This is a genomic window from Thiocystis minor (genome assembly GCF_016653465.1).
Taxonomy (GTDB): domain Bacteria; phylum Pseudomonadota; class Gammaproteobacteria; order Chromatiales; family Chromatiaceae; genus Chromatium; species Chromatium minus.
Window position 1 is genome coordinate 1 of sequence record NZ_NHSQ01000046.1, and the last position, 54,771, is coordinate 54,771.

Genomic DNA, 54,771 nt, shown 5'->3' on the forward strand with positions numbered 1-54,771 from the left:
TGACCGGCGCGTAGTAGACCTGGCGCGCGGCGACCGAGACCAACTCCTTCTCCGGCCAGCGCAGGGCGGTGAGCCGACCGCCGAAGACACAGCCGGTGTCGATGCAGAGGGTGCGATTGACCCATTGAGGTTCCAGGATCGGAGTGTGCCCGTAGACGACATGAGCGCGCCCGCGATAGGCCGCCGCCCAGTCCCAGCGCACCGGCAGGCCGAAGGCGTCGGTCTCCCCGGTCGTCTCGCCATAGAGCGCGAAGGCGCGGACCTTTCCCGATCCGCGCCCTTGGTATTCCTCGGCCAGTCCAGCGTGGGCAACGACCAGATCGCCTCCGTCGAGGACATAGTGACTGACCAGCCCGTCGATCCAGGCGCGCACCGCTGCGCGCCAGGGCTCAGGCTCCCGTTCGAGCTGGGCGATGGACTCCGCCAGTCCATGCCCGATCCGCACCGGGCGGCCATCCAGCCACTTCATCAGCTTGGCCTCGTGATTGCCGGGCACGCACAACGCCTCGCCCGCCGCCGTCATCGCCATCACCAGACGCAGCACCGCCGGAATCTTAGGGCCACGGTCGACGAGGTCGCCTAAGAAGACCGCCTGGCGGCCCGCGGGATGCCGGGCGGTCGGCTGGTCTTCGCCGCCCTCGACCACATAGCCCAGTTGGGTCAGCAGCGCGCACAGCTCCTCGAAACAGCCATGCACGTCGCCGATGAGATCGAAGGGGCCGGTCTCGCCACGGCGGTCGTTCCACAGGGGTTGGCGCTCGATGACCGCCGACTCGACCGCCTCCAGCGAATCCAGCCGATAGATGTGGCGGAAACCCTCGCGCTTGAGCGAGCGCAGGGCGCGCTGAAGCTGATCCGCCTGGCTGCGGATGACGTGCGGACCGAAGGCGCGGTCGGCACGCTCGCGGTTGCGGGCCTGGCACAGCGGCGCGGGAAGATCGAGGACAATCGCCACCGGCAGGCAGTGCCAGCGGCGCGCCAACTCCACCAGGGGTTTGCGCGCCTCGGGCTGGACGTTGGTCGCATCGATTACCGTGAGTCGACCCGCTGCCAGCCGTTTGGCGGCGATGAAATGGAGCACCTCGAAGGCGTCCCTGGTCGCGCTCTGATCGTTCTCGTCATCGCTGACCAGGGCGCGGCAGGCGTCGGAGGAGAGCACCTCGGTCGGGAGAAAATGCCGCCGGACAAAGGTCGACTTGCCGCTGCCCGACACGCCGATCAGGACGACCAGGGAGAGTTGGGGAATGGTGAGCGTCATGCGGCGGCTCCCTGACCAGCGGGGGTGTCGTGGCGGCGAAACACCGCCATCTGGGTGGGCGGCCCCTGAACGGGATGCACCTCACCGATCGGGAGGATCCGGACCGCGTAACCGTGCTGCTCGGCGACCGCCTCACACCAGTGCGCGAACTCGGCGCGGGACCATTCGAAGCGATGGTCGCGATGGCGGAAGGCACCCGCCGGCAGGGACGCAAAGAGCCTGTTGTAGTCGCGGTTGGGCGTGGTCAGGATCAGCGTGGCCGGGCGCGCCTCGGCGAACAGCACCTGCTCGCAGGCGGCGAGCCGATTCGGTTCCAGGTGCTCGATGACCTCGACCAGGGTAATGGCGTCGAAGCCGCGAAACCGCGCATCGCGATAGAGCAGCGAGCCCTGGAAGAGGTCGAAGCGCTGGCGTTGGCGCTCGGGTAGCCGCTCCAGATTCAGGCGCCGCGCCGCGAGACTCAGGGCGCGCGGCGAGACATCGCAGCCGCCGAGGTGTTGGATCGAAGACTCGGCGGCCAGGCGCTGAAGCAGTCGGCCGTCCCCGCAGCCGAGATCCAGCACGCGGCCCGCGCCCACTTCCCGCAGGGCGGCGAGCACCGCCTCCAGACGACACTGATTCAGGGTCAGATCCCGCTCCAGGGCGTCCTCCTCGTCGCCGGCGCTCTGCTCGCGCGTATCGAGGGCGGGATCTTCTTCCTCGGTGAGTCGGCGCAGTGCCTCCGAGACCAAGCGGCGGTCGCGGCGCAGCGCGCGCCGGGTGATCTCCTCGCGCTGTGGGTGGCGCGCGAGCCAGTCACCGCCCATCCGCAGCAGTTTGTCGATCTCGTCCTCGCCCACCCAATAGTGCTTGGCGTCGTCCAGGACCGGGATCAGCACCGCGAGATGGGTCAGGAGGTCGGCGAGTCGCAGGGTCTGGCGCAGCCGCAGCGTGAAGTAACGGCTGTCGCCCCAGGACGGGAACTGCGGATCGAGCGGCAGCCGAGCGCAGTCGACCGCGTAGCCGAGCGGCTCGAAGAGCGCGCGCAGGAAGGGCTCGCCGCCGCGCGCCGGGACCACCGGCAGTTCCGCCTTCAGCGGGATCGGGGTGTCCGCCAGGTCCGGGCGTTCCCTGCTGCGCCCCTTGAGCGCGGAGCCGAGCAGGCGGGTCATCGCCACACTCAGGAACGACGAGGCCACATAGGGACGGTCGTTGACATAGGGTTCCAGCGGCGCCTGGCTCCCGTTCCGGGCGCCGCGCCCCCGCGACAGCGCGACCGGGTCGATCTCCAGGAGCAGCGCGGCGGTACAGCGTTCCTCGCTCGCCTCCGGGTAGAAAAGGATGGCGCGGCCCTGACTCAAGTCCTTCTCATGCCAGCGCCCGGGATGTTTGGCCAGCAGGTAGCCGAGATCGGTGGCGGGACGGTGGGTGGTGGTGATCGTCAGCAGCATGGAGCCTCCTGGGCGGGTGGCGCGGGCATCGCGCCGTCATCCGGCCACGCCTGGGCGAGCAGTTCGGGCAGGATCCGCGCCGCAGTTCCGCGCAGATTGATCTGGGCAACGGCATTCAGGGCAGTGACGGCCGGATTGATCTGGACCACCAGGGCACCTTGGTCCGCCGCCATCACGGGCAGCTCAGCCGCCGGAGAGACCAGGGAGGAGGTACCGACCGAGAGCAGCAGGTCGCAATCGCCTGCCGCCGACTGGGCCGCCTGCCAGACCTCCACCGGCAGGGACTCGCCAAACCAGACCACGCCCGGACGCACGAGACCCCCGCAGGCCCCGCAGCGCGGCGGCGGCAGACGCGCGCCGCCGTCGGGAAGTGCCGACGGGGCGTCCGGGAGCGGATGGGCTTGACCGCAGTCGAAACAAAAGGGCCGATGCAGACTGCCATGCAGCGCGAGCACGGCGGGACTACCCGCCCGCTCGTGGAGTCCATCGACGTTCTGGGTGATCAGGGTCAGACGCGGCACGCGCCGGGCCAGCTCGGCGATGGTGCGATGCCCGGCATTGGGCTGACAGCGCTGCACCTGCCCCCGGCGCCATTCGTACCAGCCCCACACCAGCGCGGGATCGGCCAGGAATGCCTCGGGCGTGGCCAGTTGCTCGGCGTCGAACCTGGCCCACAGGCCAGTGAGGGCATCGCGGAAGGTCGGGATGCCGCTCTCCTGCGACACCCCGGCGCCGGTGAAGACCACCAGATGATGGCTCGCGCGCAAGCGATCAAGGAGGCAGTCAGGGATGAGGACCACAGCGGATCGATCAGTCATGCGACGAACCGTCCGAAGCGCTTTGTGGCATCTTCATGAACGAGTCGATTCAGAGATCGATCCGGGAGACGTGCCCGCCAAGACCAATGAGATAGGCTTCCACCGTCACGCCAGATTGCTTGATCGCTTCGATGTTGTCGCGCCACTTTTCGTAGTGATCATGCCACCAGGCATCCGTCATCAAGACGGCATGTTGCGTGACGCCGATGCAACGTCCCTGCATGTGCTGGATGAATTCTTCCATGACTTGCGCAAAGTTGTAATGCCCTTTGCCTTTACGCAATTTACCATGCAAGGAAACGAAATAGGCGAGACGGTGACACTGATTGCCGGGGACTCCAGGATAGCAATTGACTTCGCCATGACTTGACGAAGCGATCTCAGCGAGATCCGCCACGGAGATTCCTCCCTCTGAGGCGCGTTCAGCGATCTGTGCGGCGATGCGAAAAAATTCACCTTGCATCTAAAAAACTCCTGAATGAAAGAGATTTGGTGGCCCAATAAACTGAGCAGCGTCCGTCCAATTCAGGTGCGCCCACTGATTTCATGCTCGGCCACCACCCTTGACCCACCCTCATTGTCGCAACCGATCAGCACGCGGTGCTCGGCGGATCGGGCATCAGTAGATCCATGTGATCCTTGAATGCGGTATGTGTTTTTTCCGCTACATCCATGATTATTTCGGCTAATCTCCCGTTCCTCATGTCCTGCCAGGGTGTTGGATTACTGGCCCAATTCAAATAATCCTTTTCAAAAACGATTCCATCTGGAGCGCAGCCCCAAACCCAATCGGAAGGTCTCGTACCCGCATCGGGTTGTCCGCCAAAACAATTAGCCATGATGTCGCCAATTGCGTTCCATTTTTGCTGATTGTGCGTCGCATCTTTATCCCTCTCAGCGTTCTTACTAATTCCCCAGCCAAACCCGTTGAGTCCATTTCCATCGAAACCAAAAACAAGCTGAAACTCTTGGCCTCTCTGAAAAGAAATAAAAAATTCCCTTTGTTTACAGCTAAATAATCCATCGTCCCAAAAGAAAAAATAGCCTTTATCTGCAATCTTTTTAGTGAGATTGTTATGCAGCACTTGAATTAAATGTTTTTTTGTTGACTCGAAAGAATGCGCGATAAAAAAAGCAGCCTCTAAGTTTTCATCAGAAGCTAAAATCGTGTTTCTGATTTCCTGTTCTTCGCTCATATCGATTTCCTCATTGATGTTCGCTCGGATGAATTTGGCCAATTCGTCGACGAAAATGCGCACGGTCAACGCCTTTGTTTTCTCCGCGCCATTCCCCAGCCATTCAATGACTTCGTTGTAGCTCACTTGAACAAAATGATCCTTAATTTCCTTTTTCTTATCTTCGTCGATGCTCGACAGAGCAGGATCACGGTTACACAGGAAGACCAGGAGCCAGTGTCTACCGTTTGCGTCTTTTATTAACCAGTCTGCATAGTCGGACAACTGCTGGTTTTGATCGCCCGCCCATGGCTTGTTCTCGATGCCGATAACACCACTATCGAATTTTAGATAGATGTCGATTCTCCGTCCCTTATCAATGATTTTTTCCGGAAAAACCCCGTGACATCGATCCATTCCAGCCCAGTTGGCGGCTCCGATCCGTGCCAAGAACAGATCCAGAAACAATCTCCCCTGACCATGCGTGCCTTGCGGATTGAGTAGCTCGACCAAGCAACGCGACAGGCCATACTCGTCCGTGCGTAGATAGTCGAAAAGGCAAAAATCTGGCGCCAATTGATCAGCAAAGCGATGTCTCGCCTGTCGCAAGGTGGCAACATTAAAGAACACTTGCTTCAGTAGTGCGTCAGCATTACGCCGCTTCGCGTCCCGCACACTTGCAAGGCATACGACCACATCCCCAAGTAGCCCTGTGACGCTCATCTTTTCGTCCTCCGAAAGACCGTGTGTATCATAAGATACCTTAACCATTACCAATATCACCAGACGCTATTTCTGTACGAACACTCCTATCGACTGAATCTCCACGCGATCACGAGTCATCGCGACTCCCGCAACAAAATCAGCGAGAAATTATCCGGCGCACCGGCAGCCAGAACCGCCTCCCGGTAACGGCTCGCCTGCTCCGTCACCGGCAGCTCCGCCCGATAGAGCGCGGCCAGTCGCTCATCACCCAGGGTGTCATGCACCCCGTCGGTGCAGAGCAGGAAACTTTCCCCCGGCAGCCACTCCCCTTGTCGCCAATGCACGGCAAAGTCGTCTTCCCCTTCATCGGCGATCAACATGTATTCCAGATCGTGGTAAAGCTGCCCGACCGATTGCTCCGGGGCGATCTCGCCGCGCTCGATCATGGACTGACGATAGGTGTGATCCTTAGAGACTTGCTGCCAGACGCCATCGGCGCCGATGCGATACACCCGCGAATCGCCCACATTGACCACACTGAATCGGGCATCGCGCCATTGCAGCAAGGCCAGGGTGGTGGCCGCGCCATGGGTGCGTGGGTCATGGGCCAACCGGCGGCACAAGTGCGTCTGGACATGCTGACGAACCAGCCGGGGACCGATCCAGCCGTTCTGGAACAGCTCGGCCCGCGCCTGCTCCACCGTGCCGAGGGCTTCCAGCACCTTGCGACTGGCCATCTGCGGGACGGGACTCACCGCCACCCCGTCGGCGACGGCACATAACCCAGCGAACCGACACAGGGTCACGGCGGTCACCGGCAGATCCGCGGCTTGAACGAGATCGGATGCCACCAGCACGGCATCCTGCTGGATACGCGCGCGTTTTCCCCGGTGCTGGGTGAAGGCGACCTGAATCGCGTCGGTCATGGGCGATTCCGCAGGCAGAAATCGCCACTGGTCGACCAACCGGCGGGACAGGTCGTACCCCGCTTCGGCACCGCGGGCCGCGCCGCTGGACCGGCCAGGCAGTAGGCGCCGCTGGTGGCATAGCCACGCGGACAAGTCCCGCGTTTCTCCAGGGCCAAGCGGGCCTTCTGGCCCGGCGCGCAATAGTGACCGCTAGTGGTATAGCCACTCGGACAGGGGCCGATCTTCGCCAGGGGTTGCGGGGTCAGGGTCGTGTCAGCGGCACCGACCAGCGGGAGCAGCATCAATACAACCAGCCAACGCGGGTGAACAGCGCGTAAGGTCATCGTCGATCTCCTTCAGAGGATGGTGTGCAGTGTGCCCGAGATACGCGACAGAATCTGTCGCAAGGAACGGGAGAATGGGGCGGAGTCAAGACCTTATTGGAGATAACAATGCCCCAGACGCTGGTTCGGAAGACCGGTGTGGTTCGGGTGTTCTATCGTGCGGAGTACGTGGTCGCCGGCCACGCCTTCGACACCACGCGCAAGGCCCAATGGATCGCGGATGCGCTGGTCGCGGCGCCGATTCCCGGCATCGAACTGGAGGAGCCGGCTTTACTCACGCGCGATCAGCTCCTTGCGGTTCACGCCCCGGACTATGTCCAGGCCGTCGAGACGGGCGAGCCACGGGGCCTGGCCGAGTCGCAAGGGTTTGCCTGGGACGCCGGGTTGTGGCCGATGCTGCTGGCGACCAACGGTGGGGCGGTCGCCGCCGCACGGGCGGCGCTGGAAGACGGGGTTGCCGGATCCCTGTCGAGCGGTTTCCATCACGCAGCCTATGGGTATGGCGACGGCTTTTGCACCTTCAACGGCCTGGTGGTTGCCGCGCACGCCGCACTGGCGGCCGGCGCCAGGTCGGTGCTGATTCTGGATCTCGACGCGCATTGCGGCGGCGGGACCGCGTCGCTGATCGTGAGCGAACCGCGAATCCGCCAACTCGATGTCGCCGTTGACCGCCATGACCGTTATCCGGCGACCGATCAAGCACGCTTGGTCATGGTCAAGCACAGTGCCGACTACCTACCGACCATCCGGCGCCTGCTCGATGCCCTGAACGGTGACGCCTTCGACCTGTGCCTGTACAACGCGGGCATGGACACCTGCCAGCGCTGTGCCATCGGCGGACTGGCCGGCATCACCGACGCGATGCTGGCCGAACGCGAGCGGCTGGTGTTCGACTGGTGTCAGGGTCGCGGGTTGCCGATCGCCTTCGTCCTCGCCGGCGGCTACATTGGCCAGCGTCTCGACCGGCGCGGACTGATCGAGCTTCACCGTCTCACCTTGTCCGCCGCCGCACGGATCAAGCGTGTTACCGGTTAGGGGATCCATTGCTGGAGGAACCGCAGGGTGTCAACGATGAAACGACTGTGCCTCTTTCTCGACGACGAGCGCACGACGCCCGAGGGCTGGGTCCGCGCGTCTTGGCCGGCGGAAGTCATTGCCTGGCTGGAAACGGGAACGGTGCAAGCCGTGAGCCTCGATCATGATCTCGGCGACGATGCACGCGGGACCGGCTATGACGTGATCTGCTGGATCGAGGAAGCCGTGGCACTGCGCGGCTTCGATCCGCCGACGATCACCGTGCATTCGGCCAATCCCTCCGCGCGGCTCAAGATGCTAGCGGGGATTCAAGCGATTGAGCGGTTGGCCGCGCGGGGATCTATGCCGCCATGCGCCCCCGACCGACCGACGCCAGAACGATGATCGGCCCCATTCCGCCACACCCAGGAAGACTGACATGCCGAAGAATTTTGTCCGCCGGACCTATGATGCCTGGATCCGCCAGCATCACCATCGCTTCCGCTTTGCCCCCTGGATCGCGGTGTCACGGAAGCTCTGTTTCACGCTGCGGTTTGCGGGTCTGACATCGCAATTGACGTTCCAGGTCTGTCAACGGGGAAGCGCCGTAGTCTACATCCACGATGAACAAGGGCTTTATTGGGATATTATCCGTGATTTCGATGTGATGGAGGAACGCCGGGCGGATGGGCAGTATGTCTGTCGATGGTGCGAAGGCGGTCGTGCCTATCCATCGCGCGCGGCCTTGTGGGAAGCCCATGTGTTCGAGCCGATGCTGGACTGGATCAATGCCTTAAACGCCCATCAATGGGTCTGTCTGTTTGGCATCCCTGATGTCACCTTCTGGGGTGCCAGATTGGTCAACGTGCATGACCTGGAACAGCAGGACTGCGTCCATTCGTTTCCGCTGCTCGCCGAGGCAAGAGAAAAGACGGCCTGAGATCATCCAGCGGATCGCCCCGGCGGTTGGATGCAGATCACCGGCTCGCGTTGTTGGCGGCGGCTGGAGACGATAATCCACCCAGTGTCAGTGATCTGCTCAGACACTGGGAAAAGTGTCAACTCGAACTCTTGATCTCGACCGTTTGGGCAGGCATTAGCAAATGCTGCCGATTATCGAAAAGGGTATAGACTTTATCGACAATTGCGATGAATCGATCAGCAAGAGTTTTACCAAGAATTTCCTGCCATGGCCTTACGCTGATTGTCCAATCACCGAAGTCCTCGCCAATCTCAGCATCCTTGGAGTACCAAGCCCACCAGTCGTCTGTAGTAGACCACCCACTGAAGGCTGTCGTCATCATCAGATTGATTTCATTCCAAACAGTCTCATTTCGAGATATGTTTTCAGATTCTCGACAAATTCCCCACTTTAAGCCTCTAAAGCCGCCATCGAATTCGAACCACAAATATTTGTTTTGTTGTTTCAAAAAAGAAAAATAAAATCCTGAATGTTTGCCGCCCCAGTGAAAATTTTGATCCCAGATGACCTCGTAAGGCTTATGTATAATTTTGTTTTCGAGATCAGATTGAAATTGCTTGATAAGATCATTTTTTATCGCCGGCATTGATTTGGAAATCAATAGCGCCGATTCAAGATTCTCCGTCGATGAAAGGATGCTGTTTCTGATTTCTTCTTCTTCGCTCATATCGATCTCCTCGTTGATGTTTGTTCGGATAAATTTTACCAACTCATCGACAAAAATGCGCACGGTCAACGCCTTTGTTTTCTCGGAACAATTCTCCAGCCATTCAATCACTTCTTTGTATCTTACTTGAACGAAATGACCCTTAATCTTATTTTTTTTCTTCGTCGATGCTCGTCTGAGCAGGATCGCGGTTACACAGATAAACCAGAAGCCAGTTTTTACCGTTTGCGTCTTTTTCTAACCAGTCAGCATAGGCTTTCAACTGCTGATTCTGATCGCTAGCCCACGGCTTATTTTCGATGCCGATAACACCGCTATCGAATTTCAGATAGATGTCGATTCGGCGTCTATTTTCAATGACTTTTTCTGCAACAACACTGTGACATCGATCCGATCCGGCCCAGGCGACGGCTCCGATCCGCGCCAAGAACAGATCCAGATACAATCTCCCCTGGCCATGCTTGCCTTGCGGATCGAGGAGATCGACCAAGCAACGCGACAGGCCACACTCATCCGTGCGCAAATAGTCGAAAAGGCGAAAATCTGGCGCCAATTGATCGGCAAAGCGATTTCGCGCCTGTCGTAAGGTAGAAACATTGAAAAACACTTTCTTTAGTAGCGTGTCGGCATTCCGTCGCTTCGCTTCTTTTGCGCTTTCGGCGTTCGTGGTCAAATCTCCACTCATCATTTTATCCTCTGAAGAACTATATTTGATAGGGTTTTAACTCAAAAACTGACCGGCATTAGCCAGTCAGCGATTGAGCTATGTCGCTCAAATATTCACCTGGCTAACTCGCCCTCCAATCCCAATCAAATAGACTTCAACATGCACCCCGGTATGCTGAATCGCCTCGATGTTGGCATGCCATTTTTCATAATGGTCATGCCACCAAGCATCAGTAATAATGACGGCATGTCTCGTTTTTCCAACGCAACGGCCCTGCATATGCTTGATGAACTCTTCAAGAATTTGCGCGAAATTGTAATGCCCCTTGCCTTTGCGTAGATTTCCCTGTAAAGAAAAGAAAAAAGCGAGGCTGTGACACTGGCCGCCTGGTTCTCCCGGATAGCAATTGATTTCCTCATGATTTAATCGGGCGATGTCGTTAATTTCAGCCACAGAGATTCCGCCATCCGAAGCGCGTTCAGTGATCTGTGTGGCTATGCGGAAAAATTCACCTTGCATCATAAAAAAACTCCTGAATTAAAAATTTCGCCAATTGATCGGCAAAGCGGTTTCGCGTCTGTCGTCAGGTGGAAAATCGCAGAACACTTTCTTTAGCCTGAATGTTTCATAAAGCTACTGGCAGGTCAAAAAACCGATAATTACGGCCGGGTTCAGCGGCGATTCTGCCGGCAGGTCGGGTAGCTGCCGCCATTCCGGCTGTAAGTCATGCTCTGCACCTGTTCAGGATAACGCTTCGGGTGGTTGCCATTCCCCGCTGTCGATGTCGAGCGTCGCCTGATGGCGCACGCCGATGTCCACCCAGATCCGCCCGATGCGGAGACAGTCGCTGAGGCTCAAGGCCGGTTGGCTCAAACCATAGCTGTGATCGTAGAGATCATGGAACAGCCAGCAATGCGGGATCGTATTCAGCCGTCCCGGAAAGCGGCGAATGGTTTCGCGAAAATCCTCGTCCAGCCTCGGCGCGTCCGCGTCAACGCCTTTCATGGACGTGTGGCGCACGGTCAGAAAATTGTCGCTGTCGTCGTCGATCTCAGGATCGTCCTCGCGCAGCATGAACGAGAGCGTGACATCGATCTCGAAGTCGTCCAAAGGGTCATTTGGATCGGCGACTCGGGCGCGCATCTGGGCGCAGACCTCTTGATCGACCCGGTGCAGATACGCCTGCAAAAATCCCAGACGCGCATTCAGTTGCACCAGGCGGTCGATGTCCGCCGGGCTGAAGTCGTCGTCCGCCCTCTGGGGTGGGAAGAGCGCCTTCAGACGGTTTGCTTTCCGACGCAGCCGTTCCAGCGCGTCAGCCGCCTCAGCGATCTGTTCTTGCAGGTCCACCAGGGCCTCACGCTGTTTGGGTTTCATCGTTGATCTCCACGCTTGGATGAGGATGCATTCGGGCGAGTGTAGCGACGCCGTGCGACAGCAGATGTCGCCAAGGACTGGGGTCGATCGTTCACCGCTCGCGCGTCCAGTCGGCGCCGTGATAAACGCGGACCGCATTGCCGCGTTCGAGTTGGGTGTGCTGTCGCCAGCGCTGGTCCTCGGCGGCACGGGCCTGCTGGTCCGTCCGCTCGGCGAACAAGGCGGCGAGCCGGGCGAGGGCCAGCCGGCGGTTGAGATGTTGCGAGCGTTCTTCCTGGGCGATCGTGCTCAGTCCAGTCGGCAGATGGGTGACGCGCACGGCGCTTTCGGTGCGATTGACATGCTGCCCGCCAGGGCCGCTCGCCCGCAGGGTTTCGATGCGCACGGCGGTGTCATCCCAACGGTCGGCGGCCGGTTCCGCAAAGGCGGCGACGCTGACGAACCAGTTTTTGCGTTTGTGACGCGGGCGATAGGGACTGGCGCCTGTCCACTGGATCGTGCCGAGCCAGGAGCCCACCTGCATCGCGGCATCTGGGCCACTGACCCGCAACAGGATGGAACGTGCATCGCCGCCGTGCTCGCCCGGCGTGCGCGCGATCTCGTCCACGGCCAGCCCATGCGCGCTCAGTTCCCGGATCAAGAGCGGCGCCAGCCGCCCCACCACCCACTCGCACTCGGCCGGACAGCGTCCAGCCGAGAGTTGCAGCCACAGGGTCGCGTCGCTCATGGCCGGCCTCGTTGAGGTTTGCGATATCCGGGTTGCCGCTGAGCCGAACGGCGGACCTTGTAGGTCAGCAGCGGGCGCAGCGTCGCGATGACCACCATCAGACCCGCCGCGACCAGATCCGCAATGACCTGCTCGATGCCCTTGTAGTTCTCCGGCGCCTCGTCGTAGAGGAGTTCCCTGTCCTCGCAGATCACCCGCCCGCCGAGCGCCGTTGTGACCAGATCCTCCGGGCGTTGCCGACTGCTCAACCGCCCGCGCGCCTCGCCGCGTTTCCATTTGCGACCAGCGCCGTGGGCAAGCGAGCGCAAACTCTGGTCGCAGTCGGCGCCCGGTTGCACCAGATAGGAGAGGCTGCCCCGCGAGCCGGGGATGACGAGCGGCCCCCGATCCGACGGAGCCGCGCCCTTGCGATGCAGCCACAACCGCTCGCCGTGCCAGTCCAGCGGTTGCACCAGGTTGTGCCAGATATCGAGTCGGCGTTCGCCGTCCGCGTTCAGAGCCTCGAACAGCCGATGCGCGATCAGCCCGCGATTGGCCTCGGCCCAGCGCAGCGCCTGATCGTGCTGGCGCAGATAGTCCGTCGCCTCGGGGCCGGCGGGATCGAGTCCCTGATGGCCCTGCTGATCGACGATCCCGCGCAGAATGGCCTCGCCCAGTCCGCGCGAACCGCTGTGGACCAGCAGCAGCACTTGATCCGGATCGATCCCTAGCGTCGAGAGCGCCGCCGGATCCATCACCGCCTCGATGCCTTGCAGTTCCGCGAAGTGATTGCCGCCGCCGATGGTGCCAAGCCCGGCATCGAAGGCGGTCGGTTCCAGGTCAAAGTCAGCGCGCCAGTCGGCCAGCTCGCCCTCCCAGGGCGCTTCGAGTCCCTGCAAACGCTCCGCCGCTCGCTCGGGCTTGAACTTGCGCCGCGCCAGGTCCGTTTGCCACAGCGCCATGCCGCAGCCGATGTCGTTACCGACCAGCGCCGGATAGATCAGCTCGCTCAGAAAGGCCGCGCCAATGGGATAGCCCTTGCCCGGATGCAGATCCGGCAGCCCGACCGCGTGGCGCATGCCGGGCAGCGCGGCGGTCTGCGCCAGTTGGCGCAGGGCCTCGCCCTCGATCCAGGTGTCTTCAGAGGCGATGAGATGATAGGACGCGGTCATCCGGTCAAGTCCTCGGCGGTTGGGTGGGACGGCGCGGGCTCGCATCGGCCCCGATTCCATTCGGGGGCCGCCTGCCCGTGAGGTTGGCGAATGCCGATGTCCCGCTCATCAATAAGACACCGCCAAGTGGTATCGCTTGGGTCGATGTCGTGGTCGTTCGGTCTCCGGTTCATGGCGCACCCTCCGCGAGACACTGCTGATACAGCACCAGATCCTCCGCTGAGTAGCAGCAGAACAGCACCTGCGTGAGCGAGGTCGGCTGCGCCAGGAACTCGGTGCATGCGCGAACGGCGAGGTGCGCGGCCTCGGCTTTCGGATAGCCATAGATCTCCGTGCTAATGGCGGGGAAGGCGATCGACGTGAACCCGTGCGCTGCCGCTAATGCCAACGACTGTTGATAGCACGCCGCCAGGAGTTGCGGTTCGCCGCCGTGACCGCCTTTCCAGACCGGACCGACGGTATGAATGATGAATCTGGCGGGCAGGTTGTAACCCTGGGTGAGTTTCGCTTCGCCAGGGCGGCAACCGCCGAGCAGGCGGCATTCCTGCAGCAAACCCAACCCGGCGGCGCGATGGATCGCCCCATCCACGCCACCCCCGCCGAGCAGGGACGCATTGGCCGCGTTGACAATGACATCGACCGCCAGGGTCGTGATGTCGCCATGGATCGCAGTTAACATGGTTATGTGCTCCTTCGTGAGAAACCCGGCCGCGTAAGCAGTTCAAGCCGGGAGAGCGAGCTGCGGTGCTGTTGCTGCTGTGTTCAGAGGCCGATCGAAGGAAACCGACGGAGGAATCGAAAACGCCGCCGCTCGACTAGGACCACATGATTGCGAGCTACTTGGCTCGATTTACCCACTCATAGGCCGCTACTTTGGATGCGGCGTTGGGTTCTTCATTGCGTGCGAGTTTGAATTGCGTGATGACGGGGACGGACCCTTGCATGCGAACTTCAATCGTTGCGCGCTGCGGAGACAACATGCGGTAGAGATAGCATCGTCTGCTGCTCACTAGGCGTGCATAACCGGCGACGCACTGCTTCATGAGACGCCCTTCCGCCCTGAGATCCTCCGCGCTCAGAATCGGGTGAATCGCGTCGTTGCCTGGTATCGGCGGCGGTGGAAAGAAGTCCCTCCCATCCGTGATGACATGCGCCCGTCGATTAAGGCGATCCATCCAGCGGTCATGGAGTCGCGCCATGGCCTCGACGGTTGCGCACTGGGCCAGCGCCTGCGGCGCATCGGCGATGCCAAGCATGGGCGCCATATAGCAAGCATCCCGCCACAGAGCGGCAACCGGTTCGACATGCTTCACCGCGTCTGACAGATTGCGATACTCGCCAGCGGCAATCTGCCGCAACAGGCGGCTGCCACAAAGCTCCGGATTTCGTAAGAGAACCGCCAGGCTATGTACCGGGATGCTCGCCCATGCGCTGAGGCTGCGCCACACAGCCGGTTGGTCAAGGATCTGTTTGATGGCGCTCAGCTCGTTGACATCCCCCTCAAGGAGGGTGATTCGGTTGAGGAACTTGACCGCCGCCTCCGACCGAATCCCGGTCAAGGCTTCCAGGATCGCGATGCGGCGCCGCGTAAGCAGTTGATTCCTCTCCTGCACGGTCCATTCCTGCTCCGTCGCGGTGCTGATGAGCAGCCACAACAGGTTGGGGGCGTGACCGAGCAGTTCGGCCGCCGCGTCATCGGATGCCGTCCATTGCAGCAAGCTGGTTTGTAAGTGTCGATAGGGACTCGCCAGCCGCCTGATCTTCGCGGGGATACCGGCGATAAATCGCCGCACCGGCGTAGCGGCTTCCGGTTCGTCGTTGGCTGCGTGAAGCAACGGGATCCCCGGATCGAGAGACTCCGGGATCCAGTGTCCGTCCATCCAGCGCTGAACTGACAGCCCGGTCTCCCAGGCGCCGTAGCGCAAACGTCCATTAAGGGGGCTCGGGAGATGGAGGAGAAACCTCCCGGCGGGGTCGAGTTGCGTGAGGCTCGCATCAAGGCGCATGTCGGGTACCTGTCGAAAGTATCTGAATCTCAGTGAAGGGAAAGGCGCCGTCTGCTGCATGCCGTCATCGAGCGCTATTCAGCGTGAAGGTTCTAGCCTACACAGCAGGATGGCGCCCCATTCTTGGCGTGGATCACTACGGTATTTTCGATGCTCTCGCCATCCACTATGATTTTCTGACGTTTCATGGTCTTTCCTCCGTTGTCGTCACGGCCAGCTGCGGGCTGGCCAACCGTTTCAATCGTGATCGGCCGTCAGGCCGCATGCGCCTCCGCTCCCTTCAACCGACACTCCGCCGCCAGCCGCCGCAGGAACTGCTCCGGCGCCAAGTCTTCTCCCAGCAAGGTCCGCTGCCGACAGACGTTGGCGAAATCCCCCGGCGTCAGCCCGTGCAACCCGTCGAGATACCGTGCCAGCCCCGGCGGCACCGGGGCGGTCTCCTCGCCCAACGCCTCCCGCGCAAACAGCGCCACCCGCTGTGGCCCGGTCAGCGCCCGAAAGTGCAGCTTGAAGTCGAACCGCCTTAACGCCGCCGCATCGACCCCTTCCATGAGATTGGTCGCGGCGATGAAGATGCCGGGGTAGCGCTCCATCTGCTGCAACAGCTCATTGACCTGGGTCCGCTCCCAGGTCCGTTGCGCCTGCCGCCGGTCGCTCAGAAAGCTGTCGACCTCATCGAGCAGCAGCACCGTTTGCGTCGGATCGCACTCGCGAAACAGCCGCGCCAGGTTCTGCTCGGTCTCCCCGACATAGGGCGAGACCAGGTCCGACGCCTGCCGCGCCACCAGCTCCCGATCCAGCGCCTCGGCCAAGACCTCGGCAAAGGCGGTCTTGCCGGTGCCGGGCGGACCGTAGAAGCAGAGACTGCCGCGCCCCTCGCGGTGCAGCGCCTGGGCGATGGCGCTCGGGGCGATGCCCCCGGACAGATTCAGAAAGGCGACATCGAAGGCCGTGACCGGAGGCCGTCGCCTCGGGGCCGGCGCCCCATGTAGCAGGGTGCGCAGCGCCGCCACCCCCTCGCGCACCGTCGGCTCGGGCGCGGCCTCGGGACACAGATCCAGCAATCGCCGAGCCGCGCCCAACTGCGCCGGGGCCAGCGCCGGATCGGCGGCCAGCTCATCGAGCAGGGCCGGCGACAGCCCGCACGCGCCCAAATGCCGCTCGGCCATTTGCCGCCGGACCGAACGCGGCGGGGTGACCAAGGCCACCGGCAACAGGAAGCGCCGTAGAAAGGCCGGATCCATGCCGTGCGTGCGGTTCGCGATCCAGATCGCCGGTACCGGGTTCTCTTCCAGGATGCGATTCATCCAACCCTTCTGTTTGCCCGTGGCGCTGTCGCCCCGCAGCAGCGCGAACAGGTTGTCGCCCGCGTCAAAGACATCCTCGACCTCATCGAAGATCAGCACCGCATCGCGCCGCTGGGCGAGTAACCGTTGCGCCACCAGATAGGCGGACAACCGCCCTTCGCGCGAGAGACCATCGCCGTCCTCATCGTCGCTGCGCACCTGGTAGGCGGTTAGCCCGCAGGCGCCAGCCAAAGCCCGTGCCAGCTCGGTCTTGCCGGTCCCGGGCGCCCCGTGGAAGAGTGCATTGACACCGACCGCGCCCGTCGTGGCCGCCTGGCGCAAGCCCTCGCGCAGGCGTGCCGCGTCGCCGGCCAGATGGGGGAAGGCTTCCAGCCCCCAGGCGCCGGCTGGCGCCGGTTCGATCAGCAGCGCGAGCAGGGCGTCGACATCCGCCGGCGCCGTGTCCATCACCTCGCGCAGCAAGGCGGTGGGCGAGATGAAATCCTCCAGGTCGGCATGCCCTGCTTCATAGTCCACCAACCCAAGTGCGCGCAGCGGGGCCGGTTTGGCGAGTGCCGCGCGCACGACCGCATGGTCCAGATCCAGCAGCGTAGCCAGTCGCTGCAAATTGATCCGCGCCATGGCGTTCCTCGTGAAGCGTCCACCCACCCGCAGCAGCAGGCGCAACGGTTCGGACTGCTCACGGTGTTCGAGGTAATCCAGGATCCTCACCGCCGTGGCGTCGAGCCCCAGCGCCTCGCCGAGGAGGGCTGGCGTGGTCGAGGTGGGCGCGTGCCCATCGGCCTCGGCCAACCGTTTCACGACCCAGCGGGGGAGCGTTTGAAAAAAAGCGCGCACCTGCAGGCGCAACGCCGCCGGCTGTGCGGTGGCGGACGGCGCGTCCTCCGCGTCGCCGTCTTCCCCATTCAAGACTCGCCGGAGCTTGCGTTCGTGCTGGACGATTTCCGCGTCATGATCGGTGTCCTGCAGCCACGCGGGCTCCTCATCGGCCGACAACGGCAGAAAAGCCGCCAGCGCGCCTGGATCGAGGAGCGGAAACGTCAACTGCCACAACGCGCCCAGAAATTCCTGCTCCCCCAGATGCGGACGCAAGCGCGCATCGCCCTGGAACAGTTGCAGCGCATAGCGGGCGGTACGCCGCTCGACGGCGGGCACGGCACTGAAATCCTGCTTCCAAAGGGTGCGATGATTGAGCATGTTCAATTCTCCTGGGTCCAAGGTTGAAAGCGGCGGCAGTCGAAATGAAAGGTCAGGAGTTCACCGCGAGCCGGGCCGTCGTCGATCAACAGACCCAGCACCACATCACAGGGCTCGCGAAAATAGGGACTGCCGGCATCCCGGTCGCTGTCGAACACCGGTGTCTCCAAGAGTTCAACCACCACTGCTGGATGGCCATAACGTGGTATGCGATGGTTTTTCAGGCCCGGTTTCCAGGTCACCAGGTCGCCAGGGGCGAAGCGATGCGGCTGAATCAGCAATTGGTAGCGTTCGCGCAAGGCCGCGCCGAGATCGCCCCGCAGGTCGTCCAATGGCTCGTCGTCGAGCAGGATGCTTGGTGTTTCTTCGCTGAGGCCGATGCGCGCTAACAGTTCGCGCGAGGAGAGGTCTTGGTTTTTCCGGGACATGGTCGACTCCTCTTGGTGATGGTTGAGAAAGGTCCGGTGGCGCTACCGGGATCAATGAGCCACCTCCCTCCGTTCCCGCCCCGGCCAGCGGCCCGGCGAGGCGGAATCGGGCCAGAGGGCCAACCCGTTGTCTGTCTGAATTGCTAAAGAACGCTGTCTATCAAAGCACGCCGTCGATCCGGGTGCCGGCATTCGCCAACCCCAGAACTCCGTTCGGCGCGTTTTTGGGTGAGATGGTGTAAAAAAGAATTTCTACCGTCGGCGGCGGCTCACGGTGAATTAAAGCACCCTCTTGCGTCAGGATCTGTCGTACACTTCGACAATGACTGCCACCCATCTCCATCGTGTCGAACGGCTGAACCGTCTGGAACGGTCCTTGTCACCCAACACCTCACCGGATCGATGCCCGGACGGCCTGCGACTGCTCGCGCGCCTAGGCGAGGTCTATGGCGACGGCAATGCACCCGCCCGTCGGCGCGCCCTGCAACGGGATTTGGACGAGTTGGTGAAGACGGGACGCATCGAAGCGGTCAATCCCGGCGGCAAGCCGTTGCGCTATCGACGGGTGCTGGACGATCCGGACGAGGATCCGGCAACCGTGGACTGGAACTTCAAAAAGCTCCAAGCCCTGGCAAAAGAGGAGATGCCGAGCCGTCAACTGGATCGGCTGTGGCAGCGGTTATTGACCAATTCCGAAGAACCCCGGCTGGATGAGTCGCGGCTGCGCGTGGTCCCCGACACCTTTCGGCTCCAGCCGGCGGAGCTGGCGAAAGGGGTCTTGACGGCCGTGATCCAGTCCCTGATCCAGCGGCGCGCGCTCCAGGTGGTCTATGTCAAACCCAGCGGCGAGCGCACTGCGGTGTGTCTGCATCCGCAGGCGCTGGTGCAGCGCGGACCCATTGCCTATCTGTTCGCGCTCAAGAATGCGGAGGACGCGCCGCTGCGCCTCTATGCCCTGCATCGGATGGTACGGGCGGAGTCACTGACCGAGACCCCGGCGCGTGCGGTGCCGGATTTCGATCTGGATCAGGCCATCGCCGATGGCCGGGTGGACTTCGGTCAGGGCGCACTCATCGAGCTGGAGTTGCGAGTCCGGGGCTACCTGACCGAGATTGTGCGCGACTGCCCGCTCGCGTCCGATCAACGTCACGAAGACGAACCGCCGGAGTCCGATTTCGAGTTACGGCTGTGGGCAAGGGTGCCTTCGACCGGCCAGTTACTGCGCTGGCTGCTGGGGGCGGGAAACAATATCGAGGTCATCGCCCCGCTGGATCTGCGCCGGATTGTTGCCGCGCAGACGCGCAAGGCGGCGGCGCTCTATCGGTAGGCATGAAGACCGCTGTGATTCGCTCAGCGGTCACTCGTCGTCGAATCGCAAGTGCGTGGTTTTCGATCGATCCATGCGATCGTCTTGTCCCAGCCGAGTGACCGCTTCGGGGGCGCAGCCGTCACCTGTTCAGGCGGCTCGGCTGACAGGAATCCGCGTTCACCTGCCGCCCACGATGCGAGACTGTGTGGCCAAAAACAACCGCTCACCGACAATCCCAGCCCCCTTGGAACCCAACCTATCGCCCCTCGCACCGCTCAACACGTTGCAGGGTCGTTGACCACCACCATTTCCGCTCCTGCAACCCAAGCCTACACGGACGCTTTCTTCTGCGCCAAGCGTCGTTGACCACCACCATTTCCGCTCCTGCATCAACCACCGTGTCGGAAGGCAAGATGACCTCGCGCTCCTTGATCCGCTACATCACCATCTCCCTGACAGTCATGCTCCTCAGCGCCTGTCAAACCCTCGTCCGCGAGTCCGTGCCGGGCGAGTGGGTGGAAATCCCGCCAGGGAGCGCGCTGCGGCTGAACCGGCCGATCCAGATCCCGTCCGGACGCGCCCTCGCCTCCTTCACCTCGGGCCGCTCGTCGGCCACCGACGCTAGTTGCGTGATTGAGGTCAGACGCCTCGACCCCGACGAGCGCCAGACCGTCCAGGCCGGACGCTACGGGATCACGCGCGTTCAGGATTATGTGGCCCTGGTATCCAGTGTGGAGCGGCCTCCCGGCGCGGACGGCCAGGTCCGGTTCCAGTTGGCAGGCCATGGCGATAGCGGGGGCTCGCCGATGGTCCGGTTCGGTTATCACTTCTGGCTCGATGCGCGCCAGGATCCCAACCTGATGCGCCTGACCTGTCTTGGGCGACACGACGAGCCGGCTTCCACGCGCCCGCCGACCCTGATCGAAATCCAGGCGGTGTTAGGCGATCAGGCGACCCTGGAACTGGCCGGGGCAGCGGCGCTGCCGGGATCCACGCACCTATCATCGCGCCACCTTACGCCGATTCCCCCGGCCCGCTCGAACGCGACCAGCCCCGGATCGCGCTGATCTCCCCGGCGTCGATCCCCAGTGAGGTCAGAAACGCCTGATGGGCCTCGGGCGCGCGGCACTCGAGCGCCCGGTGCCAGCGCCGCAGGCCCGCCTCATCCAGACCCGCAGCGCGCAACAGTTCCACCCAGAGCGCCTTGGTCACGACCGGTGCCTCCAGGGTGAGCGGATCGCTCTGGAGGAGCTTGAGGATCAGCGCCTGTTGCTCGCGCAGTTGCTCGATCTCCTGGTTGATGACAAACAGTCGCTGCTCCAGGACGCCGCGCAGCCCTTCCCCTTCCGGGCGCAGGAGCTGTTGGATCGCCTCCAGGGACAGGCCCGCCGCGCGGTAATGGCGGATCTTCGCGAGCCGCTCCATATCCGCCGTGCGGTAGAGCCGGTAGTTGCCGCTGGTGCGACCACTCGGGGTCAGCAGACCGATGCGGTCGTAGTAAAGCAGCGTGCCGCGGGCGAGCGCGAAATGTCGGGCGAGCTGTCCGATGGTCCAGGTGGTGGCGGTCATTGGATGCAGTGGCTATCGTGATGACAGGCGACCGGCGGACGTGCGCGTCCGCCGGGTGGGTCAGGTGGGATCAGCCGGCCCGAATCCGGCGGATCTCCGGCGCCGGGATGCCGAGCCACTCCAGGAATGCCTGATGCTGATCCGGATGGCGTTCCTCGAAGCACTGATGCCAGCGCCGCCTCGTGTCGGCATCCAGTCCGATGGTCTCGAACAAGGCGATCCACTGGTCTTTGGTCAGGGTGGTCTGAGGCATGTGTCACTCCGTCGGTGGGTTGATCGGACGCTTGCCGGTTGGCGAGCGCCGACGTGAAGCCTCAAGGATGCAGTGGTGATCAGGTCAAACTTATCAGCGCGGGCGCAGACCGTGCGGGGGCGATCTGGCTCCACCGGCGGCGCCGCGACAGTCTGGATTCTGCGGGAAGGCCATCGGCGAGCGTTCGACGGGGAAATCAGCGTGGGCGATTGCGCGGAAAAGCCGCAGGCGTTGATCGAGATCGGGCCGAAAAGCGCCAATGTCGCGCAGGATCAGGGCATCTTGGCGCGCGGTTTCGAGATCGCGGCAGAAACACCGGGCGCGGGTCGGTCAGGCGTGGCGCCCATTCACTTCGCGTGCTAACACGGTTGCGGAATCCTGGTGCTCAAGACTCGGGGTAATATAACCCAAGGCGGGCGAATATCCTGTGCAATGCCCACAAGGGACGGTCATTCGTATCCATTGTGCGCCCACCCTGAGACCGTGACGATGGCAGGCCATGCGTCGCCTCGGTTGCCACGCGTTGAAGAGGAAAGATCCGTGTCGGAAGTACAAGAAACCGCGGCTGAACCCGCAATCGTCCAAGCGTTGCTGCGCCTTCCCCCGGCTGAGCAACAGCGGCTTCTGGAGTGGTCGCGGGGGCTGGGCGCCATTCGCGACGGAACCTTGCGCGGTGGCAGGAAGGCGGTGGCCATGCTGGCGTTAACCCGTGATCGCAAGGCCGCGTGGCCGCTGGTTAAGCTGCTCTCTTTGGCCTTGAAGCACGGCGTCTGGGACGCGCGTTCGTGGGCCTTGCGACTGGGCATTGGATCCATCGTGGCGACCTTTATCGTGGTCGGGAATGTGGGGGCGGGCCTCGTGGCACTGGGAGGCGGGGTCAGACTCCCGCTGTGGCTGTTGGTTGGCGCCGGCGGTGTCCTGATCGGCCTGCTGGCGGATACGCTCAAGGCGCAGCGGAGGAGGCATCGCCAGAGCTAGTCCGATCGGCAATCCTGGTCGATTCCGGACGGGTGATCCGCGCGCGTCTGTCCCCGCTCATGGCGTTCGCCCTGGTCGCGGCAGCGGGTCAAGCTTCGCCAGCCAGTTTGCCTTGGCCTCTGTCACGCAGGACGACACTCAAGAAACCACGCGACAGACACGGTGCTCTTGATCTTTGCAATGTCTGGATCCTGACCGACGGTCCAGTGGCGCTTTTACCTGCTGGACTGATTTGGACCGCCTGCGACGGGTCATTCCTTGATGTGGGATCTCTCCGGTTACCTGGCCCTGTTCCTGGCCGCGCTCGGCGCTGGCTCGCTGCTGCCGTTGCAGTCGGAAGCCCTGTTGATCGGGCTCCTGCTCGCGGACGCTCATCCGGTCTGGATGCTACTGACGGTGGCGAGTGTCGGCAATGTCCTGGGCTCGCTGGCGAACTGGCGGCTCGGGCGGTCCCTTGAACAGGTTCGTCACCACTCCTGGTTTCCGGTTAGCGATCACGCGCTGGCAAAGGCGCAGACGTTCTATCGGCGCGCCGGATACTGGTCATTGCTGCTGAGTTGGGTGCCGGTCATCGGCGATCCGCTCACCCTGATCGCCGGCTTGCTACGCGAGCCTTTTTGGCGCTTCCTGGTGCTGGTGACGCTGGCCAAGAGTGCGCGTTATCTGGTGCTGGGCGCGCTGACGCTAGGATGGATGTGAATCTGCCCGATTCGCGTTGGATCGGCTTCCGTCCGATGGTGTGGTCGAGTGGGCGATCAAGGAGCATCCGATGAGAGTGAATCGCTGTCCTCTGTCGCGAACACGTCGCGAAAGGGCGCGAGAAAGCGTCGCTCGGGCGACCAGTCGGCGATGGCGAACACCACTTCGGCAAAGGCCCCGGCAAACGTTTCCGCCAGCGTCTCCCGGAAATCGCGCGCCGTGCGCTCGGGATCGTTCGCGAAGGCGCCGCATCCCCAGGCGCCCAGCACGAGCGCGGGATAGTCGTAAGCACGGGCAATCGCCAGGACGCGCCGGATGCGCGCTTGCAGCAGATCGCCCGCGCGGGGCTGGCCGACTGTCGGGGCATAGGGGGCCGCGCAGGTCAGCACGCTCAACCGCCAGGGCTGATCGAGCGGTGCGCCATCGTCGCGACGGAAGACCGGCACCTCGGGCGCGAGAATCGCCCAGGCGCTGGAATCCGGCAACGGACGCCGCCGGTGCGCCTCATACATCGGATCCCCGCGCAGCGTCAGGTAGAGCGCGCTGGAGCGGCATAACACCTCCTCCTGAGCGCGGGCGCCGTTGAGAAAGCCGCCACCCGGCTGAATTCCATTGGCGAAATTCAACGCCAGTACGCGAGCGCCGCGCTCCGTGAGCCGGCGTGCGGCCTCCAGTGTCGTTTCATTGGCGACCTGAAGGCGGGTCTCCGGAAAAGCAGGGAGCGTCGGGGCGGGCAACGCGGCATCGGGCGGCAGACTGAGCGTGCGGTGACAGGCGTTCTCCACGGCGTCTTTCCAGCTCACCGGCTGCCCATCGGTGGTGAAGTAGATCCCGGATTCGGCCATGTCCACGGCCGATCGGCCGAGCTGCGCCGCCTGCTCGCGGGGAATCTGTAAGGCCCGGTGGCAGTGTGCCGCCCGTTCAGCGCCATCGAAACAAGGAAGGATCTTCAGTGTGCTCATCGTGGTTCTCCCTGACGGTTCGTCGTGAATTGGTCATTGACCGCGCGCCTGTTCCGTCGGGACGTTCCCAACCCTGGATCTGGCGCCTGGGTCATTGCAGCGTGTTTCCGATCAACTGTGCGATCTCCTGTGAGATGCGTTCGTTCATCGTTTCGGGCAGGTCGAGCCGTTCGTACAATCCGTTCATGTGCCGGAAGAGCCGCATGATTTCGTGGGTGACTTCAGCCAGATCCTCGAATCGCCAGCCCACCATTCCGCCCTGGGTTGGCACCGAGTGTCCGTGGCACAGCAGGCGGAGGACATGGAGAATCGTATCCCCGACTTTCTCGCAGAAATGCAGCCAGTAGGGCCATTCTTTCGTCAGCGTCTGAAAATAGGCTCGGATCTCCGGGATCTCGGCGGTTTCGCGCGGGTCGTCGTCCCAGCCATCGAAATAGAAGGTCAACTTGCCTTCCCATTGCAACGCGGCCTCGTGGCTGGCCGATAGCGGTAAGAGCTTGTCGAGCATCGGCCCCGTGTCGTTTGTCACCACTGATTCACGGGTGATGGCGATGATCAGGAGTTCATCCTTCGCCGGCGATAGACGGGCAAGCGGGTATTGAGGACGCATGCGGGTATTCGTTCCGTGACGAAATCAGCCAGTAGAATCGAACGCGCGAACTCGACTGTCAATGAAGGTTCCACCGACGGATCGCCACGAAATCGGAGGGTGTGTGGGTCGCTGAGGGTCGTTTGATCTGCGGTCCGTTTCCCTCTCCGTTGGTCGGACACGCGAAGCGCGTATGATCAGCCAAATGTCATCCACGACCTCCCCAACGCCCACCGAACGCCTCTCCGGCGCGATCGAGCGCGTGACATTCCACAGCCCCGAGAGCGGTTTCTGTGTGCTGCGGGTCAAGGTGCGCGGCGAGCGTGACCTGATCACGGTCATTGGCTCGGCGGCCAGCATCACCCCCGGCGAATTTCTGGAAGCCGAAGGCGTCTGGGTCAACGACCGACAGCATGGCCTCCAGTTCAAGTCCGCCGACCTGCGCATCATTGCGCCCCGTACTCTTGACGGGATCGAAAAATATCTGGGCTCGGGGATGGTCAAGGGCATCGGCCCGCACTTCGCCAAGAAGCTGGTGAACGCCTTCGGCGAAGCGGTGTTCGACATCATCGAGCAGGAACCCAAACGGTTGCTGGAGTTGGAGGGCATCGGCCCCAAGCGTCAGCAGCGCGTCACCGCCGCCTGGTCCGAGCAGAAGGTCATCCGGGCGATCATGGTCTTTCTGCAATCCCACGGGGTCGGCACCGCGCGCGCCGTGCGCATCTACAAAGTCTATGGCGATGAGGCGGTCGAGAAGGTGCGCGAGAATCCTTACCGGCTGGCACTGGATATCCACGGGATCGGCTTCAAAACGGCTGATACCATCGCGGAACGCCTCGGCATCCCCCGTGATTCGCTGATCCGCGCGCAAGCGGGCGTGCGGCATGTGCTCCAGGAGATTGCGGGCGACGGGCATTGCGCCGCTTGGCAGGACGCCCTGGCGGAAAAAGCCGTGGCCCTGCTGGAGATCCCGCCCCCGATTATCGCCGAGGCCATCGCCGCCGAACTGGTCGAGGAGAACCTGATCGCCGAGCCGATCGAGGACCGCCCCGCACTGTTTCTGGCACCCCTGCAACGCGCCGAGGTGGGCATTGCTCGCGGCCTTCAACGTCTTCGGCAAGGACCGCCGCCCTGGGGCGCGATCGACACCGACAAGGCGCTACCTTGGGTGGAGAACCAGACCGGGCTGGCCCTCTCCGACTCGCAACGCGCGGCCATCGCCGCCGCCGTGGCCAGCAAAGTCGCCGTCATCACCGGCGGCCCCGGCGTGGGTAAGACCACGGTGGTCAACAGCCTGCTGCGCATCCTGCGCGCCAAGGGCGTTCAGGTGTTGCTGTGCGCCCCGACCGGGCGCGCCGCCAAGCGCCTGTCCGAGTCGACTGGCCAGGAGGCGAAGACCATTCATCGGCTGCTGGAGTTCGATCCCCAGACGATGGGCTTCAAGCGCAATGCCGAGCAGCCGCTGGATCTGGATCTGCTGGTGGTCGACGAGGTGTCGATGGTCGACGTGACGTTGATGCACAAGCTGCTGCGCGCCGTCCCGACCCCGGCCGCCGTGTTGCTGGTGGGCGATGTCGATCAGCTCCCCTCGGTCGGCCCCGGCGCGGTGCTGGCCGATGTCATCGGCTCGGGGGCGGTGCCGACGGTGCGCCTGACCGAGATTTTCCGTCAGGCCGCCGCCTCGCGCATCGTCGTCAACGCACATCGCATCAATGCCGGCAAGATGCCCGAAGCCCCCAACGCGGAGTGTCCCGACAGCGATTTTTATCTGATCCGCGCTGACACCCCGGAAGCGATCCATGATCGCTTGATCCGGGTGGTCACCGAGCGCATCCCGCAACGCTTCGGCCTGGATCCGGTGCGAGACGTGCAGATCCTCACTCCGATGAACCGGGGCGGACTCGGTGCGCGGGCGCTCAATGTCGCCCTGCAAGCGGTACTCAATCCCGACGCGTTGCCGCGCATCGAGCGGTTCGGCTGGACCTATGCGCCGGGCGACAAGGTGATCCAGTTGGTTAACGACTATGACAAGGAGGTGTTCAATGGCGATATCGGGCGGATTCAGACCATCGATGTCGAAGAGGGGCTGCTGACCATCGATTTCGAGGGTCGATCCGTCGCCTACGAGACCGGCGAACTCGACGAGGTGGCCCTGGCCTATGCGACCAGCATCCATAAGGCACAGGGCTCGGAATATCCCGCCGTCGTCATTCCCTTGGCGATCCAGCATTACACCCTGCTGCAACGTAATTTGCTCTACACGGCCGTGACACGGGGTAAGCGCCTGGTGGTGCTGATCGCCCAGCCGCGGGCCTTGGCGATGGCGGTCAAGCAGACCGGGGGCGGGCGGTTGACCAAGCTCAGGGAGCGGCTTCACGAGGACTTCCGATGACGATTCTGTTCCCGCTTTGGGCACTGTTGGCGGGTTGCGTCGGCCTCATCGCCACAGACACGCTCTCGGACTGGCGTGCGGCCGTGATGCCGCTGCTGGGCGTGGTGATGTTCGGCATGGGTGCCACGCTGCGCCCCGCCGATTTCCTGGCCATTGCCCGCCGGCCGGCGCTCGTCGGTTTGGGACTGTGTTTGCAATTCGGCCTGATGCCGCTGGTTGGCTGGGCACTCGCGCGCGGGTTGTCACTTCCGCCCGAACTCTTGGTCGGGATGGTACTGGTCGGCGCTGCTCCCGGCGGCACGGCCTCGAACGTCATCTGCTATCTGGCGCGCGGCGATGTGGCGCTCTCGATCAGTCTGACCGCCGCCTCCACCCTGCTCGCCGTCGTGCTTACCCCTTGGCTGACCTGGATCTATGCCGGCGCCTGGGTGACGGTCCCGGTGCTGGAGATGCTGCGCTCCATCGCGCTGGTGGTGCTGTTGCCGGTCATCGCCGGGGTCGCGGTCAATCGCTTCGCCAGGCGCTGGCTTGGTCAGATCCAGTCCTGGATGCCGCGTGTGTCGGTGCTGGCGATCCTGGTCATCATCGCCATCGTCGTCGCGCTCAATGCCGGGCGTCTGGCCACGGTCGGTCTGGGGCTGGTGGTGGCGGTGATGCTGCACAATGGGCTGGGACTGACGCTGGGCTATTGGGGCGCGCGGGCGTTCGGGCAGGATCGGGTGCGCGCCCGCACCCTGGCGATCGAGGTCGGGATGCAGAACTCGGGACTGGCGGTGGCCCTGGCGCTCAAGTCCTTTCCCGTGGCCGCCGCGCTGCCCGGAGCCTTGTTCTCGGTGTGGCACAACCTGTCCGGGGCCATGCTGGCCGCCTGGTGGTCGCGTCGGGCGGTGCTGTCGGCCATGTCCCGCGAACACGCGGATTGACCACTGGACAAGGCGAGCGCTTACCAATGCCCCGTGCCCGGTTCGCCCTTGAACGGCCCCACGATCTCCGAGGTGATCCAGCCACCGTAAAACCCACCGGCTTGCGGGCGGACCACTTCTCCAGCGACGACACAGCGCAGCCGGGCGGGATAGGCGGCATACCAGCCGGCGATCACGGCGGCTTCGCCTCCGGCCTTGGGATAGCTCCAGAGGGCGTCGTGGACGAGACCATCCGGACCCTGGACGTGCCAATAGCGAGCTTCGCCCTTCCATTCGCACAGCGTGCGGCGCGGCGAGGGCCGCAACAGCGCGACATCGAAGGCATCGGGCGGCAGATAGACGGTCGGGGGACTGCCGGTTTCCAGCACCCGGACGCTGACATCCGATCGGGCCAGACACTGGGGGCCGGCATGAATTTCGATGCGGCGCGCATCGCGGACATACCGTGGCGGTCGCGGATAGTCCCAGACCGATTCCTGTCCCTCGCCGGGGCTGTGGGCAAAGGCGGGACGTCGCTGGCCGCGGAAGGTCCAGGCGGCGCGGGCGCGTTCGAGCGCCTCCTGATCGATGGGCATGACGGATCTCCTGCCAGACAGCAAAGCGAAGTTGGGTCGGCTTCGGGCTATCATCGGCGATCTCCGAACTCGATCACCCTGGAACGCCCATGGAATTTTTCTCGATAGGCGACAGTTCATCATTTTGATCTTTGGCCTGCTGCTGGTGTCGCGTCCGGCTGTCGCTGAGAATCCAGACATCGCGCGACGCTTTGTCGAACGGGGCCTTACCGGCACATTGCAAGCCAAGGGAATTCTTTAATGATCGAGACACCGATGTCACACGGGCGCCGTGCGCTCCTCACGCTGGTATTCACCGTGGCCGCTTTGCCCGCCCATGCCCAACTGGCCCAGCAAGCTTTCCAGGTCGTCATCACCCGAGCCGGGCACGACTGTCAGGGCATCGAGCGCACACGCGCCCTCGGAACCAGCTCGCACAAGGTTGCCCTGGTGGCCGTGGCCTGCGCCAAGGGCGGGCGTCATGTGGTCGCCATCCATCGCGACAACCGCCTTTCCTACATGAGTTCATGCGAAGCGTTCGAGACCGGCACAGAGCTGGCCTGCTTCGAGGATCAATCGTCGAGGTGATCGATCTGTCTGCGAGGATAAACGTTGATGACGTGAATGACGTGACACAGACCTACCCGCTTCACCCGCAACTGCTCGCGGACTGCCATCGACTGGGATGCCTGTCCGCGACGCATCTGCTGCTCCATCGCAATGCGGCCGTGCCCTGGTTCATCCTGGTCCCGGAAACCGACCTGGCCAATCTTCTGGACCTGCCGGCAGCGCAACGCGAGGCGGTACTCGCGGATTGCAGACGGATTTCGGACTATCTTGGAGAAACCCTGAGTTATCCCAAGGTGAACGTGGCCTGGATCGGCAACCTGGTGCCGGCGTTGCACATCCATGTCATCGGGCGCCGACCAGGCGATCCCTGCTGGCCCAAGCCGGTGTGGGGCCATCTGGAGACGGTTCGCGCGTACAGCGCGCACGAGATCAGGACGATCCGGGATGCCTTGGAGATGTTTGGCCTGTCCTTTTAAACGCGTTCACCCATGCGCCGACCCCGGTTCACCCTTAAAAGATCCGCTTCTCAGTCACGAGACGTCACTCACCAGGAGCCGCCCATGAGAATCCTCCACACCATGTTGCGCACCGGCAACCTGCCACGCGCCATCAACTTCTACACCCAGGTGCTCGGGATGCGCCTGCTGCGCCAAAAAGATTACCCGGACGGCAAGTTCACGCTCGCCTTTCTGGGCTATGGGGAGGAATCTGACCACAGCGTCATCGAGTTGACCTACAACTGGGATGTGGACCGCTACGAGCTGGGCAACGCCTATGGCCACATCGCCATTGAGGTCGAGGATGTCGACGCGGCCGTGGAGCGGATCCAGACGCTTGGCGGCAAGATCCTGCGTGAGGCGGGGCCGATGAATGCGGGTACGACCCTCATCGCCTTCGTCGAGGATCCCGACGGCTACCCGATCGAACTCATCGGTGCTCGGCAGGTGGCGGGCGGGTGCTAGGCGAGGTGCTGTGCCATGAGACCGCCGCCCGATCCCAATGATCTGACCCGCTTCATTGAGGCTCAGCGCGATATCGACGCCCAGGCGCTGGCCGAACTGCGCGCCGGGCGCAAGCGCTCGCACTGGATGTGGTTCACAGCTCGCCGGACTCGGATCGAGCGCCATGGCGCGCGCCGATGCCCTCCGTGACCTGGACGAAGCGCGGGCGTCTCTGGCCCATCCGGTCCTCGGGGCGCGGTTGCGCGCCTGTGCCGAGGCGCTGTTGGCCATCACGGGGCGCACGGCGCGTGACATCCTGGGCTCGCCGGACGATCTGAAACTGTGCTCCAGCGCGACACTCTTTGCCCACTGCTCGCCGCCGGGTTCAGCGTTCCATCGGCTGCTGGAGCGGTACTTTGGCGGGCAACCCGATGCACTGACGCTGGAGCGCCTGTCAGACGCCGAATCCGGGCGATCATGAGCGATCCGAGGATGAAGACGTCTTCAGGGGCGGATCCCCAAGGACAGCGCCAAGGACCACCAACTCACCGCCTGACAGGAACGGATAAACCCATGCACATCGCTTTATTTGGCGCGACCGGCGGCACCGGTCAGCAGGTGCTCGCGCAAGCCCTCGATCAGGGCCATACCCTCACGGCACTGGTACGCGATCCCGCCCGGCTCCCAGCTCGCACCGGGCTGACGCCCCTGGTTGGGGACGTCCTGGATCCCGACGCCGTGGTCTCCTGTGTCACAGGCGCGGACGCCGTCGTCTGCGTGCTCGGGAGCCATGGGAGCAAAACGCCCATCGAGGCGCGCGGAACACAACAGATTCTGACGGCCATGCAGGAAACCGGCGTGCGCCGGCTCGTGGTGGTGACTTCCCTGGGCGTGGGTGACAGTCGGGAACAGATTGCCTGGCCGTTTCGGTTCATCATGGACCTCACCCTGAAACCGATCCTGGCCGCGAAGGCGGAGCAGGAACAACTGGTCAAGGCCAGCGGGCTGGATTGGATCATCGTGCGACCGGGCGGACTCACCGACGGCCCCAAGACCAGACGCTATCGTTTCGGTCTGGACCGCTCGCTCAAGGGTGGTCGGATCAGCCGCGCCGACGTCGCGGAGTTCGTGCTCAGGCAGGTGACTGACGAGACCTTTCTCCGCCAGACCCCAGCGGTCACTTGAGTCCACGGGATCGCGTGCGCCATGCGCCACGTCGACCGCTTTTCTTCCTTCCTGGAGGTCGTGTCGCAGATGCGCCCGTTGTCTGCCTCCCCGCCCCCAAAGAGACGGATTTTTCGCGACGCATTCGATGACGAAATCTGAACTGATCGAAAACCTTAAAAGCAAGCTGGATTTTCTGAGTGCGGACGATGTCGAGGCGGCGATCAACGCCGCGCTCGACCTGATGCGCGAAAAGCTCGCCCAGGGCGAACGCATCGAGATCCGCGGATTCGGCAGTTTTACTCTGCACGACCATCCGCCGTGCCTGGGCCGCAATCCAAAGACCGGCGAACCGGTCGAGGTGGGCGCGCGGCGCATTCCCCGTTTCAAACCGGGCAAGGCGCTGCGGGATCGCGTCAATTCGGCGCGACAGGACGAACGCCAATTCCTGAACGGAACCGCCGATGAAAAATGCCAAACTTGAACGCTTGGGTCGATTGCAGCGCCAATACCATCGGCGCCATCCTTGGCGCTTGTCGCAAGGCGGCCTTTTCATCCCGCATTCCTACGCGGAAACGCCGCCGGACAGCCTCTCCTGGTGGGACGATGTTGGCTTTATCCTGAACGGGCGACGGGTCATCGTCTGGTGGCAGCATCCACGTCAGGTTTATGCGGATGCGCTTGACGAGCAGTCCTGGCAAGACGCTGGCGCGGGGCCGCAAGACGATTGGCTGACGGAAGGCGGCACGAAAAACTATCAGCGGGTAGGTGCGTCGCGCAAGAAGATGGTGAGTTACACCAGTCGCCAACCTTCGGAAGAGCAACGGCGACATGACGAGCGACAGCGAACGATTCGAGAGCGCCTGTCGACGGAGGGAATCGCTCTTGAGGTTGCGCCTGCCTGGAAGCGGGAACGCTTACCCTGGGCGATGGGCGTCACTCTGATCGCCCCGTTGGACGTGCGACATGAAGACGAATTAGCGTCGCTGGCCCGGCTGGCTCGCCATCTGATGCTGGGGCGAACCACGCTGGATGCTGAATTTCCAGGGTATCGCTACGGCCGCGACGACTGGTTGCGTGAACAAGGCGCGAAAAATTGAGGTCATCATCGGGTTTTTCAGCAGAGGCAATCGTCTCGAAAGACGAGATTAATCACAATATGAGTAAGTCATGATCGAGATCGAATACATCGTGAAAGACAGCAACGGAAACGAACGCTTGCGCACCGCTGATAAGAAGGCCGCCGATGCCTATGACCGCGTGCTGGAGAACGCGGAGCGCCTGGCGCAGATGCTGCGCGCCGATCAGGTGTTGCCAAGTCTGCCGGACGCGGATCTAGAGGAACTGACCCTCTATCTGGCCCGCAACGCGCAGAATGTGGAGCGCGTACTGAAAGGCAAGGCGCCGGAACGCGAAGCAGTCGATGCGGACCCATCGCCTGCCAACAGGGCGAATAATGTCGCGCCCATTAAGGCGGCCGGCTGACATGGAACTGACTCGTGGCCAGCGCGTCCCGCTTCCGGATCTGATCCGCTCCACCACGTTTCAGGTGGCCGTCGACCTTCAGGGGGTCGCGTGCGATGTCTCCTGCTTTGGCCTGGATGCTCAGGGGACGCTCTCGGACGAGCGCTATCTGGTGTTCTTCAACCAGCCGCAGACTCCCTGCCGTGGTATCGAGCAAATCGCGCTCGCCGGCTTTGTCTCTGGCTTCACCCTGATCCTCGCCCGTCTGCCCACCACCATCGACCGTCTAGTCTTCGTCGCGGCCATCGATGGGCCGGGTGTCATGCGGCAGTTGTCGACCGGGCGCGTGGTGGTGTTCGACGGTGACCGGGAAGCGGCCACCTTCGCATTCCAAGGAACGGATTTCGACCAGGAACGGGCCTTGATGCTGATCGAACTCTATCGCAAGGGCGATGGCTGGCGGCTCGCGACGACCGGGCAGGGGTTCAACGGCGGTCTGGATGCGCTGGTCCGCCACTTCGGCGGTGAAGTTGTGGAGGAGGCTCTCCCGCCGATCGCGTCACCGCCGCCCGCGCGCTTGTCACTGGAAAAGCGCATCGAGCAGGAAGCCCCGCATCTCCTCAGCCTGGCCAAGAAGGCGACCGTCAGCCTGGCCAAACAGGGTCTGCAAAGCACCGTGGCGCGGGTCGGGTTGGTGCTCGATGCCAGTGGCTCGATGCGGGAGCAATACAAGCGCGGTCGGGTTCAGGAACTGCTGGACCGCGTGTTACCGCTGGCGCTGCACTTCGACGACGACGGGAGCCTCGATGTCTGGGCCTTCGACCGGGAGCCGAAGCCATTGCCGCCCGCGACCACGCGCAACATCCAGGGCTATCTTGATACCGCCAATGGCGGCTGGAAAAAGTGGTACGGCGGCGCCAACGACGAACCCAAGGTGATGCGGGCCGTGATCGACCACTATGGCCAACACCCCGCCGCGCCACCGGCCTATGTGTTCTTCGTCAGCGATGGCGGCGTCCATCAGAACCGGGAGATCAAGGCGCTGATGGTGGAGTCCGCTCGGTATCCGATCTTCTGGCAGTTCATGGGGCTGGGTGGGCGCAACTACGGCATCCTGGAAAAGCTCGATACCCTGGAGGGGCGCGTGGTCGATAACTGCGGGTTCTTTGCCGTTGACGATTTGCATCAACTGACCGAGGAACAGTTGTACGATCGGATGCTCCAGGAGTTTCCGCAGTGGCTGCGGGCGGCGCGGACCAAGGGGATTGTTCGCTGACCCGGATGCGGTGCGCAATAAGAGAAGAAAGGTGCTGAACGCTGAATAAACCCGATACGTATGTGACTCCTACGATTTTTAAGTATAATACCTAGTGTGACATAAAGTGCGGAGTAGCGGGGCGCGTGAGGATCTTCAAGAACGCTTGGTTCGAGCGCTTCGCGCGCAAGCAGAAGATCCAAGAGGCGGCGCTTCGCGAGGCCATCCAGCGAGCCGAGCAAGGCTTGATCGATGCCGATCTTGGTGGCGGAGTCATCAAGCAGCGTGTGGCGCGCCCCGGACAAGGGCGATCAGGGGGCTATCGGACCCTAATCTTGTACCGCCAGACGCATCGCGCCTTCTTCGTCTACGGATTCGCCAAGAGCGAGCAGGCCAGCATCAGTGACGAGGAAGCGGCCACCTTCAAGGCGGCGGCGCGGCATGTCCTGGATCTGACAGACGAACAACTCGCGGCACTGATCCAGAACGGGCAATTTTCGGAGGTTGATGACGATGGCTAACTCGTACCGCAGCGACGCGCTCGCCGCGATCCATGAAACCATGGAAGCCCTCCACGCGGTGGGCGCCATCGACAAGCAGACCCTGCGCGCGTTCGACGACACTTGTCTGACGCCGGTCGATCCCCTCTCGCCGGCGGCCATCCGCGCTCTACGCGAGCGTGAGCATCTTTCACAGCCAGTCTTTGCCCGTTACCTCAACGTGAGCAAGAATCTCGTCTCAGACTGGGAGCGCGGGGTGAAGCGCCCCGGTGGGCCAGCGCTTCGACTCCTGACCGTCATCGAGAAGAAAGGGATTCAGGCGATCGCTTGAACGCCCATGGACGAGACATTCGCACACCCGGTCGCCCGATGACCTGCTAACGTTGATATCCGATGGTTGGGTTTATGCGCATCGCTGGTAACCTGTTTGCCGACCTTCCTCAAGTCGTAGAGGGCGAGGTCTTCGAGGATCTTCTGAGGTGTCGCAATCTCCAGATTGAACGGATCGTCAGCAGCGATAGCCCTGATTCCGGACAATACGATCAAACGCAGGATGAATGGGTCTGCTTACTTCAAGGAGAAGCCACGCTGTGGATTGCAGGCGAGGAAGTCACGCTCCGGGCAGGCGACTACCGATTCATCCCCGCGCGGACGTCACACCGCGTCTTGAAAACATCACGCGAGCCGTGCTGTCTGTGGCTAGCGGTCCATCTCTATCCCGAGCGTCCTCCGTTTTCTTGATCCGTCCCCTGAGCATCCTGTTCCTCACTGTCGTGGCCGTCGCGGACACCGACGCGACATTCTTGATGACCATCGGCGGCGCGTGGATGCCAGAAGCGGTCGCACCCACGACGTCCACCCGTATCTTACCGGCACTGGCTGCGGCGCTGACCGTCCGACTGCCCGCATTGCGCGCGGCGAAAGCGGCACAACGGCTGGTTCAAGCGTCTGAGACTGGCCCCAGGCTGATCGGCTTTGGTCGATCCATACCCGCGCATCCGGCCCTCGCTCCGGCCAACGTCAGCGCCAAACCAGCCTGGCGGATGCTCGCGGACGGACGGCAGGTCACCGCATGGCGTGTGGAGTCACCGGGCGCGCTCGGCGTGCGCTTGGGGATGCGGTTCTTGAGTCTGCCCGACGCGGCGATTCTGCGGTTTATTGCCCCCGCGACGGGGCCTGTGGCGGTCATCTCTGGGGCCATGGTCAATGCCAGTGTGCGGCGAAACCGTAGCGCTGGCGTCCCGAACGAATCAGCGGCGCTGTACTGGTCGCCCTTGATCGAAGGGGAATCGATCATCACGGAAGTCGAATTGCCAGCCGCCATCCAGCCGGGCGGCGTCAGGTTCGACCTGAGTCGGCTGTCGCATTTCCTCCGCCTTCCCGTCTCGGGTGGTGCCCCGGACCCAACCGCCGAGAACGACTGCCACGAGGACGTCATGTGCCATCCCGGCTGGGATCCGCCCAGCCGGGCGACCGCGATTCTGCTCTACACCCGCCCCGACGGGGGGAGCGGCATTTGCTCGGGCACGCTGCTCGATGATGCGGACCCCGCGACCCAGATCCCTTATTTCCTGACCGCGCATCACTGCGTGCCCGATCAGGCGCGGGCCTCCAGCCTGGAGACCTATTGGCTGTATCGATCTCTCGCGTGTGGCGGGTCGGTCGCTGACGCTCAGGCGGTCGCGGGAGGCACGGACCTGCTGTACACCGCCAGGCCAACCGACACCAGTTTTCTGCGGTTGCGTCGCGCGCCGCCGGCGGGGGTGGTCTTCGCGGACTGGCAGACGGCACCGCCAGCCGTGGGTACGGTCGTGGCGGGGGCGCATCATCCGCAGGGGCAGCCGCAGCGCATCGCCGTGGGCGTGCTGAGTGAGTCGCTGAGTTGTCTTGCCGTCGAGGACTGTGGCGCGGACCCGGACGCTATGGAGGAGCATTTTCTACGGGTGACTTGGTCGCAAGGCGTGACGGCGGGAGGTGGCAGCGGCTCGGGGCTTTTCCTGGGGTCCGGTGAACTGGTGGGCACCCTCTTTGGGGGATATAGCGGGTGCGACCATCCGAATGGACAGGAGGACTACTACGGGCGCTTCGATCTGGCCTATCGGGCCGCGCTCTACCGTTGGCTGAGAGCGCACTGACCAACCTGTGGACTTTCGCGGGGAACCAAACGATGCCATCTATCAAGAACTGGGTCCTTCCAACCTTGACCGCTGTCGTCCTGCTGCTGGGTTCGACGGTGCTAGCCGCCGCAGAGTGCGTTGCGACGCCACCGCCCGGTTCGGTCGAGCGTCAGGCGATTCTGGACGCACTCCGCGAGCACAGCGCGAACGCGGTCAACCGCGAGATCGTGTTTGTTGTCGGCGCGCTCAAGGTCTGTTCTGGCTGGGCCTGGCTGCACGCATTCCCCCAATCGCCCGAAGGACGTGACCGTTTTGAAGATATCTCCGCACTGCTGCGGAAGACGCACGGTCGATGGCACGTCGTCGAAATCCCCTGTAGCGAACCGGATAATCCCGAATGTCTCGGTGAGCCGGGCTATTTCGCACGGTTGAAACAGCGCTTTCCCGCCTTGCCGGAAGCGATCCTGTCTGAGTGAAACGGTGTGGGGACTGGAGAGCGAATGCCCGTCGTTCTACACTCGGTTTGGGTTGAGGTTTTATTCGATCCGAACCACTGCAACGAGCGGACTTGCCCAGGGTCAGCGAGATAGGAGTAAAAAGCGTGCAAACGATCAGAATCGACTTGCGCGATGTCGATCACATCGACATCCAGGGCCGAGGGCATTTTCTGCCTCCAGCGCCACCCAAGCGTCGTTTGGACGCTACGGAAAAAAAGGCGCTGGACGGCGCCCTCGAATTATGGAAGCTGTTCAATCCACAGGCGGAGATCTTTCGCACCCCGATCGAGCTGTCCGAGCATCCGCCCAGGGTGGACATCATCCCGCCCAGTCATGTGCCGGTGGGACTAACGCCAGCGTCCAAAGCCGCCGCGACACTGGCTCTCGGACTCAACGCATCCGCTTTCGCGGTGGTTGGCATCAGCGTCGGTGGTGGGCTCTACGGCTCAACGAACGGAGAACTCGGGGTCTACAACAGCGGCGGGCTTGGGCTCTGGAGCAACATCGGCGTCTCCGCCGGCCCTCAGTACACGTTCATCTTTGGTCCCCCGTCTGACTTCGGCGGCATCTCCTGGGGCGTCGGCTGCGACGTTGGCCCCGGCTTGGTGAGCGGCGGCGCGATGTTGCTGTTCAGCCTGCCGCCATTTCGCTGCCTCGGCTATTCTGTCAGCGTTTCCGTGGGAACCACGAGATTGCCATTCGATGTCACCGTTCAGGCAAGTTTAACCACCACCAAGCCGCTGCTCTATTTCAAATAAACACCTGCGCGGAAGCTCGGGATGCTGCCGCAGCAACATGAAGGAGATCCATCCATGCGTCTTCTGCTCAGAACCGGTTCGTCCGGCCAACCCGTGAGACACCTGCAGAGTTCGATCAATTTTCTCCAGATCGTCAGTCCGCCGTTAGCGGTCGATGGGATTTTCGGACCCAAGACCCAGGCGGCGGTCATCGCCTTTCAGCGCGCACTCCACCTGACCACGGACGGAATCGTCGGTCCCCTGACTGGCCAGGCTCTGGCGGGTACCCTGTTTCTCGCCATGATTCGGCCCGCGCAGCTTCGGGGCGTGATTAAGCCGAATTAACAGCTTCCTCGTCCTCAAAGGGCTTGTCGTGCATCCAGGGAATCGATCAGTGGTACTGCGCCTCAGCCGTGCATCCGCACCGTCCCGGAGACGATCCCCAGGATCTCGATTTCGTCATGGCGCAGATAGAGCGGTTCCATGTCGGGGTTGGCCGGTTGCAGGCGGATGCCGTTGGGCTCGACATAGAAGCGTTTGAGGGTCACGCGCTCGCCGTTGATCAGGGCGACCACGGTTTCGCCGTTTTCGGCCGTTTGGCGCTTCTCGACGATGATGATGTCGCCGTCCTGGATCTGATCGTCGATCATCGAATGTCCGCGCACGCGCAGCGCGTAGCTGTTTTTGGTGACCATCTGGCTTGGGACCGTGACGGTCTCATGGTCCTCGGGCGTTTCCACCGGACGGCCTGCGGCGACGTAGCCCAGAAGCGGGATTTCCGTGCCGGGTTCGGTCTCCAGGTCGAGCGGCTCCAGAATGGGATCCCAGATCAAGCGTGTGCGTTTGGGTATCAGGTAGGCGAGTTTCGGCATGCGATCACTCCGCGAGGCTGGCTGTTTTGACGTGTCGGGGCAGTACGACAAGTCTAGCCAACCGGAAAGACAACCGAAAGCAGACGGCAATTCGAGACGAGCGACTCATCTTTTCCGTCCCCAATGATTTACCCTTCGTGGCTTTTCCTCCAAGAATCCACGAAGCATGTTCAGATCTATCCGCCTGTTCGCACTGCCCGTCCTATTTTTCTCCCTGCCCGTACATGCCGCCTTTGACGCCTGTCTCGACCAGTTTCCGAATCGCACCCCGCCGAACGTCAGCACGAGCGCTGGACAGGTGCGAGACCTCTGCATGGACAGCTTCGCCATCCTGCACTCGGGCCAATCGAAGACGGCGGTTTACGTCGTCGAGCGGTTGAATCGTGTCCGTCTTGCGGAGGCAGACGAGGAGCGCACGGATCGGTTCTACGAAGAAGCCCGCTTACCGTCCTCCCATCGGGCGCGGCTGGCCGATTACCAGGGATCTGGACGAGACCGCGGCCACTTAGCCAGCGCTGCCGACATGCCGAATCCGAACGCGATGGCGCAGTCTTTTTCGCTGGCCAACATGGTGCCCCAGGCGCCCGAGAATAACCGGGGCATCTGGGCAAAGAGCGTGGAACAGGCGACGCGGAAATACGCGATGAGGGCCGAAGGCGATGTGTTCGTCTTCACGGGGCCTGTGTTCTCGAAGCCAGTCACGACGATTGGCAGCGGCAAGGTCTGGGTACCGACTAGCCTCTACAAATTGGTTTACGATCAGGCGCAAAATCGGGCTTGGGCGTTCTGGGTCGACAATCGCGATGCCAGGATGAGCAAGCCGATCAGCTATGACGAACTGGTCAAGCGGACAGGCATCGAGTTCTTGCCGGGCATCCAGGTCAGCGGTGGGATCGCTCAGAGTTCCACGCCTGCCGTGGCCCTGACCGCCGTGGCACCATCAACGACAGTGGGCTGCGGAAGTAAACGTACTTGCAAGCAGATGGTCGACTGCGCCGAGGCGAGGCATTATCTCAACGATTGCGGGGTGTCGTCGCTGGATGGGGATGGCGACGGGATGCCGTGTGCCAAGCTCTGCCGGTAGGCTATTGAACGCATTTTAACCCACGCCAACTCACACGACGGGAGCGAGACCATGGGCCTTTTAAGCGGATTGCTGGGCAACGCCTCCAGCGTCGATCTCGGCAAGATCACCAAGCAACTCGAACCGATCCTGGCCGACGCGGAAACGGTCGAGCTGGCCTTTCAACTCATCCGCGATCAGTTCGTTTTCACCAGCAAACGGTTGATCCTGATCGACAAGCAAGGACTGACCGGCAAAAAAGTCGAATACCTGTCGATTCCCTACAAGTCAATCAACCGGTTTTCCATCGAAACCGCCGGGCATTTCGACCTGGACGCGGAGATGAAACTTTGGGTCGGCAGCGATCCCACGCCGATCGTCAAGGAATTGCGCGGCAGCGAGAATGTCAGCGCGATCCAGAGGGCGTTGGCGACGGCGGCGCTGATGGGGTAAGCATTGTGCGGTGGCGGTTCAGTCTTTCCGGCAAAGAAGCAGGGTATTCAGCCATCGCTCATCTCCGCGCCCCGGTCGACGATCCGCCGTCGTCCAGGTGTCCCGCTCGCTGAATGCCGGTGACGCCGCCAGCAGCGCGGCCAGGCCCGTCTCGTTCAGATCGGTGAAGCGTCGCCCGCCGTGCTCGCGCTCGCCCTGTCCGTACTTGAACGAGGCGTAGAGCGTACCGTTCGGTTTGAGGGCCACCGCCAAACGTTCCAGCACCACGGGCAGATCTAACAGCGGCACATGCAGCAGACTGGCGCAGGCCCAGATGCCGTCGAATTCTCCGTGCCAGTCGATGTCCTGGAAGTGCTTCACCTGGACCGGCAGCCCGCAATGCGCGGCGGCGAGGGCCGCCAGGGTCGGAGATGCATCGAAGGCGGTGACGGCGTAACCACGCGCGAGAAAGGCGCGGGCATCGCGCCCGGAGCCGCAACCGGCATCTAGGATGTGGGCGGAGGCGGGCAGATGGGCGAGGAAACGCGCGTACAATGGCGCGAGATCGACGCCGACCGTTTCCGAGAAAAACGCCTGCGCGTGGTCTTCGTAGTGGGAATTCGAGACCATCCAGTTAGCACTCAACTTTGCGTTAATTTTCAACGGACCAATACGATGGATGACCAGCAAGCACAACGCATCGCCGACAATCTCCCAGGTTTCCTGCTGTCCCGCAATCCTGACCAGATTCGGGATGCGTTTCGCGCGCTGGTCTTCCTCGACGGACAGCGCATTCGCCACCTGGCCGAGCCGGTCATCGCCGAGACCGACATCCCGGATCTGCTGGAAGAGTTCGATGGCGATCTGCCACAGGCGCTCCACCGGTTCATGATGGACGTGTTTGTGGAAAGCGTCCTGGAGACGTTGCGCGAGAAAGCGCCGGAAGTCGACACCTCGGTTGAACACGATGCGGCGTCGTGGATTGAAGCGAACGCGGCGGCGATCACGGCGGCGAACATTGGCATCCTGGAAGCGGCGTTGCCGCACGAGCGCGTTCCCGTCCGGCGCACCCTGATCGAGTTCCACCACCAGATCGATTTCGAGGCGTGGGAAGCCGACCAAAATGCCACGATCCAGAGCGTCTGGGGGGACATCGAGACCCAGATCAAAGGGCGGCTGGCCAACGCATCGACCACTGCGGCGTCGTGACCGCCATTCTCCCGATGAGCTTGCCGGAAGCGCGTGGCCTGAACATTGGGGCGCTCGCCGGGCTGTTTCGGAACGTTACCAATTCCTATAAATTCGTGTTCTTCCTGGCGATCCTCGACTTGCTCAAGCGACACGGATTCGATGCGACCCGGCCCTATCCCTATGCCGAGATCACCATCGAGATGCTGGCGACCGCTTGGTTCGCGCATTCGTTTTTCAAGCTGTCGTTCGGCGCTCAGGACACCATCGCGAAAAAGCTCGATGCGCTGGACCTGGATTACCTGACGCACGCGAATCTCTTTGCCAATGACCGGCGTGCCCTGCGCGCGGCGTTGCAGGCCAGCGATCCCAAGGATTCGGGGAGGCTGATGGATTTCGTGCCTTACCGGCTGCTGATTCCCTTCCTTGAACCGCAATTGCGCGGGGTCGACAAGGCTGCCTGGACGATCTTCGAGAAGGCCATGCCAGCGATCGCCAACGCCCACTACGCCACCGCGCGCCCGCTCTATCGCTTCGACAACGACGACTACCGGCACTGCTCAGGCATCCTCTGGCATCCCGATTGGGTCGCCTATTTGAAGGAGCATTACGCCATCGTTCACGGTTGGGCGGCTTGGCACTGGCTTGGCTACATGCAGAAGCGCAACCCCACGACGCCCGGACTGGCGAACAAGCTTTTTCCGCCCGTGAAGCGCGATGCGCTGACGCGGCAAACCAAGTATTGGCGCACGATCCTCCAGCACCCGGACGGCCCCGCACTGCGCTGTATCTATTCCGGGGAACCGCTGTCTGTCGAACGGTTCGCCCTGGATCACTATCTACCCTGGTCTTTCGTCGCTCATAATCAGATATGGAACCTGATCCCAGCCCCGCCCGGCGTCAATTCCTCGAAGTCGAACCATCTCCCGAGCGAGCACTATTTCCAAGGCTTCGTGGCTTTGCAGCATCAGGGCTTGCTGATCGCCAGCCGGATCCTGACGGCGGGCCAGTTCGCCAAGCAGACTGAGGACTATCTCGCGGACCTGCATCTTCCGTCATCGGCGGCGCTGCTGGACCTCGAACAGTTGTCCCGTGCCTATGCGCAGAATATTGGCCCACTCCTGACCCTGGCGACCAACCAGGGCTTTACGTCTGATTGGCAGTACGCCCGCTGAGATCCCCATGGAACGCCTGAACGACCCCAGCCTCATGCCCTTGCCGCATCCTGTGCGCTTCGATGCCGCCTCGGGAACGCAGCCGGACACGGGACTCTACGAGCATTACGGGATCATGGGCACGTTGCGCCCGTACCTGACCGACGCGACCGCCTCGACCGAATGGATCATCAATCATTGTCCAGGGATGCTGGATCTGGCGATGGCACATTTCGGCGTGATGGCTGGGCAGGACATGGGATCGTTCATCCTGACGCTGACCCGCTCCCGTCTACGGGCGCATGGCGATCCGATCCTTCAGGTCACGCCGGCACTGCAATCGATGTTGGCGGAAACCGATCTGGCCGAAGACCTGCCCGTCAGCTTGCTGCGCGGCAGCGCGCCGTTGGCTTTCGTGGAGTTCGCCCGTCCCAATCTGCTGCGGGTGCCGAACCGTTTTACCGGGCTGCATGAATGCGAAGGGGTCTACATCGGCGACTACCGTTTGCCGCCGTTCTATCATGAGATTTTGGGGCAATCCGATCGCGTTCGCGCCCTCGGTCTCGATACGACCAAGCCCATCCGTGCGATCGAGATCATGATCATCGGCTCGCCCATGGGAAAAGCGCACGCCCTCGACGATGCGTCCCAGGATCTCTTGCTGCTGATCCAGGATGAGGACGAGAGCCTCAGCGCCGTATTGGATCGCCATATCCGCTACTACAACGCGCCGGAAGCGTACAGCCATCCTGGATTGACGCCGTTCAGTCCAGATGAGGTGGCGATGACGCGACCGGTGATCTTCGAGTTAGCAAAGATCCTGCTCTATCTGACTCTCCCCGAGGCCGAACGGCTGGAGATCCCCGAGCGCTCGGACCTGGAGCGGCGTCTGAAAAAGTTCGGAAAGCTCACGGCCAAACGGCGCGAGCGTTTGGCGAGTGCCTATGATCGGATCCTGATCGGTCCCCGGACCTTGCCGGAAACTGACGCCGGCAATGCTGACGAGAGCCATCGCAGTCCGCGACCCCACTGGCGGCGCGGTCACTTACGGCGTATCCGCTACGGCGAGGGTCTGGCGGAAAGCCGCTTGGGCTGGATTCGTCCGGTGCTGGTCAACGCGACCGAGGCGTTCAGGGCGGTGAATGGCAAACCGTCTGTCGGGCAGTAGTAACATGGCTGTCAGACAAGAAGACCAGTCTCGCGGCGAGGGTTTTTCCCGCCGATCCAATCACCGTGACTCGCCCATCTCATCTCGGACGATTTCAGGGGTCCATTGGTTTGATGGCGTGGATCACGGATGGGAAGCCGCCGCCTTCAGGGTAGAAAAGGCATCACAGGGATGAACACGAAAATGCGCCGACTGTCGGCAGAATCTTCTACTCACCGAAACCTGGTGGCTGAAAGACGCGGGGAGCTGCCAGCTAACCTCCTGGGCTCAGTGACGCTTCCGTCCCAGTTGCGGGCAGTGGCACTTTCTCCGTCGACGTCTGAAGTCCAGTGAACAGCCGACGCTCGCCCTGTGCGCGAGCTACATATACCGCCCCCCGGAACTCGTTCCTATAACTCCCGGTTAAGCTCGACTTTGGCCATTTTTTGCAGCACCCCAGCCGGGTAACTGCCTATAAAATCATGAGGGCGGAAAATTAGAGGCGGTCGGGAGACCGAAACGCGGAAATTGGACCCTCGCTACTCTTTGGGGGGCTTCGTAAGCGTCTGATCCAAAAGATTTGCTGGTTAGTGAAAATGGCCAAAGTCGAGTCAAGAGGAGAGGTCCTGTATTTGATAATCAGACATGCCGGCCGAGCTAAGAACCTGAAATGGTATAGCTTCAGTAATAACTTCCGCCTGGATGTCAGGTTAGCTGTTTTTTAATCAGATGGCCGTAAGCGATGCGATTTCGCTTTCTTCAGGAAGATCGTTTTTCTCTCTGAAAACGACAGTGTGAATCTTTTTTCCAGACCGAGCGCAGACGTACATGTAAATGTCATCACCGACTTTGGCGAACTCGTACTTAATATTCGTATTATCTCTCTCTTCATCAACCGATCCGTTGCTCATAAATACCGAGGGTTGCAACACAAGCAGTCGCTGACTCGTAGCGACGAACATATATTGCTTTGGCGGCAAAAGACACTGAAAATCGATACAGGAAATGATCTTCTCGTCAGTTTTTAGCAGCCAGCGCAACGGAGCTACATTTTGCAAAATCTGAATTTCGCTAGGCTCTGGAAAGATGTGCCCTACGAATCGCTCCTGCACTTCTCCTATTAACTGACGGAGTTGAACAGCCGCGTTTCTTGTAATCTCCTTTTTTTTGTTGCGCCCCCAAATAGTCAGACCGAGTGAACCAGGGCATTCCATGATCAGTGAGAAATACCGCCAGAGTGACTCTAAGCTTGGCTCCAGCGTCTCACGCATGGCACCCAAATCACGTTTCGCGTGATCCTTAACTGTTTCTGCAACTGCTCCCTCAGACGCATTAGAATTATTTCTTCTCAGGTTGCGAGCAACACGCAAGGCCCAATAGCTGTAAAGACTTTGAAATGCTACAATTAGAGTAATTAGATCTTGAACTAAGGATTCACCGTGTTCGTTCATCCACTGGAGTCGATCTTTTAATAATTTCTTCTCGTTGAGATCAGCGACTCTCATCTTTACCCGGCGCTCGACATCCCTGCGTAACCTGTCGAGTTGGTTTTCCATTTCCGGGCTAAAGCCCTCCCATACCGCGTCGGATACCTCTCCTGCGCGATTCGCTTCAATTATTGCGTCGCGTAGCCGTTTCGCTCTCGAAGCTACGTCGCTCCTTTGATCTGTAACTATTTCGTTAAGAATTTCTGTCGAGACCTCTACAGCTTTTGCAGCCAGGCCCTCAATCCGTCCTAACTGCCATTGCAGCGCCATCAGAGTCAACGCGACTCCTGCGCTTGCAGCAACCGCTAAGGGTGTGGCAGCGCCGGCAGGTAGCCATTGAAGGGTTCCGACGAATTGTCCACCGGATCCTGATAGCGCTCCAATGTTCCAGCCAGCGCTTTGAAGCGTCTTTGCGCCACCGTCTAATAGTGCGAGCGTCTCTGGCGAAAGTCGCACTAAGCCATGAGCCTGGTATGCCGCTTGAGCGACTTGGGCAACCAAGTTGGCGGTAGATGCAGACTGCCCGACGGTTTGCCCGAGGGACGCCTGACTTTGCTGGGACGTCGGGGGGAATTCGATCGCTTTACCGAGAGCATCCAGAGCGTCTGAAGGCATCAGTGTAAAGTCGTATAATTCGCCGAAGGAAATATCCGTCTTGCTGTCAGCGGGGGCGAACAGGACGCAGACCCCCTTCTCCTCCGTGGCAACCAACCAACCCTTCGGCTCTTCTCTCCCCGGGTGCACGATTGCATGAGGCTCCGCAGTCACCACAGCCGGCTGCCCTTCACGGGGATTATTTTTGCGCGTATGTCTTGACATCTTTGTCCTTCATCCTTTAAGGGGTTTCCGAGCTTACCTGATTGTCGTTATCAGTGCATTTTGCAGAATTTTTCTATAGGAAAATGCGGAACTTATCGGCAGAATGCTCCTATAGTTCATCGCTCCTTATGCGTTTCAAACAGGTTCCGAAAGCATCTAACGGCCAGCGCTGATGCCCTGGGACGCGGCACGACGAGGGCGCCTGCGGAATTGCGGGGGATTGCGGTGACAGTTTAATTAACTCGAGGCATCCGCTCGCATCGTCGAACTAGGGTAAGCCAGATCCCGTGTGTCCGCTATGCATTGGTCTCCCGGCACTAAACGCCGCACCCTCTTTGACCGCTCCCCGCGTTTAAGCGTCACTGAACTCAGAAGGATGGCTTAGATCCGCGCGGAATCCAGGTTATTTGGCGTGGTGTCGGCAACGTCGAGCGGGAGCATCGGGCATGCGCGTTGAGCGGACATTCCCGCCTCGCCCCGCCGTCGACCGCATGAAGAGTCACCCATTGGAAATGCCGCCAACGGGCGTCCTCGGGACGACAGGATCCGGCCTCGTTCCTTCGCTGGACGACTCCTGGTAGCCACGTTGCCGCCGTCGCTTCTGAATAGCATCGAGGCGCTCCAACCCCGCGGCATAGGATGGGACATAAACGACGCGCATCCGTCCCCGCCGCGAACCCAAGCCGCCCCAGACCAGGATCAGGGTCCAGTCGTCGAACAGATCCTGCACCAGCTCCGCTTGGTAATAACGCCCCTTCTCCGGATGGATCCAGCGGTTCATGAAGCGTAATCGATCCAAACCATGGGAAGAACCGAAACCGTCCCAGGCGATCCATCAATCCGCGTGAAAATGGCATCGGTTGAGGAAGATGAGGGAACAGGTCACCCGAATCAGACCCTAAATCCGAAAATCGTCGTAGTTTTTGCCTTTGATCCAGCCCGGCGCACGGCCATGACCATTCCAGGTTTTGCCCGTTTCTGGGTCTCGATACATCAGAGCAGACTTCTCTGCGGCTTGACGTTGACCACGTTTCTTTTTGGCTGAGAAAAGATCGTCCGCCGTGAGTTCATACTTATCAACGAGTGCGCGGATCTCTTTGAGGACATTCTTACGTTCGCTCGCACGTAATTGCTCGATCTGCTGTTCTAGTGTTTTCTGTTGCGCAAGCAGTTCGTCGAGTGTCGTCATTAAGTAAATCTCAAATAGAAGAAAGGAATGATAATATAGACGATACGCGACGGAAAATCATCTGGATTGAGATGCTCTCACATCATTCACGCGCTCCCGTAGTTCCTTGCCGGGCTTAAAGTGCGGGGCATACTTTCCGGATGTCATGATGGTTTCCCCGGTTTTGGGATTGCGGGCTAAACGGGGCGGCCGATAATGTAGTGAGAAACTTCCAAAGCCCCGGATTTCGATCCGCTCGCCGGTGGCTAATGCCTCGCGCATCTGATCTAGGAGTGCCTTCACGGCGGCTTTCACATCGGTTTCCGCCAAGTGCTCCTGATCGCTGGCGAGGTGTTGGATGAGTTCGGATCGCGTCATTCCGATTTGTTCCGGCACACAAGAAGGTCACGAGTTTAACGTCCCTCGATGAGATCGGATAGCCGAAACCGCTGGCCGCTCAAATGAATTGGAACGCAAGAAGAGCAGGGATGACTTTCGGATTGTTATAGCGGGAGAAGGGAGAGAAAACGGGAAGCGCTAGGAGCGGAGAGCGATGTAACCGCCACACCAATGCAGGGAGTCGCTCGAAAGGAGGCGGCTAATTTCACGACGACGTTTCATTACGTCCATAGCATGACCATGTGAGGGCAGGCGCGGTTCTCGATCTCAAGAATCTGGCCATCGAATGTTCAGTCTGATCCTTTGGGTGACGCTGGCTCAGCGTTCCGGTCTGTCCGCTGTTGGAGTCCACGACCGATGACGCATCATTTCAGTGAAGGACATTTGCCATCAGGAGAGAGACGTTGGCCAAATACCGGCTGAACGACGCGCATCTCTGCCTGGCTAAAAAGAAGGCCGCCTAAATCAACGCCTGAGGTTCACGCGCCCATGTTTCGCTTCATCCATGCCGCCGATCTTCATTTGGACAGCCCACTCCAGGGCCTGCAAGCGCATGATGGCGCGCCGCTGGAGGTGCTGCGCGGTGCGACCCGGAGGGCCTTCGAGAATCTGGTTCAGCTCGCGATCGACGAACGGGTTGATTTCGTAGTCATTGCCGGCGACCTCTACGATGGCGATTGGAAAGACTACAGCACGGGTTTGTTCTTTCGGGGCCAGATGGCCCGGCTCAATGCCAGTGGCATTCCGGTCTACCTGATTGCTGGGAACCATGATGCAGCTTCGGTCATCTCGAAGAAGCTTAGCCTTCCCGACAACGTGCGGGTGTTTTCCACGCGCACCACGGAATCGTTCGAGGTGCCCGGGCTGCCAGCGGTCATTCATGGACGTGGATTTCCCAAGCGCGCCGTCCCCGAGAATCTGGCCCTGGACTATCCGTCCGCCATACCGGGCAAGTTCAATCTGGGCCTGCTGCACACCAGTTTGACGGGGCGCCCCGGCCACGCGACCTACGCGCCCTGTTCCGAGCAAGACCTGCGCAGCAAGGGCTACGGCTACTGGGCGCTGGGGCATGTTCATCAACCAGAGGTGATTAGCCGAGACCCGTGGATTGTCTTTGCTGGCAACTGCCAGGGACGGCATGCCCGCGAAACCGGGCCGCGCGGCTGTTGCCTGGTCAGTGTGAATGAAACCCTCGACGTCGAAACCTTGGAACGGCGCACGCTGGATGTGGTGCGCTGGCAGGATGTGCGGGTGGCGTTGGACCAGGTGGAGAAGGAAACCACAGTGACTCAGCGCATTCACGAGGCCATTGCCGAGGCCGCGACGATGGCCGAGGACCGCTTGTTGGCCGCCCGGATCACCTTGACCGGGGCAAGCCCGCTGCACGGCAGCCTGCACCGCGAGGCCCAGCGCTGGAGGGCCGAGATTCTGGGGATCGCACAGGACTTTGGCGAGTCCACGGTCTGGGTCGAGCAGATCAAAGTCGCAACATCACCGGTGTATGACCTTGGCCAGCTGGCGGAGCGCGACGCCCTGACCAAGATTGTGCTGGAAACGCTGGAGCAGGCGACCCACAGCCCGGATGACTTGCCGGACGACATCGTCGAGATGCTCAATGTGCTGCCGGTGGACGTGCGGGCCGAGGTGGAAAGGGAATGGGAGATGGACCAGCGCGCCGCGCTGATGGCGGATGTCCGAGCGATCATTTTAGATTCGCTCCAAACGGAAGGAGGAACGCCCGCATGAGATTCCAGCGACTGCACATTTCCGCGTTTGGCCCCTTTACCAACCTGGATCTTTCGTTTCCCTCGGAGGGGCGCGATCTGCATCTGATCTATGGGGAAAACGAAGCCGGCAAGAGCTCCCTGCTGAGAACCATCCGCGATCTGTTGTTCGGCATTCACGTCCAATCCCCTGACAACTTTCTGCACGACTACAAGCAGCTGCTGGTTCTGGGCGAGATTGAAAACCGGGCGGGTGAACAAATGGTGTTTCAGCGTCGCAAGGGCAACAAAAACACCCTTTTGGACCGGGATGGAAATCCCCTGCCGGACAATGCCCTTCAGCCGTTCCTGGGAGGTGTTGATCAGGCCCATTTTTCAGCGATGTTTGGTTTGGGCAGCCGGGAACTTCGCGAAGGTGCTATGCAATTGCTCAAGGGAGAGGGCGAAATCGGTACCGCACTCTTTTCTGCAAGCCTCGGAGGAACGCCGATCCAGCGTGTTCTGGATGTCCTGGTTGAAGAATCCGAGCGGCTCTTCAAAGGCAAGAAAGCCAGCGTGTCGATCAGACCGGCAGTGCACCAACATAAGGATTTTGTGAAGCAAAGCCGCGAGGCTACGGTTAACGCCGAGACATGGGATCAGCTGGAAAAGGATCTGACGCAACAGGTAGCAGTCCAACAGACGCTGGAGGACGAGATTAACGCAATCGCGCGCGAGCTTGCCTGGGTTGAACGCTGTGAGGATGCCTTGCCAAGCGTCGGACGTTTGAGCGACGACAGACGATCGCTCGGCGAGCTTCCCCCAATGCCGAATGTCGCCAGTGATTTTGTTGAACGGGCGCGCTTGGTTCGCCGCGCCGTCGCCAGCTCCAGCGATCATGTCAAGACGCTGACCACCCAGATCAGTCAGCTCGAAGCCCAACTGGCTGGCTGTGCCAACTCCCCGAGTGTCCTGGCTGAGTCGGAGGCGCTGGACTTCCTGCATCAGGAACTGGGGGTGTATCGCGAGCAGAAGAAAAGGCTTGCAAGGCTGAAAGAAGAACTAGCAGGCATCGAACTGGTCTTGCGAGTGGGAATGAAAAACCTGGACATCTCGGGTGAACTGCCAGCCCTGGAAACCTTACGCCTGAGCCGTGCCGTGCAGCTGAGTTGCGAGGAGGCCGTAAATGCCCTACGGGGCGCGATGAAACAGCATTCCGAGAATGCGGCCACGGTCGAAGCGTTACAGACAGAGATTGAGAATGATAAGACCGAGTTGACCCTGCTCCCGGAAACCGACCTGACGCCGCTGCGAGAGGCTCTCGCGGAGGCTGCAGAAGCGACGGAAGCCAATAAGACGCTGGCCGCAAGCCAGGCGGAGGTCGAGAACCTGATCCGCATGGTTGCCACCGAACAGGCGCTGGTGCCGGGTGTCCCCGAGGATCCGGACGCCGCCACATGTCTCGCCGTTCCCGCACCCGCCACCATTCGTAAATTCCGTGAACAGTTTGACCGCCTGGAGCGCGACATCGATCAGGCCGACAGGCTTGCCCGAGACGAGGAGCGAAAGATCAAGGAATTGGAGGACGAATTGCGCCGTCTTGAGCGGCGCGGCGCGTTGCCATCCGATGAGTCCCTCGGGCGCGCCAGGGAGCATCGCGACCACGGTTGGCAATTGGTCCTTGCGGAATGGAAGGGGGACGGAGCGAAGGAACCGTTCGACCCTGATGTGCCGCTGGAGGACGCCTTCCCGCAAGCGATCCTCAAGGCGGACACCATCGCCGATCAATTGCGACGGGATGCCGAAGCCGTTGCTCAGGCTGAAGAAAAGCGTCTCCAGATCCGAAGCAGCCAGAAAACGATCATCGAGGTGAACGAGGCGCTCGCTTCTCACTGGGATGCGGTCGCGACATGCCAGGCGGCGTGGGAGGCGGAATGGGCGCTAAGCGGTATCACCCCCCGTTCGCCCGACGAGATGGACGACTGGCGTGAACACTGGATTCGCTTCAGAGAGACGGTCACCAGGCTGAGAGACGCCGAGGCCGCTTGCCGTGCCAGGAAGACCAAGGTTCAGGCCGCCAGAGACACGCTGGCGACCGCTTTGATGGCGTCTCCCAACAAATCGTTTTCCGTGCTGTTCAAGGAGGCCGTAGACCGTGTTCAGAAAGGGGAAGTATCGACAGGGCAGCGCAACGCCATCGGTAAGCGCCTCGAACATCAGAAAAAGACCCTGGCGGGACTGGATCGAAAGTCTGTCGAGCTGCTTGGCGCGGTCGCAACGGCAAAGGCAAACTGGAAGTCGTGCTGTCGGACCGTGGACCTGACGGAAGACACGACGCCGGAATCAGGTCTGAGATTGCTTCAGGAACGGAAGGATCTCCTCGCGAAATTTGACACTTGGCGCAAACTGTCCGACGAAGCCGGGACCACCGCAGTCGCGATCAGTCAGTATGAACGTAGTGTTGCTGAAAAGGCGATCACGCTGGAGATTGAAGCGGACCTGACGGAAGGGCAGGAGGCAGGTCTGTGGAAGGCGCTTTCGCAGGCTCGGAAAGCGCAGGCAGAGCATGATCAACTTATGATTCAGATGTCAAGCGCGAACGCTGAGCTGACGACCGCGAGACAGACGGAGGCACAGACGTTACAAGACCAGGCAGAATTGATGCGATTGTCCAACTTGGAGATGCCGGAAGAACTGGAGCCGCTGCTCGCCAACCTGGAGAAGCGCAAGGCCATACAAGACCGGATCGATGGCCTGAGAGAAACGCTCAGCGCGCTCGCTAGAGGCCAGGGGGTAGATGAGTTTATCGCGCTGGTTCAAGCCGAGAACGCGGATGACTTGCCGCAACGCAAGGTCAGTCTGGCAGGCCGAAAGACCGATAATACCCGGCTCATGCAGGAACTGCAGGCCAAGTTGACCACGTTGAATCAGGCAAAGAACGCACTGGAAAAGGCCGGGGACGCGGCTGCCGATTTTCGCCAGCAGGCGGAATCCGTGGCGGCGACGTTGAAGCAGGACGCGGCCCGATTCATCCGTCTGCGGTTAGCGGCCCATTTCCTGCGAAATCAAATCGAACGGTTTCGGGAGGAAAACCAGGGGCCACTACTGGAAAAATCCGGGCAGGCGTTCAAGCAGATGACTCAAGGCGCCTTTGACGGTCTCGCGGCGACATTCAACAACGAGGATGTCCCGGTGATGGTTGGCCGCCGGGTGGGCGGAGCCACCGTGCCGGTGGAAGGAATGAGCGATGGATCCCGCGATCAGCTCTACCTCGCTCTTCGTCTCGCCGCGATGGATCGTTATCTGGAGGACTATGAGCCGATGCCGCTCATTCTGGATGACTTACTGATTACTTTCGATAATGAACGAGCCAGGGCGATCCTTCCGCAGCTCGCGGATCTCGCCCGGCGGACTCAGATATTCCTGTTTACGCATCACGCTCATCTGGTTGAGATCTGCCGGGAGACGGTGGGTGAGGGTCAGTTCAAGCTCCACAATCTCAGCCGCGGTTTTCATCACCCGGGCTGAAATATGTGCCAATTCAAGTTATTTTCGGTCCAGGTCGCACGATGCGGGATAGCGGCTTTGCGCCTGCTGACCCAATTACGGCAGCCAGAGACAGGTATTGTTGATGTGTACACATGAAGTCGCGCAAGCATGTCCGTATGCTGAGATAGATGCAACCATGCCTATCCGCTTAGCTCCCAAGATGGTCGATCTTGGGTAGCGCCACTCGTGCCAAACACGGAGATGTGTTACCCCGCCTCGCAACGCCTTGCATTAATGTAAGTTCCCGCCCTGCACGGCGGTCCGAAACACGTATCGAGTTTGGCCATCCGCCAGAAACTTGGCTTGGGAGACAACCGGATAGGCATGGAGAATTCCTTGACGCCCTTCATCGTCATCGTCTTCGTGCTGGTCTACCTGGGGATGCTGCTCGGGGGGCTGCCCTGGCTCCAACTCGACCGCACCGGCGTGGTGCTGCTCGGGGCCATCGCCCTCGTGGCCACCGAGGCGGTTCCGCTCGATCAGGTGTGGCAGGCGGTGCATCTGCCGACGTTCGCCCTCCTGTTTGCCTTCATGGTGATCTCGGCACAACTGCGCCTGAGCGGTTTCTACGACTGGACGATCAGGCGCCTGGACCGTCCGGCGCTGTCGCCGCCGGCACTCCTGGGGGCCGTGATCGCGGTCGCCGCCCTCCTGTCGGCGATCTTCAGCAACGACATCGTGTGTCTGGCCATCGCGCCGGTGCTCGCCCAGGTGTGCCTGCGGCGCCGTCTCGATCCGATTCCCTTTCTGCTGGCGCTCGCCTGCGCCGCCAATCTCGGTTCGGCGGCGACCCTCATCGGCAATCCGCAAAACATGCTGATCGGCGAGACGCTCCGGTTGGGATTCGCCGACTATCTGGCCACGGCCGCGCTCCCGGTGATTCTGGGGCTAATGGCAATCTGGGGCATCATCGGCTGGAGCGGTCGCGGACAGTGGCAGCGCGACGCCGGGCCGAGCGAACCGCGCGAATGCCAGCGCATCGAAGATCGGGGGATTGCCTTCGACCGCTGGCAGACGTTCAAGGGGCTGACGGTCGCCGGCGTCCTCTTCGCCGCGTTTCTCTGGGCACCCTGGCCACGGGATCTGCTGGCGCTCGCCGGGGCCGGGCTGCTGCTGACGAGCCGTCGGCTACACTCTCGTCACATGCTGGGCTTGGTCGATTGGCAACTGTTGATCCTGTTCGTCGGCCTGTTCATCGTCAATCATGCGCTTCAGCAGACAGGACTGCCGGCGCGGGTGGTCAGTGACTTGGCACAGGCCGGGCTGGACCTGCAGGCACCTCTCCCGCTCTTTGCCGCCAGTGTGCTGCTCAGTAACCTGGTCTCCAATGTCCCGGCGGTCATGCTGCTGTTGCCGGTGGCGACGCATCCGCTCAGCGGTCCGCTGTTGGCGCTCTCCAGCACCCTGGCGGGGAATCTGTTGCTGATCGGCAGCATCGCCAACCTCATCGTGGCGCAGGCCGCCGCGCAGCACGGCATCCGCCTGGATTGGCGCACCCATGCCCGCGTCGGCATCCCGGTCACCCTCGTGACCCTGGGGATTGCGGCGCTGGCGCTTTGGGTTCAGCAAATGCGCTAGCATCCGAAACAGGAGACAAGAGGAGGAAAGAGCATGAATGATCGCAGACAACCACCGCGACCTTTCGCCGGTGCGTTACTCGGTGCCCTCATCGTGGCAACCAGCATGGTTAGCGCCGATCCCGCCGTCGATTCGATCCTGTCGCGCATCTATGACGGCTACGACCAGCAAAACGCCTGCTGGCGTGCCCGCTCGGAGACGCCCGGTGGGTTTTGCTGTCTGAAAATCGATCGTCAGGATCGCATCGAAACGGCCAGCGGTCAGCGTCTTTATGTCTTGCTGGCCGGCGGATGCTTTGACAGCGAGGGAAAACCGGAAGACACACATGTCAGTACCGGGATGATCGGTGCACTGGCGATCGGAATCGGACCGAACGAAATCAGTATCTTAGCCGGGGATCCACGCATGCCGATGGGATCCTGGGGGACGGCTCCAACCGACTGGACGCTCGTGAAGCTGGGACCAGCGGATTATTGGGGTTGGCTCAACACCCTTGGCTATACCGGGCAAGGACGCACGGAAAGCGTCTATATGATTCTCGCGCCCTATGGAAAGCGGATTCGCGATCTGGGCGGCAT

At 61.6% G+C, this 54,771-nt stretch carries 63 protein-coding genes and 1 pseudogene (1 of these 64 only partly in view); 36 read left to right on the forward strand and 28 right to left on the reverse strand.

Annotated features, from left to right (window positions below; all coding sequences use genetic code 11):
- From CCR95_RS04245 to CCR95_RS04275, 7 genes are all read right to left on the reverse strand, one after another.
- The coding region (locus CCR95_RS04245) for an AAA family ATPase (RefSeq protein ID WP_201092162.1) at positions 1–1,258 on the reverse strand (1,258 nt) is incomplete at its 3' end.
- Positions 1,255–2,688, reverse strand: a complete 1,434-nt coding sequence (locus CCR95_RS04250; RefSeq protein WP_201092163.1) for a 3' terminal RNA ribose 2'-O-methyltransferase Hen1 — start codon at positions 2,686–2,688, stop codon at positions 1,255–1,257. The genes CCR95_RS04250 and CCR95_RS04245, both read right to left, overlap by 4 nt.
- Positions 2,679–3,506 (reverse strand): SIR2 family NAD-dependent protein deacylase, encoded by an 828-nt coding sequence (locus tag CCR95_RS04255; protein ID WP_201092164.1) that lies wholly within the window; start codon positions 3,504–3,506, stop codon positions 2,679–2,681. Before CCR95_RS04255 ends, CCR95_RS04250 begins: the two co-directional genes overlap by 10 nt.
- A 49-nt stretch (positions 3,507–3,555) precedes the next feature.
- A complete protein-coding gene (locus CCR95_RS04260; RefSeq protein WP_201092166.1) occupies positions 3,556–3,969 on the reverse strand; it encodes a vWA domain-containing protein in 414 nt (137 codons plus the stop codon).
- A 127-nt stretch (positions 3,970–4,096) separates the two neighbouring features.
- Positions 4,097–5,404 carry a PDDEXK-like family protein gene (locus tag CCR95_RS04265; protein WP_201092167.1) on the reverse strand — a complete coding sequence of 436 codons (1,308 nt, stop codon included), beginning with the start codon at positions 5,402–5,404 and terminating at the stop codon, positions 4,097–4,099.
- A 116-nt stretch (positions 5,405–5,520) separates the two neighbouring features.
- The gene (locus CCR95_RS04270; RefSeq protein ID WP_201092168.1) at positions 5,521–6,312 is read right to left on the reverse strand and encodes a PP2C family protein-serine/threonine phosphatase; all 792 of its coding nucleotides are present in this window, start codon (positions 6,310–6,312) and stop codon (positions 5,521–5,523) included.
- Positions 6,309–6,638 (reverse strand): hypothetical protein, encoded by a 330-nt coding sequence (locus CCR95_RS04275; RefSeq protein ID WP_201092169.1) that lies wholly within the window; start codon positions 6,636–6,638, stop codon positions 6,309–6,311. Before CCR95_RS04275 ends, CCR95_RS04270 begins: the two co-directional genes overlap by 4 nt.
- A 108-nt stretch (positions 6,639–6,746) precedes the next feature.
- On the opposite strand from CCR95_RS04275, the gene CCR95_RS04280 reads away from it, so the two are divergent.
- Genes CCR95_RS04280 through CCR95_RS04290 form a run of 3 tightly spaced genes read left to right on the forward strand, consistent with a single transcriptional unit; the run spans position 6,747 to position 8,592 of the window.
- Complete coding sequence (locus CCR95_RS04280; RefSeq protein ID WP_201092170.1) at positions 6,747–7,673, forward strand: arginase family protein; 927 nt, start codon at positions 6,747–6,749, stop codon at positions 7,671–7,673.
- A 36-nt stretch (positions 7,674–7,709) separates the two neighbouring features.
- The gene (locus CCR95_RS04285) at positions 7,710–8,057 is read left to right on the forward strand and encodes a cyclic-phosphate processing receiver domain-containing protein (RefSeq protein ID WP_201092171.1); all 348 of its coding nucleotides are present in this window, start codon (positions 7,710–7,712) and stop codon (positions 8,055–8,057) included.
- 34 nt (positions 8,058–8,091) lie between these two features.
- Complete coding sequence (locus CCR95_RS04290; protein ID WP_201092172.1) at positions 8,092–8,592, forward strand: hypothetical protein; 501 nt, start codon at positions 8,092–8,094, stop codon at positions 8,590–8,592.
- A gap of 118 nt (positions 8,593–8,710) precedes the next feature.
- Here CCR95_RS04290 and CCR95_RS04295 read toward each other — a convergent pair whose 3' ends face one another.
- The 10 genes from CCR95_RS04295 to CCR95_RS04340 all read right to left on the reverse strand — a co-directional run bounded on the left by CCR95_RS04295 (position 8,711) and on the right by CCR95_RS04340 (position 18,161).
- Complete coding sequence (locus tag CCR95_RS04295) at positions 8,711–9,412, reverse strand: hypothetical protein (protein WP_201092173.1); 702 nt, start codon at positions 9,410–9,412, stop codon at positions 8,711–8,713.
- 37 nt (positions 9,413–9,449) lie between these two features.
- A complete protein-coding gene (locus tag CCR95_RS04300) occupies positions 9,450–9,974 on the reverse strand; it encodes a PDDEXK-like family protein (RefSeq protein ID WP_201092174.1) in 525 nt (174 codons plus the stop codon).
- A gap of 99 nt (positions 9,975–10,073) precedes the next feature.
- Positions 10,074–10,490: a hypothetical protein gene (locus CCR95_RS04305; RefSeq protein ID WP_201092176.1), complete on the reverse strand. Its 417-nt coding sequence runs from the start codon at positions 10,488–10,490 to the stop codon at positions 10,074–10,076.
- Between the two features lie 219 nt (positions 10,491–10,709).
- On the reverse strand, positions 10,710–11,345 hold the full coding sequence (locus CCR95_RS04310) for a hypothetical protein (RefSeq protein ID WP_201092177.1): 636 nt from the start codon (positions 11,343–11,345) through the stop codon (positions 10,710–10,712).
- A gap of 91 nt (positions 11,346–11,436) precedes the next feature.
- Positions 11,437–12,072 carry a peptide chain release factor H gene (gene prfH / locus CCR95_RS04315; RefSeq protein ID WP_201092178.1) on the reverse strand — a complete coding sequence of 212 codons (636 nt, stop codon included), beginning with the start codon at positions 12,070–12,072 and terminating at the stop codon, positions 11,437–11,439.
- Positions 12,069–13,223, reverse strand: coding sequence for an RNA ligase RtcB family protein (locus CCR95_RS04320; RefSeq protein ID WP_201092179.1), 1,155 nt, complete (start codon positions 13,221–13,223; stop codon positions 12,069–12,071). The genes prfH and CCR95_RS04320 overlap by 4 nt, the downstream gene beginning before the upstream one ends.
- Positions 13,224–13,392: 169 nt before the next feature.
- Complete coding sequence (locus CCR95_RS04325) at positions 13,393–13,902, reverse strand: O-acetyl-ADP-ribose deacetylase (protein WP_201092180.1); 510 nt, start codon at positions 13,900–13,902, stop codon at positions 13,393–13,395.
- 157 nt (positions 13,903–14,059) lie between these two features.
- Entirely contained in the window at positions 14,060–15,229 is a 1,170-nt protein-coding gene (locus CCR95_RS04330; RefSeq protein WP_201092181.1) for a PcfJ domain-containing protein, read from the reverse strand.
- 254 nt (positions 15,230–15,483) lie between these two features.
- Entirely contained in the window at positions 15,484–17,733 is a 2,250-nt protein-coding gene (locus CCR95_RS04335) for an AAA family ATPase (RefSeq protein WP_201092186.1), read from the reverse strand.
- Between the two features lie 2 nt (positions 17,734–17,735).
- Positions 17,736–18,161, reverse strand: a complete 426-nt coding sequence (locus tag CCR95_RS04340) for a hypothetical protein (RefSeq protein WP_201092187.1) — start codon at positions 18,159–18,161, stop codon at positions 17,736–17,738.
- A gap of 376 nt (positions 18,162–18,537) precedes the next feature.
- Here CCR95_RS04340 and CCR95_RS04345 point away from each other — a divergent pair, with 376 nt between their 5' ends.
- Both CCR95_RS04345 and CCR95_RS04350 read left to right on the forward strand, forming a co-directional pair.
- The gene (locus CCR95_RS04345) at positions 18,538–19,488 is read left to right on the forward strand and encodes a helix-turn-helix transcriptional regulator (RefSeq protein ID WP_338115347.1); all 951 of its coding nucleotides are present in this window, start codon (positions 18,538–18,540) and stop codon (positions 19,486–19,488) included.
- A 395-nt stretch (positions 19,489–19,883) separates the two neighbouring features.
- Positions 19,884–20,537 (forward strand): hypothetical protein, encoded by a 654-nt coding sequence (locus CCR95_RS04350; protein WP_242523051.1) that lies wholly within the window; start codon positions 19,884–19,886, stop codon positions 20,535–20,537.
- Here CCR95_RS04350 and CCR95_RS04355 read toward each other — a convergent pair.
- Both CCR95_RS04355 and CCR95_RS04360 read right to left on the reverse strand, forming a co-directional pair.
- Positions 20,485–21,039, reverse strand: a complete 555-nt coding sequence (locus CCR95_RS04355) for a MerR family transcriptional regulator (protein ID WP_201092189.1) — start codon at positions 21,037–21,039, stop codon at positions 20,485–20,487. The genes CCR95_RS04350 and CCR95_RS04355 overlap by 53 nt on opposite strands.
- 70 nt (positions 21,040–21,109) lie before the next feature.
- Entirely contained in the window at positions 21,110–21,292 is a 183-nt protein-coding gene (locus CCR95_RS04360; RefSeq protein ID WP_201092190.1) for a MerR family transcriptional regulator, read from the reverse strand.
- 201 nt (positions 21,293–21,493) lie between these two features.
- Here CCR95_RS04360 and CCR95_RS24925 point away from each other — a divergent pair, with 201 nt between their 5' ends.
- The 3 genes from CCR95_RS24925 to CCR95_RS04375 all read left to right on the forward strand — a co-directional run bounded on the left by CCR95_RS24925 (position 21,494) and on the right by CCR95_RS04375 (position 22,969).
- Entirely contained in the window at positions 21,494–21,655 is a 162-nt protein-coding gene (locus CCR95_RS24925) for a hypothetical protein (RefSeq protein WP_207188513.1), read from the forward strand.
- A 177-nt stretch (positions 21,656–21,832) separates the two neighbouring features.
- On the forward strand, positions 21,833–22,270 hold the full coding sequence (locus tag CCR95_RS04370; RefSeq protein ID WP_201092193.1) for a hypothetical protein: 438 nt from the start codon (positions 21,833–21,835) through the stop codon (positions 22,268–22,270).
- A gap of 261 nt (positions 22,271–22,531) precedes the next feature.
- Complete coding sequence (locus tag CCR95_RS04375; RefSeq protein WP_201092194.1) at positions 22,532–22,969, forward strand: YqaA family protein; 438 nt, start codon at positions 22,532–22,534, stop codon at positions 22,967–22,969.
- 56 nt (positions 22,970–23,025) lie between these two features.
- On the opposite strand, the gene CCR95_RS04380 is transcribed toward CCR95_RS04375, so the two are convergent.
- Together CCR95_RS04380 and CCR95_RS04385 are read right to left on the reverse strand one after the other, a co-directional pair.
- Positions 23,026–23,931: a TIGR02452 family protein gene (locus CCR95_RS04380; protein ID WP_201092195.1), complete on the reverse strand. Its 906-nt coding sequence runs from the start codon at positions 23,929–23,931 to the stop codon at positions 23,026–23,028.
- A gap of 91 nt (positions 23,932–24,022) precedes the next feature.
- On the reverse strand, positions 24,023–24,541 hold the full coding sequence (locus CCR95_RS04385) for a hypothetical protein (protein ID WP_201092197.1): 519 nt from the start codon (positions 24,539–24,541) through the stop codon (positions 24,023–24,025).
- Between the two features lie 184 nt (positions 24,542–24,725).
- Here CCR95_RS04385 and recD2 point away from each other — a divergent pair, with 184 nt between their 5' ends.
- Together recD2 and CCR95_RS04395 are read left to right on the forward strand one after the other, a co-directional pair.
- On the forward strand, positions 24,726–26,912 hold the full coding sequence (recD2, locus tag CCR95_RS04390; protein WP_201092199.1) for an SF1B family DNA helicase RecD2: 2,187 nt from the start codon (positions 24,726–24,728) through the stop codon (positions 26,910–26,912).
- Entirely contained in the window at positions 26,909–27,835 is a 927-nt protein-coding gene (locus tag CCR95_RS04395) for a bile acid:sodium symporter family protein (protein ID WP_201092201.1), read from the forward strand. Before recD2 ends, CCR95_RS04395 begins: the two co-directional genes overlap by 4 nt.
- 20 nt (positions 27,836–27,855) lie before the next feature.
- Here CCR95_RS04395 and CCR95_RS04400 read toward each other — a convergent pair whose 3' ends face one another.
- Positions 27,856–28,410, reverse strand: coding sequence for a DUF427 domain-containing protein (locus CCR95_RS04400; RefSeq protein ID WP_201092202.1), 555 nt, complete (start codon positions 28,408–28,410; stop codon positions 27,856–27,858).
- On the opposite strand from CCR95_RS04400, the gene CCR95_RS04405 reads away from it, so the two are divergent.
- The 17 genes and pseudogenes from CCR95_RS04405 (at position 28,409) to CCR95_RS04485 (ending at position 37,979) form a co-directional block, all read left to right on the forward strand.
- Positions 28,409–28,651, forward strand: coding sequence for a hypothetical protein (locus CCR95_RS04405; protein ID WP_201092203.1), 243 nt, complete (start codon positions 28,409–28,411; stop codon positions 28,649–28,651). The two genes, CCR95_RS04400 and CCR95_RS04405, sit on opposite strands and share 2 nt — an antisense overlap.
- 14 nt (positions 28,652–28,665) lie before the next feature.
- A complete protein-coding gene (locus tag CCR95_RS04410) occupies positions 28,666–28,977 on the forward strand; it encodes a hypothetical protein (protein ID WP_242523052.1) in 312 nt (103 codons plus the stop codon).
- Positions 28,978–29,009: 32 nt separating this feature from the next.
- Positions 29,010–29,435, forward strand: coding sequence for an HIT domain-containing protein (locus CCR95_RS04415; RefSeq protein ID WP_338115348.1), 426 nt, complete (start codon positions 29,010–29,012; stop codon positions 29,433–29,435).
- 84 nt (positions 29,436–29,519) lie between these two features.
- Positions 29,520–29,921: a lactoylglutathione lyase gene (gene gloA, locus CCR95_RS04420; protein WP_201092206.1), complete on the forward strand. Its 402-nt coding sequence runs from the start codon at positions 29,520–29,522 to the stop codon at positions 29,919–29,921.
- A 15-nt stretch (positions 29,922–29,936) separates the two neighbouring features.
- Positions 29,937–30,381, forward strand: a pseudogene (locus CCR95_RS04425) (DUF1810 domain-containing protein).
- Between the two features lie 92 nt (positions 30,382–30,473).
- Positions 30,474–31,085, forward strand: coding sequence for an NAD(P)-dependent oxidoreductase (locus CCR95_RS04430; protein ID WP_201092209.1), 612 nt, complete (start codon positions 30,474–30,476; stop codon positions 31,083–31,085).
- A 127-nt stretch (positions 31,086–31,212) separates the two neighbouring features.
- Positions 31,213–31,548, forward strand: coding sequence for an integration host factor subunit beta (locus tag CCR95_RS04435; RefSeq protein WP_201092210.1), 336 nt, complete (start codon positions 31,213–31,215; stop codon positions 31,546–31,548).
- Positions 31,529–32,164 (forward strand): hypothetical protein, encoded by a 636-nt coding sequence (locus tag CCR95_RS04440; RefSeq protein ID WP_201092212.1) that lies wholly within the window; start codon positions 31,529–31,531, stop codon positions 32,162–32,164. Before CCR95_RS04435 ends, CCR95_RS04440 begins: the two co-directional genes overlap by 20 nt.
- A gap of 70 nt (positions 32,165–32,234) precedes the next feature.
- Complete coding sequence (locus CCR95_RS04445) at positions 32,235–32,549, forward strand: YebG family protein (RefSeq protein WP_201092213.1); 315 nt, start codon at positions 32,235–32,237, stop codon at positions 32,547–32,549.
- A gap of 1 nt (position 32,550) precedes the next feature.
- Entirely contained in the window at positions 32,551–33,804 is a 1,254-nt protein-coding gene (locus CCR95_RS04450) for a VWA domain-containing protein (protein WP_201092215.1), read from the forward strand.
- A gap of 125 nt (positions 33,805–33,929) precedes the next feature.
- The gene (locus CCR95_RS04455; protein ID WP_201092216.1) at positions 33,930–34,304 is read left to right on the forward strand and encodes a type II toxin-antitoxin system RelE/ParE family toxin; all 375 of its coding nucleotides are present in this window, start codon (positions 33,930–33,932) and stop codon (positions 34,302–34,304) included.
- Positions 34,297–34,614: a helix-turn-helix domain-containing protein gene (locus CCR95_RS04460; protein WP_201092217.1), complete on the forward strand. Its 318-nt coding sequence runs from the start codon at positions 34,297–34,299 to the stop codon at positions 34,612–34,614. Before CCR95_RS04455 ends, CCR95_RS04460 begins: the two co-directional genes overlap by 8 nt.
- Positions 34,615–34,688: 74 nt before the next feature.
- On the forward strand, positions 34,689–35,024 hold the full coding sequence (locus tag CCR95_RS04465) for a cupin domain-containing protein (RefSeq protein ID WP_420825644.1): 336 nt from the start codon (positions 34,689–34,691) through the stop codon (positions 35,022–35,024).
- Positions 35,021–36,418 carry a trypsin-like peptidase domain-containing protein gene (locus CCR95_RS04470; protein WP_201092219.1) on the forward strand — a complete coding sequence of 466 codons (1,398 nt, stop codon included), beginning with the start codon at positions 35,021–35,023 and terminating at the stop codon, positions 36,416–36,418. Before CCR95_RS04465 ends, CCR95_RS04470 begins: the two co-directional genes overlap by 4 nt.
- Before the next feature lie 32 nt (positions 36,419–36,450).
- The gene (locus tag CCR95_RS04475) at positions 36,451–36,876 is read left to right on the forward strand and encodes a hypothetical protein (protein ID WP_201092221.1); all 426 of its coding nucleotides are present in this window, start codon (positions 36,451–36,453) and stop codon (positions 36,874–36,876) included.
- 125 nt (positions 36,877–37,001) lie between these two features.
- Positions 37,002–37,655, forward strand: coding sequence for a hypothetical protein (locus CCR95_RS04480; protein ID WP_201092223.1), 654 nt, complete (start codon positions 37,002–37,004; stop codon positions 37,653–37,655).
- Between the two features lie 54 nt (positions 37,656–37,709).
- A complete protein-coding gene (locus CCR95_RS04485) occupies positions 37,710–37,979 on the forward strand; it encodes a peptidoglycan-binding domain-containing protein (protein WP_201092224.1) in 270 nt (89 codons plus the stop codon).
- Positions 37,980–38,041: 62 nt separating this feature from the next.
- Here CCR95_RS04485 and lexA read toward each other — a convergent pair whose 3' ends face one another.
- The gene (lexA, locus tag CCR95_RS04490; protein WP_201092229.1) at positions 38,042–38,506 is read right to left on the reverse strand and encodes a transcriptional repressor LexA; all 465 of its coding nucleotides are present in this window, start codon (positions 38,504–38,506) and stop codon (positions 38,042–38,044) included.
- A 166-nt stretch (positions 38,507–38,672) separates the two neighbouring features.
- Here lexA and CCR95_RS04495 point away from each other — a divergent pair, with 166 nt between their 5' ends.
- Together CCR95_RS04495 and CCR95_RS04500 are read left to right on the forward strand one after the other, a co-directional pair.
- Positions 38,673–39,590: a DNA/RNA non-specific endonuclease gene (locus CCR95_RS04495; RefSeq protein ID WP_201092237.1), complete on the forward strand. Its 918-nt coding sequence runs from the start codon at positions 38,673–38,675 to the stop codon at positions 39,588–39,590.
- 51 nt (positions 39,591–39,641) lie between these two features.
- Positions 39,642–40,022 carry a PH domain-containing protein gene (locus CCR95_RS04500; protein ID WP_201092239.1) on the forward strand — a complete coding sequence of 127 codons (381 nt, stop codon included), beginning with the start codon at positions 39,642–39,644 and terminating at the stop codon, positions 40,020–40,022.
- 18 nt (positions 40,023–40,040) lie between these two features.
- Here the strand turns inward: CCR95_RS04500 and CCR95_RS04505 are convergent, their stop codons facing one another.
- Positions 40,041–40,631: a class I SAM-dependent methyltransferase gene (locus CCR95_RS04505; RefSeq protein ID WP_201092241.1), complete on the reverse strand. Its 591-nt coding sequence runs from the start codon at positions 40,629–40,631 to the stop codon at positions 40,041–40,043.
- A 45-nt stretch (positions 40,632–40,676) separates the two neighbouring features.
- Here CCR95_RS04505 and CCR95_RS04510 point away from each other — a divergent pair, with 45 nt between their 5' ends.
- The 3 genes from CCR95_RS04510 to CCR95_RS04520 are packed head-to-tail and all read left to right on the forward strand — an operon-like array spanning position 40,677 to position 43,511.
- Positions 40,677–41,210, forward strand: a complete 534-nt coding sequence (locus CCR95_RS04510) for a hypothetical protein (RefSeq protein ID WP_201092243.1) — start codon at positions 40,677–40,679, stop codon at positions 41,208–41,210.
- A complete protein-coding gene (locus CCR95_RS04515; protein WP_338115349.1) occupies positions 41,207–42,364 on the forward strand; it encodes an HNH endonuclease domain-containing protein in 1,158 nt (385 codons plus the stop codon). Before CCR95_RS04510 ends, CCR95_RS04515 begins: the two co-directional genes overlap by 4 nt.
- 7 nt (positions 42,365–42,371) lie before the next feature.
- Complete coding sequence (locus CCR95_RS04520) at positions 42,372–43,511, forward strand: AcrVA2 family anti-CRISPR protein (protein ID WP_201092245.1); 1,140 nt, start codon at positions 42,372–42,374, stop codon at positions 43,509–43,511.
- A gap of 704 nt (positions 43,512–44,215) precedes the next feature.
- Here the strand turns inward: CCR95_RS04520 and CCR95_RS04525 are convergent.
- The 4 genes from CCR95_RS04525 to CCR95_RS04540 form a co-directional block, all read right to left on the reverse strand.
- Positions 44,216–45,796, reverse strand: a complete 1,581-nt coding sequence (locus CCR95_RS04525) for a hypothetical protein (protein ID WP_201092246.1) — start codon at positions 45,794–45,796, stop codon at positions 44,216–44,218.
- A 499-nt stretch (positions 45,797–46,295) separates the two neighbouring features.
- Positions 46,296–46,577: a WGR domain-containing protein gene (locus CCR95_RS04530; protein ID WP_201092248.1), complete on the reverse strand. Its 282-nt coding sequence runs from the start codon at positions 46,575–46,577 to the stop codon at positions 46,296–46,298.
- A gap of 117 nt (positions 46,578–46,694) precedes the next feature.
- Complete coding sequence (locus CCR95_RS04535) at positions 46,695–46,985, reverse strand: H-NS histone family protein (protein ID WP_201092250.1); 291 nt, start codon at positions 46,983–46,985, stop codon at positions 46,695–46,697.
- Between the two features lie 57 nt (positions 46,986–47,042).
- Positions 47,043–47,342, reverse strand: coding sequence for an integration host factor subunit beta (locus tag CCR95_RS04540; protein WP_201092252.1), 300 nt, complete (start codon positions 47,340–47,342; stop codon positions 47,043–47,045).
- Between the two features lie 510 nt (positions 47,343–47,852).
- Here CCR95_RS04540 and CCR95_RS04545 point away from each other — a divergent pair.
- The 4 genes from CCR95_RS04545 to CCR95_RS04560 form a co-directional block, all read left to right on the forward strand.
- A complete protein-coding gene (locus CCR95_RS04545) occupies positions 47,853–49,109 on the forward strand; it encodes a metallophosphoesterase family protein (RefSeq protein ID WP_201092254.1) in 1,257 nt (418 codons plus the stop codon).
- Positions 49,106–52,594, forward strand: a complete 3,489-nt coding sequence (locus tag CCR95_RS04550; RefSeq protein ID WP_201092256.1) for a YhaN family protein — start codon at positions 49,106–49,108, stop codon at positions 52,592–52,594. The genes CCR95_RS04545 and CCR95_RS04550 overlap by 4 nt, the downstream gene beginning before the upstream one ends.
- A 345-nt stretch (positions 52,595–52,939) precedes the next feature.
- Positions 52,940–54,193, forward strand: a complete 1,254-nt coding sequence (locus CCR95_RS04555) for an anion transporter (protein WP_242523054.1) — start codon at positions 52,940–52,942, stop codon at positions 54,191–54,193.
- A 33-nt stretch (positions 54,194–54,226) separates the two neighbouring features.
- On the forward strand, positions 54,227–54,771 hold the 5' portion of the coding sequence (locus tag CCR95_RS04560; RefSeq protein WP_201092258.1) for a hypothetical protein. It continues 244 nt past the right edge of the window; 545 of the gene's 789 nt are visible here — the first part of the coding sequence; the start codon lies at positions 54,227–54,229; its stop codon lies off the right edge, out of view.

Excerpts from the sequence above, each read along its gene's own strand:
- CCR95_RS04250 (WP_201092163.1), bottom strand. The coding sequence starts at position 2,688 with ATGCTGCTGACGATCACCACCACCCACCGTCCCGCCACCGATCTCGGC.
- CCR95_RS04255 (WP_201092164.1), bottom strand. The coding sequence starts at position 3,506 with ATGACTGATCGATCCGCTGTGGTCCTCATCCCTGACTGCCTCCTTGAT.
- CCR95_RS04260 (WP_201092166.1), bottom strand. The coding sequence starts at position 3,969 with ATGCAAGGTGAATTTTTTCGCATCGCCGCACAGATCGCTGAACGCGCC.
- CCR95_RS04265 (WP_201092167.1), bottom strand. The coding sequence starts at position 5,404 with ATGAGCGTCACAGGGCTACTTGGGGATGTGGTCGTATGCCTTGCAAGT.
- CCR95_RS04270 (WP_201092168.1), bottom strand. The coding sequence starts at position 6,312 with ATGACCGACGCGATTCAGGTCGCCTTCACCCAGCACCGGGGAAAACGC.
- CCR95_RS04275 (WP_201092169.1), bottom strand. The coding sequence starts at position 6,638 with ATGACCTTACGCGCTGTTCACCCGCGTTGGCTGGTTGTATTGATGCTG.
- CCR95_RS04280 (WP_201092170.1), top strand. The coding sequence starts at position 6,747 with ATGCCCCAGACGCTGGTTCGGAAGACCGGTGTGGTTCGGGTGTTCTAT.
- CCR95_RS04285 (WP_201092171.1), top strand. The coding sequence starts at position 7,710 with ATGAAACGACTGTGCCTCTTTCTCGACGACGAGCGCACGACGCCCGAG.
- CCR95_RS04290 (WP_201092172.1), top strand. The coding sequence starts at position 8,092 with ATGCCGAAGAATTTTGTCCGCCGGACCTATGATGCCTGGATCCGCCAG.
- CCR95_RS04305 (WP_201092176.1), bottom strand. The coding sequence starts at position 10,490 with ATGATGCAAGGTGAATTTTTCCGCATAGCCACACAGATCACTGAACGC.
- CCR95_RS04310 (WP_201092177.1), bottom strand. The coding sequence starts at position 11,345 with ATGAAACCCAAACAGCGTGAGGCCCTGGTGGACCTGCAAGAACAGATC.
- prfH (WP_201092178.1), bottom strand. The coding sequence starts at position 12,072 with ATGAGCGACGCGACCCTGTGGCTGCAACTCTCGGCTGGACGCTGTCCG.
- CCR95_RS04320 (WP_201092179.1), bottom strand. The coding sequence starts at position 13,223 with ATGACCGCGTCCTATCATCTCATCGCCTCTGAAGACACCTGGATCGAG.
- CCR95_RS04325 (WP_201092180.1), bottom strand. The coding sequence starts at position 13,902 with ATGTTAACTGCGATCCATGGCGACATCACGACCCTGGCGGTCGATGTC.
- CCR95_RS04330 (WP_201092181.1), bottom strand. The coding sequence starts at position 15,229 with ATGCGCCTTGATGCGAGCCTCACGCAACTCGACCCCGCCGGGAGGTTT.
- CCR95_RS04335 (WP_201092186.1), bottom strand. The coding sequence starts at position 17,733 with ATGCTCAATCATCGCACCCTTTGGAAGCAGGATTTCAGTGCCGTGCCC.
- CCR95_RS04340 (WP_201092187.1), bottom strand. The coding sequence starts at position 18,161 with ATGTCCCGGAAAAACCAAGACCTCTCCTCGCGCGAACTGTTAGCGCGC.
- CCR95_RS04350 (WP_242523051.1), top strand. The coding sequence starts at position 19,884 with ATGACCTCGCGCTCCTTGATCCGCTACATCACCATCTCCCTGACAGTC.
- CCR95_RS04355 (WP_201092189.1), bottom strand. The coding sequence starts at position 21,039 with ATGACCGCCACCACCTGGACCATCGGACAGCTCGCCCGACATTTCGCG.
- CCR95_RS04360 (WP_201092190.1), bottom strand. The coding sequence starts at position 21,292 with ATGCCTCAGACCACCCTGACCAAAGACCAGTGGATCGCCTTGTTCGAG.
- CCR95_RS04375 (WP_201092194.1), top strand. The coding sequence starts at position 22,532 with ATGTGGGATCTCTCCGGTTACCTGGCCCTGTTCCTGGCCGCGCTCGGC.
- CCR95_RS04380 (WP_201092195.1), bottom strand. The coding sequence starts at position 23,931 with ATGAGCACACTGAAGATCCTTCCTTGTTTCGATGGCGCTGAACGGGCG.
- CCR95_RS04385 (WP_201092197.1), bottom strand. The coding sequence starts at position 24,541 with ATGCGTCCTCAATACCCGCTTGCCCGTCTATCGCCGGCGAAGGATGAA.
- recD2 (WP_201092199.1), top strand. The coding sequence starts at position 24,726 with ATGTCATCCACGACCTCCCCAACGCCCACCGAACGCCTCTCCGGCGCG.
- CCR95_RS04395 (WP_201092201.1), top strand. The coding sequence starts at position 26,909 with ATGACGATTCTGTTCCCGCTTTGGGCACTGTTGGCGGGTTGCGTCGGC.
- CCR95_RS04405 (WP_201092203.1), top strand. The coding sequence starts at position 28,409 with ATGACGGATCTCCTGCCAGACAGCAAAGCGAAGTTGGGTCGGCTTCGG.
- CCR95_RS04400 (WP_201092202.1), bottom strand. The coding sequence starts at position 28,410 with ATGCCCATCGATCAGGAGGCGCTCGAACGCGCCCGCGCCGCCTGGACC.
- CCR95_RS04410 (WP_242523052.1), top strand. The coding sequence starts at position 28,666 with ATGTCACACGGGCGCCGTGCGCTCCTCACGCTGGTATTCACCGTGGCC.
- gloA (WP_201092206.1), top strand. The coding sequence starts at position 29,520 with ATGAGAATCCTCCACACCATGTTGCGCACCGGCAACCTGCCACGCGCC.
- CCR95_RS04430 (WP_201092209.1), top strand. The coding sequence starts at position 30,474 with ATGCACATCGCTTTATTTGGCGCGACCGGCGGCACCGGTCAGCAGGTG.
- CCR95_RS04435 (WP_201092210.1), top strand. The coding sequence starts at position 31,213 with ATGACGAAATCTGAACTGATCGAAAACCTTAAAAGCAAGCTGGATTTT.
- CCR95_RS04440 (WP_201092212.1), top strand. The coding sequence starts at position 31,529 with ATGAAAAATGCCAAACTTGAACGCTTGGGTCGATTGCAGCGCCAATAC.
- CCR95_RS04445 (WP_201092213.1), top strand. The coding sequence starts at position 32,235 with ATGATCGAGATCGAATACATCGTGAAAGACAGCAACGGAAACGAACGC.
- CCR95_RS04450 (WP_201092215.1), top strand. The coding sequence starts at position 32,551 with ATGGAACTGACTCGTGGCCAGCGCGTCCCGCTTCCGGATCTGATCCGC.
- CCR95_RS04460 (WP_201092217.1), top strand. The coding sequence starts at position 34,297 with ATGGCTAACTCGTACCGCAGCGACGCGCTCGCCGCGATCCATGAAACC.
- CCR95_RS04465 (WP_420825644.1), top strand. The coding sequence starts at position 34,689 with ATGCGCATCGCTGGTAACCTGTTTGCCGACCTTCCTCAAGTCGTAGAG.
- CCR95_RS04475 (WP_201092221.1), top strand. The coding sequence starts at position 36,451 with ATGCCATCTATCAAGAACTGGGTCCTTCCAACCTTGACCGCTGTCGTC.
- CCR95_RS04485 (WP_201092224.1), top strand. The coding sequence starts at position 37,710 with ATGCGTCTTCTGCTCAGAACCGGTTCGTCCGGCCAACCCGTGAGACAC.
- lexA (WP_201092229.1), bottom strand. The coding sequence starts at position 38,506 with ATGCCGAAACTCGCCTACCTGATACCCAAACGCACACGCTTGATCTGG.
- CCR95_RS04495 (WP_201092237.1), top strand. The coding sequence starts at position 38,673 with ATGTTCAGATCTATCCGCCTGTTCGCACTGCCCGTCCTATTTTTCTCC.
- CCR95_RS04500 (WP_201092239.1), top strand. The coding sequence starts at position 39,642 with ATGGGCCTTTTAAGCGGATTGCTGGGCAACGCCTCCAGCGTCGATCTC.
- CCR95_RS04505 (WP_201092241.1), bottom strand. The coding sequence starts at position 40,631 with ATGGTCTCGAATTCCCACTACGAAGACCACGCGCAGGCGTTTTTCTCG.
- CCR95_RS04510 (WP_201092243.1), top strand. The coding sequence starts at position 40,677 with ATGGATGACCAGCAAGCACAACGCATCGCCGACAATCTCCCAGGTTTC.
- CCR95_RS04520 (WP_201092245.1), top strand. The coding sequence starts at position 42,372 with ATGGAACGCCTGAACGACCCCAGCCTCATGCCCTTGCCGCATCCTGTG.
- CCR95_RS04525 (WP_201092246.1), bottom strand. The coding sequence starts at position 45,796 with ATGTCAAGACATACGCGCAAAAATAATCCCCGTGAAGGGCAGCCGGCT.
- CCR95_RS04530 (WP_201092248.1), bottom strand. The coding sequence starts at position 46,577 with ATGAACCGCTGGATCCATCCGGAGAAGGGGCGTTATTACCAAGCGGAG.
- CCR95_RS04535 (WP_201092250.1), bottom strand. The coding sequence starts at position 46,985 with ATGACGACACTCGACGAACTGCTTGCGCAACAGAAAACACTAGAACAG.
- CCR95_RS04540 (WP_201092252.1), bottom strand. The coding sequence starts at position 47,342 with ATGACGCGATCCGAACTCATCCAACACCTCGCCAGCGATCAGGAGCAC.
- CCR95_RS04545 (WP_201092254.1), top strand. The coding sequence starts at position 47,853 with ATGTTTCGCTTCATCCATGCCGCCGATCTTCATTTGGACAGCCCACTC.
- CCR95_RS04550 (WP_201092256.1), top strand. The coding sequence starts at position 49,106 with ATGAGATTCCAGCGACTGCACATTTCCGCGTTTGGCCCCTTTACCAAC.
- CCR95_RS04555 (WP_242523054.1), top strand. The coding sequence starts at position 52,940 with ATGGAGAATTCCTTGACGCCCTTCATCGTCATCGTCTTCGTGCTGGTC.